Source organism: Methylobacterium adhaesivum (assembly GCF_022179065.1).
GTDB classification, from domain to species: Bacteria; Pseudomonadota; Alphaproteobacteria; order Rhizobiales; family Beijerinckiaceae; genus Methylobacterium; species Methylobacterium adhaesivum.
Window position 1 is genome coordinate 1 of record NZ_BPQD01000043.1, and the last position, 49348, is coordinate 49348.

Consider the following 49348-nt stretch of genomic DNA (forward strand, 5'->3'; position numbering starts at 1 on the left):
GGAATCGCCCCCTCACCCTCGGCTGCCGCCTCGCATTGCCGACGGCAAGGTCGGCAAAGCCCTCTCCCCGCAGGCGGGGAGAGGTGGAGAACACCCATGACCGTCTTCCCCGACCTCACCCCCGCCATCCGGGACCGTGCCCCGGGCCTGCGCGGGCGCCTCATCGCCAACCAGCCGCTGTCGGACCTGACATGGTTCCGCGTCGGCGGCCCGGCGCAGGTGCTGTTCACTCCGGCCGACACGGAGGATCTGGCGGCTCTCCTCGCGGCCCTCGATCCAGAGACGCCCGTCACGGTGGTCGGCCTCGGCTCGAACCTCATCGTGCGCGACGGCGGTGTGCCGGGCGTGGTGGTGCGGCTGGGCGGCAAGGCGTTCGGCTCAGTGGAGATCGACGGCGAGCACCTGCGGGCCGGCACGGCCGTGCCCGACATGCGCCTCGCCAAGGCGGCGGCCGAGGCCGGGCTCGACGGGCTCGCGTTCTTTCGCGGCATCCCCGGCTCCGTCGGCGGGGCCCTGCGCATGAACGCCGGGGCGCATGGCGGCGAGACCACGGACGTGCTCGTCTCCGCCGAGGGCGTCGACCGGGCGGGCAACCTGCGCACCTTCACCCACGCCGAGATGGGCTTCACCTACCGCCACAGCGCCGCCCCCGACGACGTGATCTTCATGAGCGCCCTGTTCCGGGGCCGGCCCGGGGACCGCGCCGCCATCGAGGCCGAGATGGACCGGGTGACGGCGGCCCGCGAGGCGGCCCAGCCCATCCGCGAGCGCACGGGCGGCTCGACCTTCAAGAATCCGCCCGGGGCCAAGGCGTGGCAGCTCGTGGACGCCGCCGGCTGCCGGGGCCTCACCGTCGGCGGCGCCCAGGTCTCCGAGATGCACTGCAACTTCCTCATCAACCGCGACGGCGCCACGGCGGCCGACATCGAGGGGCTGGGCGAGGAGGTGCGGCGGCGCGTGCGCGAGACGAGTGGCGTCGCGCTGCACTGGGAGATCAAGCGCATCGGGCTCGCCACCTCGGAGGCCGGGGCGTGAATGCGGATCGCGACCGGCCCGGATCGGAAGCTCTCGAAGCCGAACCTCCGCCGCCTGTCCGTGCGGTGGCAATCCCTTTGGGCGATGATCCGTCGGGTCCGGCAATGGGTGAGGACCCTTTCACGGCGTGCACCAAATGGGGTGGTTCGGCCGACGAGGTCGATGACGCCAACCTGTAAGGCCGGCGGGACGGTGAGAAACCGTTCCGCTGCCAATATCCTTGGCCGAGCACCGTTGGTGCCTGATACGGGCCTCGGCCGAGCACATCGCAAGGGCTAGACGCGACGGGCTCCCTCTCCTTCCAGGAGAGGGGACCTGCGCTTGCCGAAACCGAACGGATCGACCGGAAACGGTAAGACTGGGCCGTCACGCGGAGGAAACATCATGTCCAAGCACGTCGCCGTCCTCATGGGCGGGTGGTCCTCCGAGCGGCCGGTGTCGCTGAATTCCGGCAACGCCTGCGCCGAGGCCCTGGAGGGCCAGGGGTTCCGCGTCACCCGCGTCGATGTCGGACCCGACATCGCCACGGTCCTCACCGATCTCCGGCCCGACGTCGCCTTCAACGCCCTGCACGGGCCGGCGGGCGAGGACGGCACGATTCAGGGCCTCCTGGAACTCCTGCGCATCCCCTACACCCACTCGGGGGTGCTGGCCTCGGCGCTGGCCATGCACAAGGAGCGTGCCAAAGTGGTCATGCGGGCGGCCGGCGTCAGCGTCCCCGAGGGCCGCGTCGTTAACCGTCACGAGGCGGCAAAGTCACACGTCCTGACGCCGCCCTACGTGCTCAAGCCCGTGGCCGAGGGCTCCTCCATGGGGGTCATCATCGTGCGCGACGGTCGCGCGCATCCGCCCCAGGAAGTCGGCCGGGCGGATTGGGGCTACGGCGATGAAATCCTTGCCGAATCTTACGTCGCCGGCCGCGAGCTGACCTGCGCCGTGATGGGGGACAAGGCCCTGGGCGTCATCGAGATCAAGACCGCGTCCGGGGACTGGTACGACTACGACGCAAAGTACGCCGAAGGGGGGTCGATCCACGTCCTCCCGGCAGAACTTAAACCAAATCTTTACCAGCGTGTCCAAGAGTTGTCGTTAACGGCGCATCAAGCACTCGGGTGCCGGGGCATCAGCCGTGCGGACCTCCGCTTCGACGACACACCGGGTGGAACCGGTGCCCTCGTCGTCTTGGAGGTCAACACGCAACCCGGCATGACGAAGACGAGCCTTGTGCCGGAAATCGCAGCCCACGCTGGTTTTAGGTTCGGTGAGCTCGTTCAATGGATGGTGGAGGACGCAACGTTGGGCCGCTGAGCGCTCCGGGTCATCCCGGCGGCGCAGGCTTCGCCCGCGCCCTGCGCGATGCCGTGGCGGCGACCCTGCCGCGCTGGGCCGGACCCCTCGCGTCCGGCCGCCGCTCGCGCCTCGCCATGCCCATCGAGCGGCGGATTCCCCGCCACCTCGGCACCCTGGCCATGTCGATGTCGTTCGCCGCCCTGGCGCTCGGCGGCTTCGTCGCCAGCGGCCGTTACGACCGCTTTGTCCTCGAGAACGGTCGCCCCTTCGACATCGCCGCGCGGCTCGCCGGATTCGGCGTCGAGCGCGTCACCATTTCGGGCATCGCCCGCCTCTACGAGCGGGAAGTGCTCCAGGCCGCCGGCATCGACGGCCATTCCTCGGTGGTGTTCCTCGACGTCAACGAGGTCCGCGACCGGCTGATGCGGGTGCCCCTCATCGCCAGCGTCTCCGTGCGCAAGGTCTACCCGAACGAGATCGTCATCAACCAGGTCGAGCGCGAGCCCGCCGCCCTGTGGCAGCGCAACGGCGTGATCTCGGTCATCGCCGCCGACGGCACGGTGATCGACGAGATGCGCGACGACCGCTACGCCGCACTCCCCCTCGTGGTGGGGGAAGGCGCCAACGAGCGCCTGAAGGATTACCTCGCCCTCATCGAGGCCGCCGGCACCCTCGCCGAGCGCGTCAAGGCCGGCACCTACGTGTCGGGCCGGCGCTGGACGCTCAAGCTCGACGGCGTCGACATCCGCCTGCCCGAGACCGGCGCGGCCGAGGCCCTCGCCCGCCTCGTGCGCCTCGAGCGCGAGAGCCGCATCCTCGAGAAGGACATCATCGCGGTGGATCTGCGCATGCCCGACCGGGTGGTGGTCCGCCTCACCGAGGAGGCGGCGGCCGCCCGCGCCGAATCCCAGAAGAAGCCGAAGGCCAGGGGGACGGCGACATGAGCCGTCACATGAGCCGTACGATCCGACCGGCGCGCCCCGCCGCCCGTTCCGTTCCCGCAGCCCCGGCCCGGTAACCCGATGCACGCCCAACACGGCCTCACGCCACGGTTAAAACCCCTCTCCGCCCGGCGCAGCACCACCCTCTCGGTGCTCGACATCGGAACGAGCAAGGTGGTCTGCCTCATCGCCGAGCTTCAGCCGGCCGAGGCCCTCTCGACCCTGCGCGGGCGGACCCACTTCGCCCGCATCATCGGCATCGGCCACCAGCGTTCGCAGGGGCTGAAGGGCGGTGCCATCGTCGACCTCGAGGCCGCCGAGGGCGCCATCCGCCAGGCGGTGCACGCCGCCGAGCGCATGGCCAAGGTCGAGGTGCAGTCGGTCATCGTCAACATGTCGGGCGGCCGCATCGGCTCCCAGCATTTCGAGGCCCGGATCAACACCCGCACCGGCACCGTCACGGGCACGGACGTGGAGCGCGTGCTGGAGACGGCCTCCGCTCACGGCGTCAGCCCCGGCCGGGCCGTGCTGCATGCGCTGCCCACGGGCTACGCCATCGACGGGCAGGGCGCGGTCATCGATCCCTCCGGCATGATGGGCGACGCGCTCGGCGTCGACCTCCACGTCGTTACGGGCGAGGCGGCCGCCGCCCGCAACCTCATGCTGGCGGTGGAGCATTGCCACCTCGGCGTCGAGGCGGTCATCGCCACGCCCTACGCCGCCGGCCTGTCGGCCCTCGTCGACGACGAGGCCGAGATGGGCGTCTGCGTCGTCGACATGGGCGGCGGCACCACCAGCGTCGGCGTGTTCTCCGGCGGACACCTCGTGCATGTCGACGCCATCGCGGTGGGCGGCCACCACGTCACCATGGACATCGCCCGCGGCCTCTCCACCCGCGTCGCCGCCGCCGAGCGTCTGAAGACTCTTTACGGCTCGGCCATCGCCACGGCCTCCGACGACCGCGACATGATCGCCGTCCACGGCGTCGGCGAGGACGAGGGCGACGCCCCCACCCACGTGCCGCGTTCGCAGCTCGTGCGGATCATTCGCCCGCGCGTCGAAGAGGTCATCGAACTCGTGCGCGACCGCCTGCGTAACGCCGGCTTCTCGGCCCAGGCCGGGCGGCGGGTGGTGCTCACGGGCGGAGCGAGCCAGCTCGTGGGCCTGCCGGAAGTCGCCCGCCGGGTGATGGAGGGCCAGGTCCGCATCGGCCGGCCGCTCGGCATCCGCGGCCTGCCGGAGGCCGCCAAGGGCCCCGCCTTCTCGGCGGCGGTGGGGCTCCTCGTCTACCCGCAGGTGGCGCATGCGGAGCACTTCGAGCCGCGGGGGCACGGCGCCTTCGCGAGCACCGGAACGGACGGTTACTTTTCGCGGGTCGGACGCTGGCTCCGCGAGAGCTTCTGAGGCGCAGAACTTCTGAGGTGAAAGCCTCACTGGGAACGACCGCCGCCGCGCCCGAAACCCCGAACCGGGGTGGGCGCGAACGGCCAGACGGAATCGGCGCCTCACCCCATCGGGGCGTCAAATGAAACGTGAGAGGCAAGAGGCTCGACACCCATGGCCATCAGTCTGCAGGCACCTGACATCCGGGAACTGAAGCCCCGCATCACCGTCTTCGGCGTCGGCGGAGCCGGCGGCAACGCCGTCAACAACATGATCGAATCCGGCCTCCTCGGCTGCGAGTTCGTCGTCGCCAACACCGATGCCCAGGCCCTGACCTCCTCCAAGGCCGAGCGCGTGATCCAGATGGGTCTCGGTGTGACGCAGGGGCTCGGCGCCGGATCGCACCCGGAGGTCGGCTCGGCCGCCGCCGACGAGGTCATCGACGAGATCCGCGACCAGCTCTCCGGCGCCCACATGTGCTTCATCACCGCCGGCATGGGCGGCGGCACCGGTACCGGGGCCGCCCCCGTCATCGCCCGCGCGGCCCGCGACATGGGCATCCTCACCGTCGGCGTCGTGACCAAGCCCTTCCAGTTCGAGGGCGTGCGCCGCATGCGCACGGCCGAGGCCGGCATCCAGGAGCTCCAGGCCGCCGTCGACACCCTCATCGTGATCCCGAACCAGAACCTGTTCCGGGTCGCCAACGAGAAGACCACCTTCGCCGACGCCTTCGCCATGGCCGATCAGGTGCTCTACTCGGGGGTGGCCTGCATCACCGACCTCATGGTCAAGGAAGGCCTGATCAACCTCGACTTCGCCGACGTCCGCGCCATCATGCGCGGCATGGGCAAGGCGATGATGGGCACCGGCGAGGCGTCCGGCGAGAACCGCGCCAACCGCGCTGCGGAAGCCGCCATCGCCAACCCGCTCCTCGACGACGTGTCGATGAAGGGCGCGCGCGGCCTGCTCATCTCCATCACGGGCGGCAACGACCTCACCCTGTACGAGCTCGACGAGGCCGCCACCCGCATCCGCGAGGAGGTGGATTCGGACGCCAACATCATCCTCGGCGCCACCTTCGACGAGAGCCTCGACGGCATCATCCGCGTCTCCGTGGTCGCCACCGGCATCGAGCCGGCCCTGATCACGGCGCATTCGCAGAACAACCCCGAGATCGTGCAGACCGAGCAGCGCATCGCGGAAGTGGCCGAGCGGCTCCGGGCGGAAGCGAGGGCCCGGGCGGCACAGCCCGCCCCCACCTTTCGCAGCCCCGGACAAGACCAGGCCCTGACCGGCACCCAGGGCCAGTCCCCGGTCGCCGCCGCGCCCGTGGCCCCCGTCGCCCAGGCGCCGGTCCAGGCTCCCCGCGCGACGCTGCCGGAGGCCGCCCCCGTCGAGTCCCTGCGGATGGAGCCCGTGCCCGCCCCCGTCATCCGTGACGAGGTCGTGCTGACCCAAACCCAGCCCCGCGCCGCCATGGCGTACGAGCCGGCCCCGCTGCCGCAGCCCGAGCCCGCCCCGGTCTCCGCCGCCGGCCCGTTCGTGCCGCCGCGTCCGGCCGTGGCCGTCGCCCGCGCGCCGCGCATGCCGCAGATCCAGGACCTGCCGATGCCCGGCCAGGCCCAGATCCGCGCCAGCCGCGGCGAGGAGCCGGCGGAGCCCGCCGCCGACACGAAGCGCATGACCCTCCTGCGCCGCCTCGCCACCGTCGGCTTCGGCGGACGCCGCGAGGAGGCCGAGGCCGCCCCGGCGCCCGTGCGCGCTCCGGTGAGCGCTCCCCCGGCCAGCCCCATGCCGCAGGCGCCGATGCCCGCCGACTACGCCAAGCGGGCCGCCGCGCCCGTTGCCCAGGGCTACCGTCCGGCCCAGGGCCATCTCGATCCGCAGGGCCGCGTGGCGGCTCCGCAGTCGCGCATGATGGATGACGATCAGCTGGAAATCCCGGCCTTCCTGCGCCGTCAGGCCAACTGAGAGCACCGGGCGGGGTCCTTCCCCGCCCGGCTTGATGCTTTTTTGTAACGCACCCGGGGTCTCGCGGCTCCGGGCGCTATGACTTGTTAACTCATTGACGGCGCTTGCGTTTCTCGACCGCCACCGCGGTGTTGCGTTGTAACAGAGCGTAAGAATCCGTGATTTGGTCCCGGTTTGGGGCGGGGCTATACGCAATTTGGAACGAAAAGCGCGGCGGTTTCGCCGTCGGCGCTCGCGGGGCTTCAAGCAGCGGACGGATCACCGGAACGACTTTCCTCCCTCGAAGGAGGTCTGCGTTCGATCACGGCCGAGGGCTATGGAATGCGAACGAACCAACAGACGACCCTCAAGGCGCCGGCCACCCTCAGGGGGATCGGCGTCCATTCCGGGAACCCGGCGGAGATCACCCTCCACCCCGCGCCGGCGAACCACGGAATCGCGTTCCTCCGCACCGGCATGCCCACCGGCAACGACCGCCTCATCAAAGCCCACCACGCCTGCGTTTCCGCCACCGAGCTCTGCACCGTCATCGGCGATGTCGCCACGGGGGCCGTCGCCACCATCGAGCATCTGATGTCGGCGCTCTACGGCCTCGGGATCGATAACGTCCTCGTCGAGATCGACGGCCCCGAGATGCCGATCCTCGACGGCAGCGCCCGTCCCTTCGTGCAAGCCATCGACGCCGTCGGCCTCGCCACCTGCGGCGCCCCCCGGCGCTGGATCAAGGTTCTGCGCCCCGTACGCATCGAGGCGGACCACGCCTTCGCCGAGCTCCGCCCCATCGATCGGGGCTTCCGCCTCGACGTGGAAATCGATTTCGAGAATCCGGTGATCGGTCGTAGCCGCAAGGCCATGGACCTCACCCCCTCCGCCTATCGCCGCGAGATCGCGGGCGCGCGCACCTTCGGGATGATGCGCGACGTCGAGCGCTACTGGAAGGCGGGCTTCGCTCTGGGCGCCTCCCTCGAGAACACCGTGGCGGTGGGCGAGACGGCCGTCGTGAACCCGGAAGGCCTGCGCTACGCCGACGAGTTCGTCCGCCACAAGTTCCTCGATGCCGTCGGCGACCTCGCCCTGGCCGGTCTGCCGATCCAGGGCGCCTACCGCTCCTATTGTGGCGGCCACCGCATGAATGTCGGGGTGCTCACCGCCCTGTTCGCCGACCGGGCCAACTACGCCATCGTCGAGGCCGCGAGCCCCCGCCGGGAGACGGCCCTGGCCGAATTCGGTTCGAGCCTCGGGCTCGCCGCCTTCGCGGGCGACCTTTAAAACATCCCGGACTGGTGCGGGCCTGCAACAGGCGCGCCGTTCCGAAGTCTTGCGCGGCGCGGGCCCGAGGGGCCGCCGCTTTCACGCCCAAATCGCACGCCACGGTGAATCGTCCGTGAAACGGAGCAAGGTCCGCTGGGCAATGCAGCCGGACCGTGGCATCACGCCGTCAGCCACGCGACCACACCTGTGATGGCTTGACGACGTGTGTCCGAGACGGGCCCGTCTGTTGGGGGAAGTACCGGAATGCGCCTCATTCATCCGAACCGCGGTGCGATGGCGGCCGTGCTTCTCACGCTCTGCGGCGTGGGCCTCGGCGGTTGCGACGCCCTCGATTCGATCAACCCCTTCGCCGAGAAGTACAAGCCGGAAGTCGTGCCGGATGTTCCCGCCGACAAGCTCTACAGCGACGGCCTCGCGCGGATGGAGGACAAGGACTACGAGGGCGCCGCGAAGAAGTTCGGCGAGCTCGACAAGGCCTACAGCTATTCCGACTGGTCGCGCCGCGCGCTCCTCATGACGGCCTACTCGAACTACGAGGGCCAGAAGTACGACGAGGCGATCACGGCCTCGAAGCGCTACCTCCAGCGCCACCCGGCGAGCAAGGATGCGGCCTACGCCCAGTATCTGATGGCGATGTCGCACTACAAGCAGATCCCCGACGTCACCCGCGACCAGGACCGGTCCGAGAAGGCGCTCGCCGGCCTGCAGGAGCTCGTCCAGAAGTATCCGACCTCCGAATACGCCGCCGACGCCAAGGCGAAGATCCAGATCACCCGCGACCAGCTCGCCGGCAAGGAGATGGAGGTCGGCCGCTTCTACCTCGAGCGCCGCAACTTCCCCGCCGCCATCAACCGCTTCCGCGACGTGGTGAGCAAGTACCAGACGACCCGCCACGCGGAGGAGGCCCTCGAGCGCCTCGTCGAGGCCTACATGGCGCTGGGCATCACCGCCGAGGCGCAGACCGCCGCCGCCGTGCTCGGCCACAACTTCCCCGATAGCCCCTGGTACAAGGACGCCTTCGCGCTCCTCCAGAACGGCGGCCTGGAGCCCCGCGAGGAGAAGTCCTCCTGGCTGAGCAAGATCTATCGCGGCGTCATCGGCCGCACGGCGGAAGCGCAGTAAACCGGTCACCGCGCGATTCGAGCGGGCGCCGGATCACCGGGGCCGCGTGGCGGTCGAGCGAAGCGTGAACCCGCTGATCTGAGGATCGCGAGCGGGGTAGGTTCAACCGATCGGTCGGACCGATCGGTCGGCCGGAGCGAGCGTCCCGAAACGTCCGATCCCGGCAGGTCCATGCGTCGGTGCGTCGAAAGTCTTCTTCGGAGGATGACGCTCAGGCGTGTGCTCGGGCCGCTGGCCCGGGAGGGGGGGCGTCGGGAGGCCTGCGAAATCGCTTCCTGCAACTCCCGCGGGAGAGCTGGTCGCGACCGCTAGTTGGGGTTGATCGCGGGAGGCGGTCGGTTCAGGTTCCCTTGGGCGGATCGGAATGGATGGGAGCATCCGACGCCTTCGGAGTGATGCGACCGTCTCATGCTCGTACGACAGACCACCCGGCTGCTGCGGAAAGCCGGCCTTCTTCAGCCCGTCCCCAGGCCGCCGCCTCAACCTCCGCTGGTCATTGAAGCGACCGAACCGCCGGCCCCGCGCAAGCCGGTCACCACTCCGGACGGTCGCTACCACATCGATGCCGCGATGAAGACGGTCCTGCACGCGCGCGGCTTCGATGCCACGTGGTCATCCGACGGCGGGGTACTCCCACAAGACAGTGTGTTCGAGCCACCGTGTTCGGTCCAGCGGCTGGAGATCTTTGGCCGGATCGCCATGGGCAGCTTCAGCTACGGCGTGTCGGGCTACTGCAACAACGTCACCATCGGCCGCTACGTCTCCATTGGCGACGACGTTCAGATGGGCAAGGGCGATCATTCCATCGCCTGGCTGAGCACCTCGCCGTTCTTCTACCTGCATGAGACGATCCTCCCCGTCGGTCAGGATTTCGCGGGCGCCGAGGCCTATCACGCGTTTCGGCCGGACACGTCCGGGGCCGCCGGTTTCGTGCAGGGCAGCACCATCGTGATCGAGAACGACGTCTGGATCGGCCATCGCGCCTATCTCCGGCCGGGCGTGACCATCGGGACGGGGGCGATCATTGGGGCCTACGCCGTGGTGACCCGTGACGTGCCCCCTTACGCCGTCGTGGTCGGCAATCCCGGACGGGTCGTGCGTTACCGGTTCGACGAGGCCCTGATCGCGCGCCTTCTCGCGTCAAAATGGTGGACGCTCGCGCCCTGGCAACTGCACGGCATCGACCTCTCGCGCCCCGCCCAATCCATCGACGCCCTCGAACGCCGGGTCGCCGAGGCCGAGCCCTATCGCCCAGGCTTCATCCGCCTGGCCGATCTCATCGAGGGCGGCCCTGCATGAGGCTGCGCGCCCCGGGGGGCGACGCATGGCGCCGTGCCCGAAGCCTTTTCAGGGCGCCACCGCTTCACGACACGTATCATCGGCTGTTGGAGAATCCGTCGGAACGGAGCCTCGACCGCTGTCGCCTGGACCTGCCGCACGACACGCCCACCTTCTCGAAGCCTGTCTACGAGAACAGTCGCGGCAAACGGTTCTTCTCGCGCACGCAGGCCTATCGCGATTGGGTCGCCGTCGGGCGCGGGCACGGGCTTGTCTTCAACGACGGCCTGAACACCTGCCTGAAGGTCATCCTCAAGATCAAGGACGATGCGGACCTGCTGCCACGATGGATGGACTATCACGGTCGCCTCGTCGGATGGCATAACATCATCGTCATGGATTGCGGCTCGACGGACGAGGACTATCTGTCGGCGCTGGCCTCGTACGAAGACCGCGTCCTGATCTTCTCCTATCCGCACTATTACGATACCCTCCACGATGTCGAGCTCAACCGGGATTTCTACAGCTTCGTTGCGAGAAACTGTAAGTATCTCTGCGTGGTCGATGCGGACGAATTCCTCTTCGGATACCAAGACGGCACCATCGGTCGGGACAATGTCCTGAAGATCCTTTCGGAGGGGGACGCTCCGATCTATCCCGGCACGTGGTACCCCAACGCCGCCGTCCCGGTGGACCGGGAGGGGGGCGGCCCGTGGCGGCGGCCCCTCGAATTCTCGATCTCGCCCTCCGCCATCGCATCCGGCACCATCAACGGCAAGGCGGTCGTCCGGGCGGATATCTGCCTCGACGTCAAGCATGTCGGACACAACCTCCATGTCGCCGAGGTGGCCGCGCGCATCCGGCCCGACGCGTGCGGCCGGATCGGCGTTCTGCACGTCTCGAACCTCGGCCCCCGGCAGGCCCGGACCCGCAGCCTTCGGCACCTGAAGGCGAAGGGGGCGGTTCCGGGGGACATGCCCGACGCCGCCGTGGACGCGTTCCTCGACGACGCGATGGCCCGCGGAGCGCTCGCGGAGGCAGCCCTGACCTACGCGCACGCCTTCCGACGGGCCGGCGAGGCGGGAGCCGACAGCGAGGGGCCGACCTTCGAGACCGATCTCATCGCCGGTCCCGGCATCGAGGTGAATCCGGACTTCCAGCGGCCGATCGAGGCGTTCGATTTCTCGACCCTCCTCCCCCGGTGACCGCCGGCCCATCCATGCATTTTGCGCGTGAAACCGAGGCGCCTTAAGGATAAGAGTGCCTCACACGAAGCCACGGCCGCTGCGTGAAAAGTCCCACCGTTCCCGACCGCTCGCACGTTCCCACGGAAAGAAGCCGCGCCGCAGCATGCTGAGCCAGCTCGCGATCCGCGACATCGTCCTCATCGACAAGCTCGACCTGAACTTTCGCGAGGGCCTCAGCGTCCTCACGGGCGAGACCGGGGCGGGCAAGTCGATCCTCCTCGATGCCTTCGCCCTGGCCCTGGGCGGGCGCGGCGACGGGCGGCTCGTGCGCCATGGCGAGGCCCAGGGGGCCGTGACGGCGGTGTTCGACATCGGCCTCGACCATCCCGCCCGGGCGCTCGCGGCGCAGGCCGACCTCGACACCGAGGGCGACCTCATCCTGCGCCGCATCCAGATGGCCGACGGACGCACCCGCGCCTTCGTCAACGACCAGCCCGTGGGCGTGCAGGTGTTGCGTGCCATCGGCCTCGCCCTCGTGGAGATCCACGGCCAGCACGACGACCGGGCGCTGGCCGATCCCGGCACCCACCGGGCCATCCTCGATGCTTTCGGCGGCCTGCACGGGCCCCTGGCCCAGGTCGGCGAGGCCGCCAAGCGCGTGCGCGCGGCCCGCACGAATCTCGCGGAGCACCGCGCCCGCGTCGAGGCCGCGCGCAAGGAGGTCGATTTCCTGCGCCATGCCGTGGATGAGCTCGAAGCCCTCGATCCGAAGGCCGGCGAGGAGACGGCGCTGGCCGAACGCCGCACGGTGATGCAGCAGGGCGAGAAGGTCGCGCGCGAACTCAACGAGGCCATCGAGGCCTCCGGCGGTCCGGGCGTCGCCCATCTCTCCGCGGCCCTGCGCAAGCTCGAGCGCCGGGCCGGGCAGCTGCCCGCCCTGGTCGAGCCCTGCGTCGCCGCCCTCGATGCCGCCCTGACGGCCCTCGACGAGGCCCATTCGGTCCTCGACGCGGCGCTCCGCGAAGCCGAGTTCGATCCGCGCGAATTAGAGCGCGTGGAGGAACGGCTGTTCGCCCTGCGCGCCGCGTCGCGTAAATACGACGTGCCCGTCGACGATCTCGCGGCCCTGCGCGAGCGCTACGCGTCGGACGTCGCCGTCATAGATGCCGGCGAGGAGGCCCTGGGCGGCCTGGAGCAGACCCTGGCGACGGCGGAGACGGCCTACGCCAAGGCCGCCACGAAGCTCACGGATGGGCGCCGCAAGGCGGCCAAAGCCCTCGACGCGGCGGTGAAGGGCGAGCTGCCACCCTTGAAGCTCGAACGTGCCCGCTTCATCACCGAGATCGCCACCGACCCCGAGTCGCGCGATCCCGCCGGTTACGACCGCGTCGAGTTCTGGGCCCAGACCAATCCGGGCACCCGGCCGGGGCCGATGATGAAGGTCGCTTCGGGCGGCGAGCTCTCGCGGTTCATGCTGGCGCTGAAGGTGGTGCTCGCCGACAAGGGCTCCGCGCCGACGCTGATCTTCGACGAGATCGACACCGGTGTGGGCGGCGCCGTAGCCGATGCCATCGGGGCACGCCTCGGGCGCCTTGCCACCCGGGTCCAGGTGGTGGCCGTCACCCACGCGCCGCAGGTCGCCGCCCGGGCCGAGACGCATTTCCTCATCGCCAAGGACCCGGTGAAGGGCAGCGACCGGGTCGCCACCCGCGTCGCTTCCCTGGCGGCGCCGGCGCGGCGCGAGGAGATCGCCCGGATGCTCGCCGGTGCCACGGTGACGGACGAGGCCCGCGCGGCGGCCGCTCGCCTGCTCCTCGCGGCGGATGCCTAAGGATCGTCGCGGGATCGAGCGGCGGCGCGGTTAATGATTTGTTTACCATGATGGTGGATTCTTGGACCCTAACGGGCACGCCCTGATTCGGCGTCGGCGTTGAACATCGCTCGAGACGAGGGACTGAGACGTTGGACCAGAGAGTCACCGACATCGACGGGGGCGGCGCGCATGACGACGGCCATCCGACCCTGACCGACGACACACGCTTCCGCCTCGGCACCGCCCTGCGCTCCATCTACGAGGAGACCTGCGACACCCTGCCGATTCCCGACAGCCAGATCGACCTGCTGCTGCGCCTGCGCCACAAGGAGCGTGACCGCCGCCGGGTGGATTGAGGCGAGGGCAAGCCCGCCGCGACAGGCACGAAGCCGGATTCCGAAGGGATCATCCCGTCGGCGGGCGTCGGGCAGAGCCCGACGTCTCTCTCGGGAGCAGTTCCCCGAGACTCTGAGTCACTTCATGGATAGGCCCCTCGCGACGATGCGTGGGACCATCGTCCCGGTTCCTACCAGCGCCGCGCGCCCGGCTGGCGGCGGTACTCCGCCGCCCGGATCCGGGTGAGCACCCGGTCGAGTTCCAGCAGGGCCTCGCGCTCGTCGTGGCCGGCCTGGGCGACATCGTCCGCATCCGTGCCGAACTGGCGGCGCTGCTGGGCGAGGACGAGCCTGCGCTCCACAGCCTCGCGCTCGCCGTGCAGCTCGACGAGGGCCTCGGCACCCGGCGGTATCGTCCCGCTGCTCGCTTCGTTCTCCACCGTCGCCCCCGCCCGAATCGGGTCGCTCCGCCCCGGCAGGCCGGACCCCGATGCGATCTCAACGCTCAAAGTCGCGAGACCGTGCCATCCCGGCCTCCACGGGGCGGGACGGCGGCGCTTGTCATCTGCGTGTCACGTGATCGTCATAGAGCCGCTACCATCGGACGGCTAACGCGTCGTGGCGGATCGGGCGCTGCGGCTCGCGCGGGCTCGGGTCCCCCTCTCGTCCGACAGACACGGAGAGCTACGTGAAACCCTTCGCCTACGCGCTTGCCCTCGGGCTGGCGACCGCCCAGCTCGCCACCGCCGCCCTGGCCGCCGACATCACCGGCGCCGGCGCGACCTTCCCGTTCCCGGTCTATTCCAAGTGGGCGGAAGCGTACCGCAAGGAGAGCGGCCTGGGCCTGAACTACCAGTCCATCGGCTCCGGCGGCGGCGTGAAGCAGATCCTGGCCAAGACCGTCGATTTCGGCGCCACCGACGCGCCCCTCAAGGGCCCCGCCCTGGAGAAGGACGGCCTCGTCCAGTTCCCCACCGTCATGGGCGGCGTCGTTCCCGTGGTGAACATTGCCGGCGTCGAGCCGGGCAAGCTCAAGCTCACCGGTGAGATCGTCGCCGACATCTACGCCGGCAAGATCGCCAAGTGGTCGGATGCCCGCATCGCCAAGCTGAACGAGGGCGTGAAGCTCCCCGACGCCAACATCACCCCGGTCTACCGCTCGGACGCCTCGGGCACGACCAACATCTTCACCACCTACCTCTCCCAGGTGTCCGAGCCCTGGAAGAAGGAGTTCGGCGCCGCCACGACGGTGAGCTGGCCGGCCGGCCAGGGCGGCAAGGGCAACGAGGGCGTCACCGCCACCGTCAAGCAGGTCCCCAACGCCATCGGCTACGTCGAGTCGGCCTACGCCAAGCAGAACAAGCTCAGCTACGCCCTGCTCCAGAACAAGGCCGGCAAGTTCCCGCAGCCCGACGACAAGGCGTTCCAGGCCGCCGCCGCCAGCGCCGACTGGAAGTCCGCCCCCGGCTTCGGCATCTCGCTGACCAACCAGGCCGGTGATGACGCTTGGCCGATCACCGCCGCGACGTTCATCCTCGTCCACAAGGACGCCGCCGACGCCGCCAAGACGGCCGACGTGCTGAAGTTCTTCGACTGGGCCTACAAGAACGGCGACAAGCTCGCGAGCGACCTCGACTACGTGCCGCTGCCGGACGCCGTCGTGGGCCTGATCCACACGGAGTGGAAAGAGATCAAGGGCAAGGACGGCAAGCCCGTCTTCGACAAGTAGGCGACCCGTTCCCGGCACGCAGGCCGTCTTCGGCCCGCCAACCCCGCTCCGTACGGAACGGGGGCTCCATCGACGGGCTCGGCACAGGCCGAGCCCGTCCCTTGGGAAACGAGGGTCGGCCGGCTCGCGTCGGGACACGTCGCGCTGTAGAGGCCGCAGGGTGAAGAGTAGCTTCGGATGGGCGCCTTGACTGAACAGATCTCCCTGACGCGCGCGGCCGGCCCGGCCCGGCGCAAGCCCGGCGGTATCGGAGACGGGCTGTTCCGCGCCGCCTCCTACGCCTCGGCGCTCCTCGTCCTGCTCGTGCTCTTCGGCATCCTCGCCTCCATCGCGTATGGCGGGTGGCCGGCCTTCGCCGAGTTCGGCCCCGGCTTCATCACCTCCAGCGCCTGGAACATCGGCCAGGAGCAGTACGGCGCCTTCGTCGCCATCGTCGGGACCTTGGCTTCGGCCGTGCTCGCGCTCCTCATCGGCGTGCCGCTGTCGCTCGGCATCGCCGTCTACCTCACGCAGCTCTGCCCCGGCTGGGCCCGCAAACCCGTGGCGATGACCATCGAGCTCCTCGCCTCGGTGCCGAGCATCATCTACGGCATGTGGGGCCTGTTCATCTTCGCGCCGCTCTTCGCCCGCTTCGTCCAGATGCCGGTGTCGAACCTCGTCGAGGGCATGCCCGTCGTCGGCACCCTGTTCTATGCCCGCGTGCCCTCGGGCGTCGGCATCCTCACGGCCGGCATCATCCTCGCCATCATGATCGTGCCCTTCGTGGCCTCGATCACCCGCGACATGCTCGACCAGATCCCCACGGTGCTGCGCGAGAGCGCCTACGGCATCGGCTGCACCACCTGGGAGGTGGTGCGCCACGTCCTCGTGCCGCAGGCCTCCGTCTCGATCATCGGCGCGATCATGCTCGGCCTCGGCCGGGCGCTCGGCGAGACCATGGCGGTGACCTTCGTCATCGGCAACGCCAACCGGCTCTCGGCCTCGGTGTTCGATCCGGGCTCCACCATCGCGTCGCGCATCGCCAACGAGTTCAACGAGGCCGACGGCCTGCAACTGAACGCCCTGATGGCGCTGGGCTGCATCCTGTTCGTCATCACCTTCGTCGTTCTCATCGTCGCCCGCCTGCTCGTCCGGCGCGTGAAGGTCGCCTGAGGGAGCCGCACATCATGGACGCGATCAACACCCTCGCCCCCCCGGCGCCGCCCCTGCGGAAGAGTCGGGTCCGCTCCGGCCGCCGGGTCGCCGACCGCCTGCTCGTCGGCGCCTGCACGCTCGCCACGCTCATCGGCATCGTCGTGCTCGGTTCGATCCTGGCGATGCTCATCATCGAGGGCGTGAAGGGCTTCTCGCCGCTCCTGTTCACCGAGCCGACGCCGGGCCCCGGCTCGGAGGGGGGCGGCATCGCCAACGCGATCCTCGGCAGCCTCGTGATGACGGTTCTCGGCATCCTCGTCGCGACACCCGTCGGCGTCATGGCCGGGACGTTCCTCGCCGAATACGGCCGCCACTCGAAGCTCGCCGACCTCATCCGCTTCCTCAACGACATCCTGCTCTCGGCGCCCTCCATCCTCATCGGCCTGTTCGTCTACACCCTGATGGTGCGGCCCATGGGCAGCTATTCGGGCTGGGCCGGCGCCGTGGCGCTCGCCATCATCGCCACCCCGGTCATCGTGCGCACCACCGAGGACATGCTGCGCCTCGTGCCCGCGACCCTGCGCGAGGCCGGCGCGGCACTGGGCGCCCCGCCCTCGAAGGTGATCACCGCCATCACGTGGCGCGGAGCCAGTGCCGGCATCGTCACCGGCATCATCCTGGCGCTCGCCCGCATCGCCGGCGAGACCGCGCCGCTCCTGTTCACGGCGCTCAACAACAACAGCTGGTTCTCGCCGAACCTCATGGGCGGCGTGCCGAACCTGCCGGTGATGATCTACCAGTTCGCCCTCTCGCCCTACGCGAACTGGCAGCAGCTCGCCTGGGCCGGCGCCCTCCTCATCACCATCACGATCCTCGCCCTGTCGATCGTGGCCCGCTTCGTCATCAAGCCCCAACGGGCGCGCTGAGACCTCCGCGCCGCTCACGGCTCCCCCTGTTCGACCGAAGGACTCGCCACCGATGAACGCCGCCACCGGGATCACCTCCGCGCCGCTCGCCGGCCGCCACAAGGCGGACGAGAACTCCCCCGTCCGCATCGCCGTGAAGGACCTGAACTTCTATTACGGCAGCTTCCACGGCCTGAAGAACGTGAATCTCGACTTCCACGACCGGCAGGTGACGGCCCTCATCGGTCCGTCGGGCTGCGGGAAGTCGACCCTGCTGCGCACCTTCAACCGGATCTACAGCCTGTATCCGGACCAGCGCGCGGAGGGCCAGATCCTGCTCGACGGTCAGAACGTGCTGGACGCCAACGTCGATCTCAACGAGCTGCGCTCGCGCATCGGCATGGTGTTCCAGAAGCCGACGCCGTTCCCCATGTCGATCTACGACAACGTCGCCTTCGGCCTGCGCCTCTACGAGAAGCTCCCCAAGGCCGACCTCGACGTGCGGGTGGAAGAGTCGCTCCGCAAGGCCGCCCTGTGGGACGAGGTGAAGGACAAGCTCAAGCAGTCCGGCATGGGCCTCTCGGGCGGCCAGCAGCAGCGCCTGTGCATCGCCCGCACCGTGGCTCAGCGCCCCGAAGTCATCCTGTTCGACGAACCGACCTCGGCCCTCGACCCTATCTCGACGGGCCGCATCGAGGAGCTCATCGAGCAGTTGCGCTCGGAGTTCACCATCGTCATCGTGACGCACAACATGCAGCAGGCCGCGCGCATCTCGCAGTTCACGGCATTCATGTATCTCGGCGAACTCGTCGAGTTCGGTCCGACCACGCGGATCTTCATGAACCCCGAGAAGCGCCAGACCCAAGACTACATCACCGGCCGCTTCGGCTGAGCGCCCCTCGCGAAACGTTCCCCGCGCCGTCGCTGTCGCCGACGAACCGGCCGGGATCGGGCGTTTCACGAGCCACTTCGATCCTCGGGCGGGGGACCCCGACATCCCCCGCATCCCGCCCCACCGCCCTGTGACAGGCTTCCCCGAGGAGCCTGACCGAGGAGTGCGACATGCCCGACCACATCGTCAGTTCCTACGACACCGACCTCGAAGATCTGCGCCGCTCCATCTCGGAGATGGGCGGGATCGCCGAGAAGATGATGACCGACGCGAGCAACGCCCTCGTGCGGCGCGACACGCCCCTCGCCCAGGCCGTCATCGCCGCCGACCGGCGCCTCGACATCCTGCAGCGCGAGATCGAGGAGCGGTCGATCCTGCTCATCGCCCGGCGCCAGCCCATGGCCATCGACCTGCGCGAGACGGTCTCGGCCATCCGCGTCTCGAACGACCTCGAGCGCATCGGCGACCTCGCCAAGAACGTCGCCAAGCGCGTCGTCGCCATCGCCGAGCAGATCCAGCCGCAAAAGATCGTCATCGGCGTCCAGCACATGAGCGACCTCGTGCAGGAGCAGCTCAAGGACGTCCTCGACGCCTATGCCAGCCGCGACACCAAAGCGGCGTTGGACGTGTGGGAGCGCGACGACGCCATCGACGCCCTCTACAACTCCCTGTTCCGCGAGCTCCTGACCTACATGATGGAGGACCCGCGCAACATCTCGTTCTGCACGCATCTCCTATTCTGCGCCAAGAACATCGAGCGCATCGGCGACCACACCACCAATATCGCCGAGACGATCCACTACCTCGTCACCGGCGCCAACAGCCTGGCCGAGAGCGAGCGCCCGAAGAACGACGCCTCGAACTACGCCACGGTGGACCTGCCGGGCACGGGCCTCGGCGCCGGCGCCTGAGCGGAGCGCTCAAAACGGCTGCCGGATCGATCCTCCCGGATCGGCCGGGCGCGGGCTCGCTCTCCTGAGAGGAGAGGGGACCCGCGCCCGTCAGGGGGCGAACGGATCGGCCGACGATCGGAGGCATCGCCCGATGCGGAAGCCCCCTGGCGATGCCAAGAACCACCGCGACGAGGCCCGGCCGCGTCGCCGCAGGAGCGGACGGTTGTGATGAGTACGCGGATCCTCATCGTCGAGGACGAGGAGGCCCTGACCCTCCTGTTGCGCTACAATCTCGAGGCAGAGGGCTTCGTGGTCGATTCCGCCGCGCGCGGCGACGAGGCAGACCTGCGGATGCAGGAGCAGACCCCCGACCTCGTCCTCCTCGACTGGATGCTGCCGGGCCTGTCGGGGATCGAGCTGTGCCGCCGCATCCGGGCGCGGCGGGAGACCGAGCGCCTGCCGGTGATCATGCTCACGGCCCGCGGCGAGGAGAGCGACCGCATCCGCGGCCTCGGCACGGGGGCCGACGACTACATCGTCAAGCCGTTCTCCGTGCCCGAACTCCTCGCCCGCGTCCGCGCCCTCCTGCGCCGGGCCAAGCCCGCCCACGTCGCCAACCTGCTGGTGGCCGGCGACATCGAGCTCGACCGCCTCAGTCACCGCATCCGACGCGAGGGCCGCGAGATTCACCTCGGACCCACCGAATTCAAGCTCCTCGAATTCCTGATGCAGAGTCCCGGCCGGGTGTTCTCGCGCGAGCAGCTCCTCGATGGCGTGTGGGGACACGACGTCTACATCGACGAGCGCACGGTGGACGTCCATGTCGGACGCCTGCGCAAGGCCCTCAACCGGGCGCGGCAGAGCGATCCGATCCGCACGGTGCGGGGCTCGGGCTACTCATTCGACGAGATGTTCGCCGCCGCCGAATAGGGCCGCGCCCCGCGCGGCCGGCGCCCCATCCTATGCGGGCGTCAGCGGAAGCCGCCGACCCGGCGGTCGCGCTTGCGCTCGGCCGCAGGCTGGTAGGCGATCTGCGCGTGCTGGGGGCAGTAGGGAAGGCCGGTGATGGCCCGGTCGCCGCAATAGTGGAAGTCGGGCGAGGTCGGGTCGCCCAGAGGCCAGCGGCACATGGATTCGCGAAGATCCATGATCGTCACCCGGCTCGACACCGCCAGGCTGACGGGCTCCATCCGGGCCACGGAAGCCGGCGTGGCGGGAACTTCCGGCGCCGAGGCCTGAGAAGGGGACTGCATCGGGATGACGGTTCCGGTCGTCTCGGTCGCCGGGCTGTCGCTCGCTGCACCGGCGGCGGTCTCGGGACCCGTGGGGGCCTCGACCTCGCGGGCCGGTTTGCGGGGCGTGTCGCCCTCCGCACCCTTCGTGACGCGGCCGGACAGGCCGAGGCGATGGATCTTGCCGATGACGGCGTTGCGGGTCACGCCGCCCAGCTGCGTCGCGATTCGGCTTGCGCTCAGGCCTTCCTGCCACAGGCGACGCAGGAGATCGACGCGCTCATCCGACCAGCTCGGGACCGTTTCCGTCATCGCTGCCTCCGACATCGTCCACAGATCACCGCAGGCATCACGGGCACGAAGGGCCAGCGGCGGAAATCCGCGGCTGGTGGGTTCGGGACCGGACGGGTGACGTTCGCCTCGTGCTCGCTTCGGCGACGGGCGAACCGTACAGGAGCGTTCGAGCCGGAGGCAAGTGCGGCCTCGGACCCGAACGGGCGGGGCACGGGGTTTCCACCGCTCAAACCCGCCGCCGCCGCGCCGCCGGCGGCTCCACGCGGGGCCTCCCATCGGGCCGTCACCGCGCCGGGGCAGGGGGCTTCGCTCGGCCTCACGTTGCCGGTGGCCGGGGCACGGCCTATCTGGAGACGAGCCCGCGCGGTATCCGGTCCGCCGGGTCGCCCCGCCACATTTTTCCCAGGCAGGAGACTTCATGCGTCTGTCCCGCGCCACGGCCTGCTTCATCCTGTGCGCCACCGGGGCGGCGGCCGCCGAGCCCGTGCGCCTCGCCAGCCACCGGGCGGTCTACGATTTGTCCCTGGCCCAGAGCGGCGGCACCCGGGCGGTGGAGAGCGCGCGCGGGCGCATCGTCATCGAGTTCTCGGGCGACGCCTGCAAGGGCTACAACATGCAGACCCGGCAGGTGACGGTGCTGGAGAGCGGCGAGACCGGGAGCCGCACGTCCGACCTGCGCAACACCACCTTCGAGGGCGCCGACGGGCACAGCTACCGCTTCAAGGTCGCGACCCTCCTCAACGGCACGCCCGGCCAGTCCGTGGACGGCACCGCCGAAACGTCGGCCGAGGCCCTGAAGGTGCGCCTGAAGGAGCCCAAGCGCGAGACGTTCGAGGCGAAGGGCGAGGTGCTGTTTCCGACGGCCCACATGCGCCGGCTCATTGAGGCGGCGCGGGAGGGCCGGACCACCCTCTCCGTCAAGGTCTATGACGGCACCGACGATGGCCGGAAGGTCTACGACACCCTGGCGGTGATCGGGCACGCCGCGCCCGCGCGGCAGGAGACGGCCGAGACGGGTGCCGCCAAGGCGGAGGCCGAACGCGACAAGCCCCTGCGCGAGGGCGACATGGCGGGCATGACCCACTGGCCGGTGACCTTGAGCTACTTCACCGCCGGCGCGGGTGAGCGCACGCCGATCTACGTCCTGACCTTCGACCTCTATGAGAACGGGGTCAGCGGCAACCTGCGCCTCGATTACGGGGAATTCGCCGTGGCGGGCAATCTCACCCGCCTCGAGAAACTGCCGGCCGCCACCGACTGCAAGTCGTAGAGCGTCGTCCCGAGAGGGAGGCCGGCGTTCGCAAAAGACGGTGGGAAAACAACGACTTCAGAACGTCGTGCCGAATGTGGTATTTGGCACGACGCTGTGGGGCCGCGAGCCGGGACGTCCGGTCCCTCCGGGAAACCGGCCTCGACCCGGGGATGCTGCGAAACGTCCCGGCGCAGCGTTCAAAAATCCTCGCCGCGCGACGCGGAATCTGAAAAGCCGTCGTCGAACTCCGTGGGCGAGAGGTGGCGCCATGCCGCCGCGATCCGCTCGGGCGGCACCGCGAGGGCTTCGGCCGCGGCCATGAGGGTCGCCTCGTCGCCCATGACGTGGTCGAGGAGGCCGGCGAGAAATCCGGGGTCCCCGGCGCTGGCCCGCAAGGTGTCGGGGGTCACGCCGGTGGCATTGAGGAAGGGATAGAGACGCTCGTCGTCGGTCGCCATCCAGGCCAGGATCGCGAGCGCAAGTCGTTCGGCCGAATCGCGGCCGCCATCGGATTTGCGTTTCGTCAACATGTATCCGTTACTCCTCTTGGCGCCGGCCATGCCTTCTCAAAACGAATGCGCCGCTCGAACGCCGGGAACAATGGGCCATGACAAAGACGGTGCTCATCGTCGAGGACAACGAGCTGAACATGAAGCTCTTCAACGACCTGTTGGAGGGGCACGGCTACGCGACGCTCAAGACCGCCAACGGGATCGAGGCCATCGAACTCGCCCGCGCCCACCGGCCCGACCTCATCCTGATGGACATCCAGCTTCCCGAGGTGTCCGGCCTCGAAGTGACGAAGTGGCTGAAGGAGGACGACGACCTGAAGTCGATTCCGGTCATCGCCATCACGGCTTTCGCCATGAAGGGCGACGAGGAACGCATCCGCGAGGGAGGCTGCGAGGCCTACCTGTCGAAGCCGATCTCCGTGGCCCGCTTCCTCGCCACCGTGCGCCAGTACCTCGGCGACGGCCGAACCCCGTGATCGCGTCCCTCTCCTTCGACACCACTGCGTGAGGACCGATGTCGGCCCGTATCCTGATCGTCGATGATCTCTTCCCCAATGTGAAGCTCCTCGAGACCAAGCTCTCGCTGGAGTATTTCGACGTTCTGGCGGCCATGAACGGGCCGGATGCCCTCGCGATCTGCGCCAAGGGCCTGTGCGACCTCGTGCTCCTCGACGTGATGATGCCCGGCATGGACGGGTTCGAGGTATGCCGCCGCCTCAAGAACGATCCCGACACCGCCCACCTGCCCGTGGTGATGGTGACGGCCCTCGACCAGCCCTCCGACCGCCTGCGCGGCCTCGATGCCGGCGCCGACGATTTCCTGACGAAGCCCATCGACGACGTCGCCCTGTTCGCCCGGGTGCGCAGCCTCGTGCGGCTGAAGGCGATCACGGACGAACTGCGCAGCCGCGCCCTCGCGTCGCGGGAATTCGGCATGGGCGACCCCCTGGCGCTCGCCACCGCCGAGACCGGGCAGAACGCCGCGATCCTCCTCGTGGAGGACCGCGCGAGCGCGGCCGACCGCCTGTCGGCGGCCCTCGGACAGCATCACACCGTCACCGTCGAGACCGATCCGCATCGGGCCCTGGTGCGCGCCACCGAAGAGAATTTCGACCTCGCCCTCGTCAGCCTGGACCTCGCGGATTTCGACGGCCTGCGCCTGTGCAGCCAGCTGCGGTCCCTCGACCGGACCCGGGCGATGCCCGTGGTGATGATCGCCGAACCGCACGACAAGGCACGGGTGGTGCGCGGCCTGGATTTCGGGGTGCACGACTATCTCATGCGCCCCGTCGACCGGAACGAGCTCGTCGCCCGCGTACGCACGCAGGTGCGCCGCCGCCGGTTCTCCGACACCCTGCGGGGCGCCGTGCAGGCCTCCATGGAACTCGCGATCATCGACGGGCTCACGGGCCTGCACAACCGGCGCTACCTCGATAGCCACCTCGGCGCCCTGTTCGTGGAGGCCGCCCTGCGCGGCCGCCCCGTGGCGGCCCTGATGCTCGACATCGATCTGTTCAAGAGCATCAACGACACCTGGGGGCACGAGGCCGGCGACGAGGTGCTGCGGGCCTTCGCCGACCGCATCCGCACGCATACGCGCGGCATCGACATCGTTTCCCGCTACGGCGGCGAGGAGGTGGTGGTCATCCTGCCCGACGTCGAGGCGGCGGAAGCCCATGCCATCGCCGAGCGCATGCGCGAGCGGGTCGAGGCGGTACCGTTCTCGATCCAGCGCGACACCCGCGCGATCTCGGTCACGGTCTCCATCGGCGTCTCGTGGCGCCAGCCCGAGGATGCGGGTCCCGCCGACATGCTCAAGCGCGCCGATCGCGCCCTCTACCAAGCCAAGAATGCCGGCCGCAACCGCGTCGAGGCGGCCGCCGCCTGATGGCCGTCACGCGGCCCTGCGGGCCTCGGCGGGGGCGTCGATCGCGGGCGTGACGCGGGCGGGAGCGGCCCAGCCGTCGCGCAGCCAGGTCACGGCGCCGCCGAGGCCGGCCACCCACCAGCCTTGCCACGCCCCATGCTCGACGAAAGCGACGGCCGTCGCCGCGCCGAGGACGCCCAGCGCCGTCACCGCCTGGAGCCGGGGCAGGGCCGCGATGGCGCGCAGGGCTAGGAACAGCAGCGCCGCCATCAGGCCGGCCCCGACGAGGCCGAGCTCGGCCCAGACTTGCAGGAAGCTGTTGTGGGGGTGGCCCACCGCCAGCATCCCGCGCCATTCCGGGTCCATGGCCTCGGTCACGGGGGTCTCGGCGAAACGTCCGGCGGTGCCGTATCCGGCCCCGCGCCATGGATCGGCGGACACGGCGGCGCCGAAGCCGCGGGCGATGGCGACGCGGGCCCGCGAACTGCTCTGGACCAAGCGCTCGTGGGCCGCTTCCGGCATCAGCCGGTGCAGGAGATCGCCCTCCACGGGCGCGAGGATCACCGCGAGGGTGAGGACCGCACCCGCGAGGCCGAGGCCGGCGCGCCGCGGCAGGAACCAAGCCGCGAGGGCGAGGCCGGTGCCGGCGAGGAGCCCGAGGGTCGCCGCCCCGCTCACGGAACACAGGATCGTGGCGGCGACGACGAAGCCGACGAGGCCGGCGGCGAGGCTGTGCCCACGCCGCACGAGCACGGCTGCCAAGGGGCCGACGAGGAGCAGCATCGTCAGGACCGGGCGGTTGAAGATGAAATAGGCGACCCGCCCGCCCAAAGCCTTCTGCACGGCGAGGTCGGCGGCGAGGTCGGCTAGGATGTAGACCCCGGCGAGGCCCATCATCCAGGCGGCGGCCAGGGCCGTTCCGGGTGGCATCCGCCCCGGCGCCAGCCGGGCCACGAGATAGGCCGCGAGAAGCGTCGGGCCGAACTCGCCGGCCGTGCGCCAGGAGAGTGCCGGGAACGGACTCCAGGCAAGCGACAGGCAGCACCAGCCGAGGAAGGCGAGGGCGGTGAGGCCGGCGGCCGTGCGCAGGGGGGCGGTGACGGCGACCCAGGCCGCGCGCCGGTCCTCGGCCAGGGCGGCGGCGAGGAACAGGACGGCGCTCAAGGCCATCACGGCCGGGCTCGACCTGTTGGCCGCCGCCATCGCCAGGGGGAGGGCGGCCAGCACCAGGGCGCCGGCGCCGCGCAGTCGCTCGGAGGCGCGCATGGCGGGTCGGAGCGTGGCCCGCACTACTGCATCTGATGGCCGCGCTTGGCCATCTCGGCCCGGACGCGGACCATGACGTATTCGGAAACTTCCTGGGTCCAGCCCTGCATAGCCTGGACGATGCCGTCGAGCACCTGCGGCTGGGTCTCGACGTAGCGCTTGCCGGCGGGCGAGCGGAAGAAGGTGGCGATGTCGGCGAGTTCCGCTTCCGTGAGGCGTGTCGCGTAGATGCGCGCGGCCGTGTTGATCATGGCCTGCTTCTGCAGTTCCATCTCGGGCTGAAGGCTGGCCAGGACCTCGTCGAGATCCTTGGTCAGTTCCGGCCGGGTCACGGCGTTCTGCCGGATCTGATCGCTGAAGGCCGGGATGATGGAATCGAACGAGCGGGCGATGCCCGAGCCCAGCAGCACCTCACGGGCGAGGGCGAGGTGGGACGGGGTGAGGGCCGAGCCTTGCGTGTTCGCGGCCGGTGTCGCCGGCGCAGGCGTGGCCGGGGCACCCTTCTGAGGAGCGGCCGGCTTCTGCGGCGCCTGGGCGAAGGCGGGCGGTGCGATCAGGAACACCGCCCCGGCCAAGGCGGCGCGCAGGGCATGGGGACGGACGGGGGGGCGGGACATGACAGCGCTCCGAGACTCTTCTGCGATGCGGTTCGGATGAGGGCGATGCCGATCAGACGGCGCCGAGGCAGATCACGTGCGCGGCCCCGTCCCGCGCCTCGGCGAGGATCGCCCCGGTGGCGAGGCCGAGGAACAGGCCGTGCTCGACCACGCCCGGCACCGCCCACAGGGCGGCCGACAGGGCCTCGGGATCGGGAATGCGCCCGAGATGCGCGTCGAGGATGTGGTGTCCGCCGTCCGTGAGGAGGGGGGCGCCCCCCGCGCCCGCGCGCAGCACGATCCGGCCGGTGCAGCCGGCGGCGGCGACGGCGGCCTCGACCGCGCGGCGCGTGGCGCCGAGGCCGAACGGGTTCACCTCGATGGGCAGGGGGAAGGCGCCGAGGGTCTCGACGCGCTTGGCCGCATCGGCGATCACCACCATGCGGCGGCTGGCGAAGGCGACGATCTTCTCCCGCAGGAGGGCCGCGCCGCCGCCCTTGATGAGGCGCATGGCCCCGTCGATCTCGTCGGCGCCGTCGATGGTGAGATCGAGTTCCGGCAGGTCGTCGAGGGTCGCGAGCCGGATGCCGGCGGCCTCGGCCGCCACCCGCGTCGCCTCCGAGGTCGGCACCCCGACGACGTCGAGGCCGGCGCGGACCCGCGCGCCGAGCAGTTCGACGAAGACGTTGGCGGTGCTGCCGGTGCCGATCCCGAGGCGCATCCCGTCCCTGACGAGGGCGACGGCCCGTTCGGCGGCGGCCCGCCGCAGATCGGGCCCGCTCACGCCGCGCACCGGGAGGCGGGAAGACGGATCGAGACGACAGGGGACATGGCGGGGCTCGGATGGCGAAGGTCGGCAGGCCCTAGCACGGCTGGCACCGCCGTCAAACGCGGGCGAGGCCGGCCGGGGGACGCGCCGTGCTTCAGGGGCGGGGTGCCCCTTGGGGCGGTGTCACGCTCGGGCTCGCCCGGCCGGGGACGGGGCTCGCCGCCTCCTCGGGGCCGACGGGGTTGGCCTGCGCCGTGCAGACCACCGCCTCCTTCTGGAGCTGGACGTAACAGATGCTCATCTCGCCCGTGCGGTAATTGACCCGGAACACCCCCGCCTCGCGGGTGTGGCGGGAGGCGACGAGGCCGTATTCCGAAGGCGCCTGGGCGCTCGCGCCCTCGCCGGCGCCGTAGCACACGGTGACGCCGACGCTGCCCACCGCGCCCTCGCGCAGGCCGTACTGGCACGAGGTGACCTCGCCCGTGACCTTGTCGACCCGATAGACCCGGTTGAGGTCGATCTGGGGCGCCGGCACGAATTCGTAGGAACTCGCCAGCGCCGTGGTGGTGAGGAGGGCCAGCGCCACTCCCGCGCCGAAGCCGTGTGAGGCCTGGTGTGTCAGACGCATGATTGCCCCGATGTCCCGTTCCCGGATGTCGCGTGGGGGGTAGCGCCGCCTTGCGGCACAACCGTGGCCCGCCCGGCAGTCTCTTGCCGGGATCGCGGCCCCTCGCTAGCGCTTGCCCACCGCCCGTCCCGCCGCGCCCGTTCGCGATCAACCCCGGAAAGCCCGCCCATGTCCGCCCTCGACCGCTCGCCGTCCAGCCTGCCGCCCATCGCGGTGTTCGACCTCGACGGCACCCTGGCCGAGACGGCCGGCGACCTCGTCGGCACCCTCAACGCCATCCTGGCGCAGGAAGGCCTCGCGCCCCTCGCCCTCGCCCAGGCCCGCGACATGATCGGGGCCGGCGCCAAGGCGCTGATCCGGCGCGGGTTCGAGGCGGCGGGAGAGACCCTGGACGACGCGCGCCTCGAGATCCTGTTCGTCGCCTTCCTCGACCATTACGGCCGGCACCTGTGCGACCATTCCCACCTGTTTCCGGGCGTGACCCAGGCCCTCGACGATCTCGCCGCCCGCGGCTTCGCCCTCGCCGTCTGCACCAACAAGGTCGAGGCCCATGCCCTGGCACTCCTCGAACTCCTTGAGGTTTCGGGACGCTTTTCCGCCATCTGCGGCCGCGACACCTTCGCGCATTTCAAGCCGGACCCGCGCCACATCACGCTGACCATCGAACGCGCCGGCGGCGACCCCGCCCGCGCGGTGATGGTGGGCGATTCGCGGGCCGACATCGACGCCGCCAAGGCCGCCGGCATTCCGGTGATCGCAGTGCCGTTCGGCTACACCGACCTGCCCGTCGAAGCCTTCGGCCCCGACCGGGTGATCGCGCATTTCGACGAGCTGCTGGAGGCCGTGGACGCCCTGGTGCCGCTGGTGCGGGCGTAAGCCGACATGCGGACCGGATGGGACGACCCCATCCGGTCCGCCGCATCCGCGAGCAAAGTGCGCAGAGCCCAGAGGCAATCGAACTGGAAGAAGAGGAAAATGCCAAGGCGACTGGTGGACGGTGCAGGGATCGAACCTGCGACCTTTCCCGTGTGAAGGGAACGCACTACCGCTGTGCTAACCGTCCGCACCAAGCCTGATCGGTTCGGGGCATTCCTGCCTCGGGGGCGCCATCCGCATCGCAGAAGGCTGACCGCCGGGCGTCGCCGCCGGACCGAGGGCCTTCTAGGGCGAGGCCCCCCGGTGCGTCAAGGCAGGAATTTGGTCGGCTGCGGGATTTCACGGGCGGGCCGTCGCGGCCTCCCGCCTTGTGCCGAGACGCATGAGGACGAGGACGGGCACGAGGCCGACGAGGACGATGAGGAGGGCCGCCACGGTGCCATCCTCGTAGGTGCCCCGCGCCGCCTCACCGTAGAGGTGGGTCGCCAGGGTCTCGACGTTGAGGGGGCGCAGGAGCAGGGTCGCGGGCAGTTCCTTCACGCAATCGACGAAGACGAGGAGCGCCCCGCTGAGCACCGCCGGCCGGGCGAGGGGCCATTGCACCCGGGCGAGGGTCGCGGCGGGACCGCGCCCGAGCATCCGCCCGGCATCGGGCAGGCTTTCGGGAATCCGGGCCAGACCCGCCTCGCAGGTGCCGGTGGCGACGGCGAGGAAGCGGATGAGGTAGGCGATCACGAGGGCGCCGCCGGTGCCGAGGCCGATGAGGGCGGGGGCGGACCCGAACAGGCGCGTCAGCGCCTCCGACAGGGCCATGTCGGCCCAGGCCAGGGGGGCGAGCAATCCGATGGCCAGGATGGCGCCCGGCAGGGCGTAGCCGAGGCCGGTCAGCCGCAGCAATCCCGGCCCGAGGCGGCCGGGCAGGAGCCGGGGCCCGGCGGCGACGAGGAAGCCGAGGCCGGCGGCGAGCGCCGTCGCGAGGCCGGCATACAGCACCGTCTGGCCGATCTCGGGCAGGATCGACGCGGGCCAGCCGACGCGGGTGATCCGCGCGATGGCCGCGCGGAGGAGGTAGGACGCCGGGATCAGGAAGCCGATGGCGACGGGCACCAAACCGAGAGCGAGGGCGGAAGCGGCGCGCCAGCCGCGGAGGCGGCGGCGGGCGAGGTCGCGCGGGCGCTGGGCGGTGCCGGAAAAGCCCCGTCCGCGCCGGGCCCGGCGCTCCACGGCCACGAGGGCGAGGACGGCGACCAGCATCACCAGGGCGATCTGGGCGGCGCCCGCGAGGTCGGAGCGGTTCACCCAGGTGGCGTAGACCTGCACGGTCAGGGTCCGGACGCCGAGGAATTCGGCGGCACCGATGTCGTTGAGGGCCTCCATGAGGGCGAGGCTGGCCCCCAGCGCGATGGCGGGTCGCGCCAGCGGCAGGGCGACGCGCAGGAACACGGACGAGGGGGTGCGCCCGAGCATCCGCCCCGCCTCGATGAGGTTGGCCGCCTGCATGAGGAACAGCGCCCGCGTCGGCAGGTAGACGTAAGGGTAGAGAACGAAGCCCAGCAGCAGGATGCAGCCCGGCAGGGAGCGCAGTTCGGGCAGCACGAAGTCGCGGGGGCGGGCGTAGCCGAGGGCTTCCCGCAGGGCCGTCTGCACCGGGCCGATGGGGTGCAGGAGGTCGAGATAGGCGTAAGCCACGATGTAGGTCGGCACCGCCATGGGCAGCAGCAGGGCGGCCTCCAGCCAGCGCCGGCCGGGAAACGCATAGGCCGAGACGAGCCACGCCGCGCCGGTGCCAAGCACCACCACCAGGACGCCGACGCCGGCCAGGAGCAGGCCGGTCTCCGCCACGGCCTGGGGCAGGACATGGGCGAGGAGGTGCGGCCACAGGGTGCCGTCCCCCTGCGCCGCGGCGAGGACCAGGGAGGCGATGGGGCTGAGCACGAGGACCGCGAGGGCCAGGGCCCCCAGGGTCCAGGCGAGCGTCCGCAGCGGCACGCGCGCCGTCCGCCCGGCGGCGCGGGGCAGGGTGCCGTCCTCGGCGTCGAGGGCCGTCGCGGCCCCGGTCATGCGTGGACGATCAATTGTCGAAGCCGACCTTGTCGAGGAGCAGGCTCGCCGCCTTGCGGTTGCGGGCGATCTCGACCAGCGGCGTGGTGTCGATGGTGAGCGGACCCAGATCCGCCAGCAGGGGATCGACGGGGGCGCCGGCCTTCACCGGGTACTCGTAGTTGCCCTGGGCATACAGGCCCTGGGCCTCGTTGGAAACGAGGTATTCGAGGAGCTTGACCGCCTCGTCGCGGTTGGGCGCGGTCTTCGCCACCACGGCGCCCGACACGTTGACGTGGGTGCCGCCGCCGAGGAACGTCGGCAGCAGCACGCCGATGCCGTCGCCCCAGGTCTTCTGCTCGGGGCCGCCTTTGCCCGAGCGCATCAGGCCGACATAGTAGGAATTGGCGAGCCCGATCTTGCAGGTGTCGGCGAGGATGTCGCGGGCGACGTCGCGGTCGCCGCCGGCCGGCTTGCGGGCGAGGTTGGCCTTCAGGCCCTTCAGCCAGGTCTCCGTCGCCTCGGCGCCGTGGCGCACGAGGTAATGCGCCACGAGGGCGGTGTTGTACGGGTGCTGGCCCGAGCGCAGGCACAGGCCGCCCTTCCAGCTCGGATCGGCCAGGGACTCGTAGGTCAGGCCCTTCTGGTCCTTCAGGTCCTTCGCCGCGTAGGCGACGCGGGCGCGCATGGAGAGGGCGAACCAGCGCCCGTCGGCGTCGCGCAAGGTCGCGGGGATCGCCGCCTCCAGGGTGGGCGAGCGCACGGCCTGCGCGAGATCGCGGTCCACGAGCTCGATGAGGTTGCCGATATCGACGGTCATGAGCACGTCGGCCTTGCCGCGTGCGCCCTCCGCCGCCACGCGCTCGGCCAGCCCCTTCTCCACGAACACCGTGTTGACGGTGGTGCCCGTGCGGGCGGTGTAGGCATCCAGCAGCGGCTTGATCAGGCCGGGCTCGCGGGTGGTGTAGAGGTTGACCTCCGCCGCCAGCGCGGTTCCGATCGTCGCCCAGGCGGCGAGACCCAGCCACGCGATCCCTTTGATCCCAGCCCTCATGATGCCGTCCCCCGTGATGTCACGGCACGTTCAGACGCAGGCGGCCAGGAAAAGCAAGTGTGGAGTTTTAGACTTGTAGCAATTCAAAACTACAGGCTCGAAAGTCTTGCGCGCGGAATTCAAGATTAGATTTTAATCCCCGTCGGCGGCAAAAACAAAAGCGTCGCCCGGTTCGCACGCCAGGCGCACGGCCGTGCCCGGCTCCCGCCCATCCGTGCCCGGCACCGGCAGGGACAGCGGCGCATCGAACCCCTCGACCGCGACGGACAGGAGCGCTGTCGCGCCGAGGAAGCGGCGGCCGACGACGCGGCCCGGAATGCCGTCTTGCGCGGACACGAGGCGGATCGCCTCGGGGCGCCAGCAGGCAAGGAGTGCGGCCCCCTCGGGAAAGCCCGGCGCGGGGCAGGGGCCGAAAGGCGTCGCCACCGCGCCCCCGCGGCAGGGGCCGGCGATCTCCACGAGATCCCCGAAGAAACGGGCGGCGAAGCGCGAGGCCGGGCGACGATAGAGATCCGCCCCCGTTCCGACCTGCGCGACCCGTCCGGCCCGCAGGAGGGCGATGCGGTCGGCGAAGCCGAGGGCTTCCTCGGGGTCGTGGGTCACGAGGATCGTGGTCGTGCCGGTCTCGCGCAGGAGATCGAGGGTGTCGGCACGGACCCGGTCGCGGGTGCGCCGGTCGAGGTTCGAGAACGGCTCGTCGAGGAGGAGGATGCGCGGCCCCGGTGCCAGGGCCCGGGCGAGCGCCACCCGCTGGCTCTCGCCGCCCGACAGGGTGTTGGGATAGCTCGCCGCGCGGTGAGCGAGGCCGACCTGCTCCAGGCGCGCCGTCGCGCGGGTGTGGGCCGGGCCGCGCGGGAGGGCGTGGAGGCCGAAGCGCACGTTCTCGGCGACGGTGAGGTGCGGAAACAGAGCGTAGTCCTGGAACATCAGCCCGACGCCGCGCGCCTCGGGCGGCACCGCGCCGACCTCGGCCCCGTCCAGGCGGACGCTTCCCCGGTCCGGCCGCTCCAGGCCGGCGACGACGCGCAGGAGCGTGCTCTTGCCGCAACCGGAATCGCCGAGCAGGGCGACGATCTCGCCCGGCTGCACGGCGAGATCGATTCCGTCGAGCGCCCGCACGGCGCCGAAGCGCAGGCTCAGATCCTGCAGTTCGAGGCGCGGCGGCGCGAAGCGGTCGCGAAACGGGGGCGTGGAAGGCATCGGCATCGGGCATGGCGGAGGAGGGACCCCGTTAGAAAGCCAATCCTGCCGGGGGGCAATGCGGGGCCGGTCGCGCGCGGCGCCGATCATGCCTATATTCCGGTTATGTTCCAGCTTAGCCCGTGCCGATGCCCAGCGTCGCCGAAATCCTGATCCCGCTCGCGCTCGACAGCGCCTACAGCTACGCCGTGCCGGCCGGGCTCACCCTGGCGGTGGGCGACGTGGTGCAGATCCCGCTGGGCCCCCGCGAGACCGTCGGCGTGGTCTGGGGCGTGCGCCAGAGCCCGGGGGGGTCGAACCTGCGCCCGGTCACGGGCCGCCTCGACGTGCCGCCCCTCGCGGGTCCCTTGCGCGAACTCGTGGACTGGCTCGCCCGCTACACCCTGGCGCCGAAGGGCTCGGCGCTCGCCATGGCCCTGCGCCTGCCCGACGAGGCGGCGCAGGGCGAGACCGTGCGCATCGGCGTGCGCGCCTCGGGGCGTCCGCCCGCCCGCCCGACGGCGGCGCGCCTGAAGGTGCTCGGAGTCGCCGCCGATGGCGCCCTGCGAGGTAAAAGCGCGCTCGCCAAGGAGGCCGGCGTGTCGCTCAGCGTGGTCGACGGCCTCATCGACGACGGCGCCCTGGAGGCGACGGCGCTCGCCCCCGAGCCCGTGGCGCTGCCGCCCGACCCCGATCACGCCCGCGTGCCCCTGTCGGAGGCACAGGCGGACGCCGTGCGCGACCTCATCGCGATGATGAACCCGGCTCCCCCACCCGACGATCGGCCCGAGCCGTGTCTGTTGAACGGGGCGGGGCAGGGGGAGGCGCCCGGCTTGTCCGCAGAGGGCGCACACCTCGCCGAGACCCATCCCATCCAGGAGAGGCAGGCCGTCGCGGCTGCCGAAACCCATCACAAACTCACGACGGGCGTCGGCGACGAAACCTTCCGCGCGCCCACCATCCTCCTCGAAGGCGTCACCGGTTCGGGCAAGACGGAGGTGTATTTCGAGGCGGTGGCCGATTGCGTCCGGCGCGGGCGCCAGGCCCTTATCCTCATGCCCGAGATCGCGCTGACGGCGCAGTTCCTCGACCGGTTCGCCGAACGCTTCGGCGTGCGCCCCGCCACCTGGCATTCGGGCATCGGCGGCAAGCGCCGCGAGCGCATCCGCGCCGGGGTGGCACTGGGCGAGATCGCCGTGGTGGTCGGCGCCCGCTCGGCCCTGTTCCTGCCCTTCGCCCATCTCGGCATCGTCGTCGTCGACGAGGAACACGAGGCGGCCTACAAGCAGGAAGACGGGGTGCATTACCACGCCCGCGACATGGCGGTGGTGCGCGGGCGCATCGAGAACTGCCCCGTGGTCCTGGCCTCGGCCACGCCCTCCATCGAGACGCGCGTGAACGCCGAGCGCGGGCGCTACCGCCACATCGTCCTGCCCGAACGCTTCGGCGGCCGCCGCCTGCCCGACATCACCGCCCTCGACATGCGCTCGGACAAGCCGGAGCGCGGCAGCTTCATCGCCCCCGCCCTCGTGGCCGCCGTGCGCGAGACGGTGGCGGCGGGCGATCAGGCGCTGCTGTTCCTCAACCGCCGGGGCTACGCGCCCCTCACCCTGTGCCGGGCCTGCGGCCACCGCTACCAGTGCCGCAACTGCTCGACCTGGCTCGTGGAGCACCGCTTCCGCAAGGCCCTCGTGTGCCACCAGTGCGGCTATGCCGAGCGCCGTCCCGAGGCGTGTACGGAATGCGGCACCTTCGACAATCTCACCCCCTGCGGCCCCGGCGTCGAGCGCATCGCCGAGGAGGTGACGGCGCTGTTTCCGGACAAACGCGTCATCGTCCTGTCGAGCGATTTTCCCGGCGGGGCCGAGCGCCTGCGGGCCGAACTCCAGACCGTGGCCGAGGGCGGGTGCGACATCGTCATCGGCACGCAGCTCGTGGCCAAGGGCCACAACTTTCCGCACCTCACGCTTGTCGGCGTCCTCGACGCCGATATCGGCCTGACCTCGGGCGATCCGCGCGCGGCCGAGCGCACCTTCCAGCTCCTGCAACAGGTCACGGGCCGGGCCGGGCGTGGCGAGAAGCCGGGCCGCGCCCTGCTCCAGACCTTCCAGCCCGACCATCCGGTCATCGCCGCCCTCCTGTCGGGGGATGCGGAGCGCTTCTACGAGGAGGAGATCGCCGCCCGCGAGGCCGCCGGCCTGCCGCCGTTCGGGCGTCTGGCCGCCCTCATCGTCTCGGCCGCCGACCGTGCCGTCGCCGAGGCCCATGGACAGGCCCTCGCACGTGCCGCCGAGCCGCCGGAGGGCGTAATGGTGCTGGGGCCGGCGGAGGCGCCCCTCGCCCTCGTGCGCGGCCGCTACCGCTTCCGCCTGCTCGTGAAGACCGAACGGTCCGTCGACCTGCAGAGTTACCTGCGCGACTGGATCGCCCGCGGACCGAAGGTTCGCGGCAACGTGAAGGTCGCCATCGACGTCGACCCGCAGAGTTTTTTGTAGGATCGCCTCGCAATGCGCGACGCGCCACAATGCTTCTCAGGTTCTGTGAAAGACGCCCCCTCGGGTCCGCCGTTCGCAGGGTGCGTTCGACCCTTCCAAGGAGTGCTGCACATGCTGACCTACACGAAGAAGCCGGACGCGAACGTCGCCGAGATCGTGGTCGACGGCCAGATCACCGATGCCGACATGAACACCGTCATCACCGCTATGCAGGCCGACCTCGACAAGGGCGGCAAGCTGAAACTTCTGGAAGATGTCCGGGACTTCAAGGGCATGGAGCCGGCGGCGTTCTTCAAGGACCCGCGCTTCGGCCTCGCCATGATGAAGGGCGTGAGCCACGTGGCCCTCGTCACCGATGCGTCGTGGCTGCGGATGATCGCCGATACCTTCGGCAAGGTCTCGCCGGCCACGATCAAGACCTTCGACCGCGCGCATATCGAAGAGGCGCGGACCTGGCTCGCGAGCGCCTGAGTTACTCCGCCTGGGCGGTGCGCGTCGGCTGACGCCGCGCCGTCCAGCGGCCCGAGCACAGGGACGAGACCTTCCAGGTGCCGCCGCCGGAACTCGCCTGCAGCCGGCCCGAGACCGCGCCCGTGGCGGAGCCGTTGGTGACGCTGAGGCCGACGGTGCCGTCCGGCCCGACGCGACCCGACAGGCTGGCGTTCTGCCCAGAGACGAGACGCACCTGCCCGTCCCGGACGGACACCGAGTAGCTGTAGCGGCTGTCGCACACCATGCCGCTCTCCGTGACGAGGTCCACCGACCACGCGCCGTTGAAGGACACGGCCTCGCGGGCCGTCGCCGGAACCATGGCGGGCGCGGAGAGGCCGGCTCCAAGTGCCAGAATCGCGGCAAGTTTCAGCATGCGTCATCCTTCGGCAAACGGGCTCAACCCAGCTCAAGCCGTGTCCGGCCGAGCTGCATTCCAAGCAAACGATCTCTTATGAGTGTCGCCAGCATACGGATCGAAGCGGCAGGAATGTGACGCGCGTCATCGATCCGTCGCGAACACTATGCGTTCGCCCGGATGAACCCGCGATGACTGTTCGAAGCTTGGCTTTTCGTCGCGCTGATGGGGGTGGCGGCGCAGGAAGACCGTTCCCGCGCGATCTCGCGTCGCTTACCGGTCGTAATAGGCCTGAAGCGCCGCCCGGTCCTTGGTCTGGGCCACCGCCAGGAGGGCGAGCACCCGGGCCTTGTCGGGGGTCAGGTCGTCGGCGAACACCGCCCCGGCCTTGAGCAGGGTGTTGCCACCGCCCTTGAACCCGTACACCGGCAGGGCGCGGCCGTTATAGACCTTGGTCGCCACGACGACGGGCACGCCTTTGGCGATGGCGTACTGGATCGCGTCGTGCATCGCCGCGTTCACGTTGCCGAAGCCGTAGGCTTCCACCACGATGGCCTCGGCGCCCCCATCGGCGGACTGGCGCACCTGGGCGCCGTCCGTTCCCGCATACATGGCGACGAGATCGATGCGCGGCATGCGCTCGGGAATCGGCAGGGTCTGCCGGCGCAGGGATTTGCGCGAGAACACCACCCGGTCCTCGTCGACGTAGCCGAGTGTCCCGGCGTCGCCCGAGTTGAAGGTCTCGACGTTGCTCGTGTGGGTCTTGCGCACCTCGCGGGCGGCGTTGATGTGGTGGTTGAGGGTCACCGTCACGCCCATGTCGGTGGCGTCGGGCGACAGGATCTGGCGCACGGCGTTGAGGAGGTTGCGGCTCCCGTCCGCGTCGGCATCGGACGCGTTGCGCTGGGCCCCCACCATCACCACCGGCTTCGCGCTGCGCAGGGTCAGGTCGAGGAAATAGGCCGTCTGGTCGAGGGTGTCGGTGCCGTGCAGAACGACGGCCCCGGCAATATCCGGCCGGGCGAGCAGTTCGTCGACCTTGCGCGACAGGCCCGGCCAGAGGTCCGGCCCCATGTAGTCGCTCGGCACGTTGCTGAATTCGGTCACCTCGATACGGGCGACGTCGGCGAGCTTGGGCACGGCCCCGACGAGGTCGGCGCCCGACAGGGCCGGCACCGGCGCGCCCGTCACGGGATCGTTCTTCATCGCGATGGTGCCGCCGGTGGCGACGATGGCGATGAGCGGACGCTCGGTGGCGGAGCTGGTCATGGTGGTCAGGGCCCAGGCGAACAGGGCCGGGGCGGCGTGACGAAGGATGGCCTGTGTCAACATGATGCGCGCCCTGGCTGCGTGGAGGGGAGGGGACGGTCAGTCGGTCAGGGGCCGTGCCTCTTCGGGCAGCATGATCGGAATGCCGTCGCGGATCGGGTAGGCGAGCTTGGCCGAACGGCTGATCAGCTCCTGGCGGGCGACGTCGTAGTCGAGGGTGTCCTTGGTCAGGGGGCAGACCAGGAGTTCGAGGAGCTTCGGGTCGACGCGGGTCGCCTCGACCGGGCTCTGGGTATCATCGGCCATGGCCGTTCCTTCTCGCACGCGCGATCATTGCAGGGTGGGCTCGGAGCCCGAACCCCGCACCAACTCCATTTCGGTCACCGCGATCAAGACCTCTGCCCGCGTCTTGAGGTCGGGCGCCTCCAGCATCGCCTGCTTTTCGCGGGCGCCGAACGGGCTCATCATGCACAGGGCGTTGACCAGGGCCTCGTTGGGGGCCTCATCGATCCCGGCCCAATCGACCTTGAGATCGTTCACCTCGACGAAGTCCTTCAGGGCCTTGAGCACCCCGTCGCGATCCACGGCGTCCTCGCCCGCGCGGGGCTCGAAATCGATGGCGAAGTCCTCGTACGACACCTGGCACCGGCGGTAGCGCGAGGCCACCGCCATCTCGCTCTCGACCCGGAACCGAGAAATCCCCGTGAGCGAGATGAGGTAGCGCCCGTCCCCGGTCTCGGCGAACTGGGTGATGCGCCCGGCGCAGCCGACCCGGAACAGCTTCGGGGTCATGGGAGACGCGCCGCCCTCCACGTCGGGCTGGATCATGCCGATGATCCGGTCCGTGCGCAGGGCATCGTCCACCATGGCGAGGTAGCGCGGCTCGAAGATGTTCAGCGGCATCTGTCCGCGGGGCAGGAGCAGGGCGCCGGGCAGGGGGAAGACCGGGATGACACCGGGGCAATCGGCCGGTCCCTTGTAGCCCGCATGCGTGCTCATCACGTCGCCCCGTCGGTTCGATGGATCACGCCAAAATTCACTGTCACGCAAAGACCAGCGTCGACAACCGGCGCCGGCCCCGGATCGAGGCCTTGTCCATGAGGCCCCAGGCCTCAAAGAAGGTGAGGAGCTGCTTGCGCGCCGCGCCCTCGTTCCAGGCCCGGTCCCGCCGCTCGATCTCGATGAGCTGGTCCACGGCCTCGTCACGCTTGTTCAGGCCGTTGAGGCCAAGCGCCAGGTCGAAGCGGGCCTGGTGATCGGCGGGATCAGCCTCGATCCGCCGTTGGAACTCACCGAGATCGCCGAGTTCGGCGGCCTTCTCGGCGAGATCCAAGGCGGCACGCACACCGACGAGCGCCGGGTCGTTCGCCTTCTCGGCCGGTGCCAGGGCCAGGACCTCCCGGGCCTTGTCGATGGCGCCGAGGTCGAGCTGAAGCTTGGCCAGCGCCGCGATGGCGGTGATGTTCTCGGGCTCCTCGGTGAGAACCGCGGCATAGAGCTGGGCGGCTCCTGCGGTGTCGCCCACACCCAGCATCGCGTCGGCCTCGGAGAGGGCTTCCTCAATGGGGGAGGGGCCGGCGGGGCCGGCGAGACGCCCGATGAAGTCCTTGATCTGGGCCTCCGGCACGGCGCCCATGAACCCGTCCACGGGCTGCCCCTTGTCGAAGGCGATGACGGCGGGGATCGACTGGATGCCGAGCTGGCCGGCGATGGAGGGATGCTCGTCGATGTTCATCTTCACGAGCTTGACGGCGCCGGCGGCGGCCTGGACCACCTTCTCCAGCACGGGCGCCAGCTGCTTGCACGGGCCGCACCACGGCGCCCAGAAATCCACCAGCACGGGCTGCTGCATGGATTCGGCGATCACGTCCTGGCGGAAGCTCGCCGTGGTGACGTCCTTGATCGGATCGCCCGCCTGGGGCGCGTCGTTCAGCATCGGGTCCTCGAAACGTCGTCAGAAGTGTTGGGGCTCGGGCGGGTCTGTCCGCCCGCGTGCCCGTCCGTCAAGGGATGGTTGCGCTCTGGCGAGGCAATTCCCCTCCCGTTAGGTCCCCGCCGTCACGCCCCTCCCATCAGGGCGCCGGCGCGCCGGCGGGCGCCTTCGTGTCGGTGACGAAGGTGCCCGCGTAGGCGCCCTTGGCGGCGTTGGCCTCGCAGGTGATGGCGGTCTTGCCCGGCGCCGGTGTGCTGAACGTGCAGGCCCCCACCGCCACGAGGGGGCCTTGGACCACGCCGTCCTTCGTGGTCTCGCTCGGGATCACGAGGTTGATGGGCTGGAGTGGGTCGGTCTCCTCCGTGCGCTCCTGTTGGGCGCCGTTGCCGCTGAAGCTGAGGGACCGTCCGTCGGCCGCGAAGTCGAAACTGGTGCGGCTGCGCGAGACGGTGTTCATAAGCGTGCCCTTGCAGGTCGCGGTCACGTCCTGGCCGGCGATCACGAGTTTCTCGCAGCGCCCCTCGAGCTTGACCGCCGTCTGCGCCAGGGCGGGACCGGCGAGCAGCAGGGGGGCGAAGGCGAGGGCGAGGCGCAGGGCGTAAGTCATGAGGCAGATGTATGGTGGCGTCCCGATCTGTCGAGGGGGCCGGACCACCTCTCTTGTTCGGCCGCGCTTGGATGTTTCTCAAGAAACTCCCGTCCTGCCGTCGTGTTCTGACCGCGGATCGACGGGGGCCGCGAGTTTCGAGGGGCGTTCCGAGCCGCCTTGTCCCTCAGGCGGCTTGCGGCGTCGCGCCGTCCCCCGGCACGTCCTTCTGAAAGGCGCGGATGTCGAAGCGGTCGTCCGGCACGCGGGTGAGGAAGCGCTCGGCCATCTCGAACAGCAGTAGGTCGGGCCGCACCGCTTCGATGTAGGTCCAGTCGAGGCTCGACGACCACACGAAATGCACCTCGCGGAACGTCTCGGCCAGCAGCCCCGTGAGCATGATCGGCGCGAAATGCGCGTAGGAATCACCGAACAGCACCACCGTGCGCGGATCGGCACCGGGGGTGTCGTTGCGGTAGACCACATGGGCGCCGACATGGAGGTCGGGCGCGCGTCCGGCTGCCTCGTAGGCCTCCACGAGGGGGCTGGCGTAGTGGCGGTGCGCGTCGCGGTCGATGATGCCGTGGCTCGCCGTCTCGGTGGGGGCCGCCGGCAGCTTGTCGCCGAGATCGCGCACCCGCGTCGTCTCGAAGCGCGGACGCGCGAAGAGGTCGGCGGGCGGCACCGCGCCGCAGGCCCGCAGCAGGGTGCGGTAGGCGAACAGGCAGCCGTCGTAGTTCCAGTGGGTGTCCGTGCGGTAGTAGAGCGGCACGGGGCCATCGCGGGCGGCCCGCATCGGCCCGAGGAGATCGACATAGGCCGGGTTGTCGATGAGGCGGCGGGCCAGCCACCGGGCCGGCGAGCGCCGCGCATCGAAGCCGAGCCCGTCCGTGCGGTCGTCGTAGACGGAGAGCTTTTCCGGCACGAGGGTGTGGACGTAGCGGATGCCGAGGCCGCGCGCCCGGGCTGCCCGGGCCTCGATGAGCTTCGTCCAGGCCCGCAGGCGCCACCACCGCGCGGGGGTCGCGCGATATTGCGCGAGCACGCCGTTGCTGCCTCCGATCAGGAAGAGCCAACCCTCCCGCCCCACATGGACGATCTCCCGGTGTTTTCGACGCATGGCGGGCTGTCTAGACGGCCCGTGTCGTCCTGAACAGGCCGGGACTGGACCCCGGCCCCCCGCCGCGCCATCTGCTCAACCATCATGACGAACATCGACGCGACGCCCGATCCCCTCATCCTCACGCTGGAGTTCGACGCGCCGACCTTCGCGTTCTTCGACGACCTGCGGCGGCAACACTTTCCCGCCGCCCTCAACAAGATTCCCGCCCACGTCACCCTGTTCCACCACCTGCCGGGACCCGACGCGCCGGGCATCGCCGAAACCGTGGCGGCGCTGGCCCGCGTGGAGGCGCCCCCAATGGTCGCCGTGACGGGGCTGCGCTTCCTCGGGCGCGGTGTCGCCTACACCCTGGAATCCGCCGGCCTCTCGGCTTTCCGCGGTCGCCTCGCCCGTGAGTTCGCCGCCGGTCTGACCGCCCAGGATGCCCAGGGCTGGCGCCCGCACGTCACGATCCAGAACAAGGTGGCGCCGGGCGAGGCCCGCGCCTTGCTCGCCGCGCGGGAGGCCGCGTTCGCGCCCTTCAGCTTCACGGCGCCCGGCCTCGTGTTGTGGCGCTATCTCGGCGGTCCCTGGGAACGCCGGGCGACCTTCGCGTTTGGAGAGAACCGATGATCCCCTCCACCCGCATTCAGAGCTTCCAGGCAGCGCGATGAAATCCTTGACGGCGTTCGGCCGCATCGACCCCTTGATCGGCCGGGTCAACGCCCTGCGCCTCGCGTTGCGCCTCAACGAGGTCGGCGCCGTCGTGGCTTTGCTCGCCGTCAGCCTCCTCGGCTACGGCTTCTTCGCCTTGGCGAGCGAGGTCGGCGAGGGCTCCACGGCGGCCCTCGACCGCAAGATCCTGCTCGCCTTGCGCAACCCGGCCGACCTGTCCGACCCCATCGGGCCGCGCTGGCTCGAGGAGACCATGCGGGACATCACCGGCCTCGGGAGCGTCTTCACCATCGTGTTCGTGACGGCGGTGGCGGTGGCCTACCTCGCCATGACCGGGCGCCGCCGGATCGCCGCCTTCGTGGTCGCCGCCATCGGCGGGGGCGAACTCGCCTCCACGGTGCTGAAGATGTTCTACCACCGGCCCCGGCCGGACCTCGTGCCCCACGGCATGGAGGTGTTCACGGCGAGCTTTCCCAGCGGCCACGCCATGATGTCTGCCATCGCCTACCTGACTCTCGCCGCCCTCGTCGCCCGGGTCGATCGCCAGCGCGGCGTGAAGGTCCTGGTGATTTTGGTGGGCGTGTCTATGACCCTGCTCGTCGGCTTCAGCCGGGTCTATCTCGGCGTCCATTGGCCGAGCGACGTGCTCGCCGGCTGGTGCGTCGGCGCGGCCTGGGCCGCCCTGTGCTGGTTCGTGGCCCTCCAGCTCCAGCGCCGGGGCGAGGTGGAGACGCCCGCGCAGGGGCCGGAGCCGGTTACCGGATCACGTTAACGCTTTGGTCAGAAAGGTGTCCGGCCCCTGCATCCATTGAGGTTTGGTTGTGATTGTCTGTCTTTGCAACCGATGGAGAATTCTTTGACCAAGATCCGCGAGCGCCGCCGCAATCCGCGTCAGCGCAGCCTCCTCGGCGCAAGCCTCCAGGCCGGGCCGGGGGGCTCGGCCACCGCCTGCCTCGTGCGCAATGTCGGTCCCGAGGGCGCGAAGCTCGTGGTCAGCGAGGCCGTGCCGCTCCCTGCCTCGTTCCCGATCACCATCGATGCGCGATCCGAGACGCGCACGGCCCACATCGTCTGGCGCGCAGGCGACTGCGTCGGCGTTCGCTTCGCCCCCACGGTGGCCGCCGGCGTCACGGTTCCCCTCCACCTCGTGCGCGAGTTGCGCGCTGTCCGGACGGAGAACGCAGCCCTGCGCGAACGTCTCGCCGCCACGGGCGGGGACGACTGACCGCAGGAACACCCCGGTTCGGGTAACGTTCCTCCGGGGTATCCGCCGCGCGGACTTCGCGGCGGCGGTTTTCGGAAGTGTTCTTGATGAGCGACGACCTCCCCCTCTCCCGGCGCAATCTCCTGCGCGCGGGCGGACTGACCGTCACCGGCGCGGCCCTCGGCCTTGGCAGCGCGCAGGCACAGGGGCAGGGGCTCCCGGGCCCGTCCGTGCCCGCCGATACGGGGGCGGTGCAGGGCGGCAAGGTGCTGTTTCCGAACTGGCGCGGCGCCGGCGACCGGGTGCCGCCGCCGCCGCCCGCCCCGATGCCGCCGGCCCAGCGCGTGGGCTTCGCCGTGGTCGGCCTCGGGCGCCTCAGCCTCGAGGAAATTCTGCCCGCCTTCGGCGAGACGAAGCGTGCCCGCCTCGCGGCGGTGATGTCCGGAACACCCGCCAAGGCCAAGCTCGTCGCCGAGCAGTACGGCGTGCCTGCCGATTCCGTCTACGGCTACGACGAATGGGAGCGGCTGGCCCAGAACCCGGCCGTGAAGGCCGTCTACATCGTCACCCCCAACGGCCTGCACCGCGACCATGTCGTGGCCGCCGCGAAAGCCGGCAAGCACGTGCTCTGCGAAAAGCCCATGGCCAATTCCTCGGCCGAGGCCCGCGAGATGATCGAGGCCTGCGCCAAGGCGAACCTCAAACTCATGATCGCCTATCGCTGCCAGTACGAGCCGTTCAACCGCGAGGTGACGCGCCTCGCGCGTTCCGGTGAATTCGGCAAGCCGCGCCTGATCCAGGCCTTCAACGGCCAGACCACGGGACTGCCCCAGCAATGGCGCCTGCACAAAACCCTGTCGGGGGGCGGAGCGCTGCCGGATATCGGCCTCTACTGCCTCAACGGGGTGCGGGCGCTCACGGGCGAGGAGCCGGTCTCCATCGAGGCGAGCCTGCATTCTCCGCCGGGCGACGGGAAGTTCGCCGAGGTCGAGGAGACGGTGTCGTTCACCCTGCGGTTCCCCTCCGGCATCATCGCCCAGTGCATGACGAGCTACGGCGTGCACGAATCGCGCCGCCTCCAGCTTCATACGGAGCGGGCCGACATCGATCTGCGCAACGCCTTCGCGTATCGCGGCCAGCACCTCGTGGTCTCGCGCCCGGACGGCGCCGTGGAATCGCAGGATTCGCGGATGCTGACCCCGAAGAACCAGTTCGCCCTCGAGATCGACCACATGGCCCGCTGCATCCTCGAGGACCGGCGCCCGCGCACCCCGGGCGAGGAGGGGCTGCAGGATCAGGTGCTGATGGAGGCGATCTACGAGGCGGCTCGCTCGGGGCGGCCCGTCACCGTCGGCCCACCCACGGGACGGGACGGCGGCCTCGACGTCACGCGCGGCCCGGAACTGGACGACGCCGACTAAGCCGGCGGCTGCCTCGTCGATCCGCGCGATCCCGATGGGCGCCTGCGCAGGGCCATCGACCTCGGCCCGCGCGCGACCATCCGGCGCCGGGCCGCGGGTTCAGTTGAGGACCCGCTCCGCGTCGATCTTCTTGGCGAGGGCGCGGCCGACTTCATACAGAGCCGCACGCAGGCCGGGCAGGGCGGACTTCGCGCCGTCGCCCTCGATCAGGGCATTGGCGATGAGGAGGTGGTCGGCGATGGTTTCGAGGTGATCGCTCGTCACCGTCGCCGGATGCGGGGGCGGGGGAACGAAACGGCCCATCCGGCCGACGGCCGTCAGCACGTTGGGCGCATCCGGCGTCAATTCGGTCATGGAGCCGAGGTAGCCGAGGAAGGTCCGACCCGGCGGACCGAACGACGGAACGCCGCCCGCTCCGATCCACCGTATGCCGCCATCGGCCGAAGACAGGCGGAACTGGACGCTGAACTCCGACCGCTCGTCGATCGCCTGGATCAGGACCATTCGCACGACCTCACGGTCATGCTCGTGAACACAGGACAGCCAGCCCTCGTTCAGCGCGACGCTGACGGGTTGGCCCGTCAGGCGCGTCCATTCCTGGCTGACATGGCTCAGCGCTCCAGCCTGATCGACCGCGAAAATCACGGAGGAGCTCCCGCCTCAATGCAGCATCCTCGAGGATCTACTGTGAGGCCGATCACCGAATGCGAATCAGTCAATCGTGCTTTCCCGTATGAGCGCAACCCATTGCGGTTTCTCCATGGTGCGACTTATGGTCTGAAAATGACGATGGACGAACCAGAGGGTCTCATTCGTGCGCGCCTGATACGGATCGCCCAAACCCTCGACCTGCCGCCGGACTACTTCTTCACTGCGGCCGCGACGCAGGGCGACATCGCCGCCGCGGTGGGCGACATGGCCGAGGCGAACGAATGCCTGCGGCTGTGGTGGAGGATCCGGACTCCGCAGGGGCGCCGCCGCGCCCTCGAAGCCCTGCGGGCCCTGGCAGCGTCCGAGGACGTGTGAGGCAAACGGACGGACGGCGCGCTACTCGGCCGCCGGTGTGTGAAGGGGCAGCAGGCGGGCCGTGCGGGTCCGGGTCGGGCTGCGCATGGTCCCCGGCCCCGGCGCCTCCAGGGCGTGACGCGCATCGTTGACGGCGGCGTGGACCGCGTCGATGGCGAGGATGAGGGCGCTGATCGTGCGGGTGTCGATGTTGCGCTCGCGGGCATGTCGAACGACGTCGGCCACGAGACCGTCGGTCTCGCACACGAGGCCGTCGAGGGTTTCCTGGGTGCGTGCCTCGCGGATTTCGCGCAGGAGATCGAGGAGCCGGTCGAGCACCACGTCGATCCGCTCCCGCCGCTCACGGGCGAGGCGCTGGCCGAGCCAGGCGATGCCCGAACCGATGGTGCCGCCGAAGAAGGCGAGGAAGTAGATGTAGTCTTCGTAGCGCTCGAACAGCGTCTGCTGCTCGCGCTCGAAATAATCCACCGCGCCGGGGTGGTTGGGCAGCCGCGCGCTCGTCGCCGCGACGGTGGAATCGAAGTCCGGCGCCTTCATCAGATTGGCCAGGGGCGCCTGGGGGGCGAGCTTGGAGCGCCACTCGAACAGGTGCTGGGTCACGGACGCGACGGTGAAGCGGCTGACGCTGCCGCGCGCCATCAGCCGGTACGAGGCGCCGACCGTCTTCACATCCTCCTCCGGCCGCTTCGGCCGGCCGCCGAAAGTGCCGGCCGGAATCGTCACCGCCTGCAGCTCGGGCATTCGCTGGATGATGGCCTCGCCGTCGGGCACGTCGACGAAGGTGACCTGCTTCTCCGGAGAGGCTGCCTCCACGGCGCGGACCGTGGAGATGGCGGCTTTCGAGGCCGGGGCGGCGATGACCGCCACGGCGTCGACGCGTCCCTCCGTCACGGCGGCCGTCACCTCGTTGGGCTTCAGGGGCACGAGGGTGACGCGGGCGGGACCCGCCTTGTCCTGCGTGGCCTCGCCCGGCGGCCCGGCGGTGAAGTCGTAGAAGCCGAGGAGATTGGTCACGAAGGGCACGTCCGCGCCGTGCCGCTCGACGATGCCGAGGCGCTTGCGCGACAGGTCGGGAAAGCTTTCGAGGGCGGCCGAGGCGGGGGCCACGATGAGCAGGGCCTCGTCGTGCAGGATCGCCAGGGTCAGGCCGTTCTCCGGCAGAAGGACGTCGGGGCGCACCACCGCGAGATCGGCCGTGTTGCGCTGCAGAGCCTCGGCACTGTCGCGGACATCGTCGTAGGGGACGATTCTGAGGCGCACATCCTCTCGCCCGCGGGCCAGGGCGCGGGCATAGGTTTGAAGCAAAGTCGCCTCGGCGCCGTCGCGCGGTCCGACCGCCACCGTCAGCACCGTCGGGCGCGACAGGTACACCACCGCGCCGGCCAGGGCCGCGAGGCCGAGGGCGAGGGCGACGAGGAGCCATTCGCGTCTCAGGAGGATTGCCGGCATGACATGCTCGAGCCCTCATCCATCGTTGTGATCCGGCATCCGACGAATCCGGTCGACCCTGACCCGGAAACCTGTCTGAAGCGTGAAGAACCCATGAACGCCGCCAACGTTGCAAAGCCCGCAAATGCCGGGCCATCCGCCAAGGCCACGCCGCCCGTCACCGCCGCCTATCTGGAGCGTGCCGCCCTGCATTATCTCGAACGCTACAGCGCCTCCGTGGCGATGCTGCGGCGGACGCTTCAGCGCCGTGTGGAGAAGCGCTGCCGCCTGCGCGACGAGGACCCCTCGGTCCATGCAGAGGCCATCGAGGCCGTGGTCGCCCGCGCGGTGAGCGCCGGCCTCGTCGACGACGCGCGCTTCACCGCCGGCCGGATGGCGGCCCTGCGCCGACGCGGCACCTCCGCCCGTGCCCTCTCGGCCAAGCTCGCCGCCAAGGGCGTGGCGCGCGACCTCGTCACCGAGGCCATGGCGGCCGAGCGCGATGCGGCCGACGCCGAGGGGACGGACACCGAAGAGGCGGCGGCGATGGCCTATGCGAAGCGCCGACGCCTCGGGCCGTGGCGCCGGCCGGAGACCCGCGAAGCGCACCGCGACCGCGACCTCGCCGCCATGGCCCGGGCCGGGTTCGCCTACGGCCTCGCCCGTCGCATCGTCGAGGCGGAGCCGGAGGAGGGGCCGGAGTCCTGAGCCTGCGACGATCCGGCAGGGCACGAAACCCGAATTCGGCGCGATAAAATTTGAACGAAGGGCGAACGGGGACCATTTTCCTCAAATGGACGAAGCCCTCGCGAAGAAGCTGCGCATCCTCGCGGATGCCGCCAAGTACGACGCCTCGTGTTCCTCGTCCGGCGCTCCCAAGCGCACGGCGGGCAAGGGCGAACTCGGCTCGACCACGGGGGCGGGCATCTGCCACGCCTACACTCCGGACGGGCGCTGCATCTCGCTTCTGAAGATCCTACTGACGAATTACTGCCTGTTCGACTGCGCCTATTGCGTCAATCGCCGCTCGTCCAACGTTCAGCGGGCGAAGTTCACCGTCGAGGAGGTCGTGACCCTCACGGTGGAATTCTACAAGCGCAACTACATCGAAGGGCTGTTCCTCTCGTCCGGCATCATCAAGTCACCGGACCACACCATGGAGCTCTTGACGCGGGTGGCCAAATCGCTCCGGCGCGACCACGGCTTTCGCGGCTACATCCACCTGAAGTCGATCCCCGAGGCGAGCCCCTGGCTCATCGAGGAGGCGGGCCTCTATGCCGACCGCCTCTCCATCAACGTCGAGCTTCCCACGGAGGTAAGCCTCGCGCGCCTCGCCCCCGAGAAGGACGGCGCGGTGATCCAGCATGCCATCCAGCAGATCGGCGAGCGGATCGTCGAGGCCAAGGCGGAGAAGCGCCGGTTCTCGCCCGCCGGACAATCGACGCAGGTGATCGTGGGCGCCGACACCACCACCGACGAGGCGCTGATGCGCAAGAGCGCGCTCCTGTACGGTTCGTTCAATCTCAAGCGGGTGTATTACTCGGCGTTCAGTCCGATCCCCGACGGCTCCACCATCCTGCCCCTGAAGTCGCCCCCGCTCCAGCGCGAGCACCGGCTGTACCAGGGCGACTGGCTGCTGCGGTATTACGGCTTCACCCCCGACGACGTCGCCGACGCGACGGAGGACGGCATGTTCGCCCTCGACGTCGATCCGAAGCTCGCCTGGGCCCTGAAGCATCGCGCGCATTTCCCCCTCGACGTGAACCGGGCCGACCGGGAATGGCTCCTGCGGGTGCCGGGCCTCGGCGCCAGGGCCGTCGACAAGATCATCCGGGCGCGCCGTCACACCCGCCTGCGCCTGGAGGATATCGCCCGCCTCACCTCGGGGCTGAAGCGGGCGCGCCCGTTCCTCATCGCGGAGGATTATCGGCCGAGCGGCGGGCTGACCGATCGCCTCGACTTGCGGGCGCGCCTCGCCGACCCGCCGAAGCAACTGAGCCTGTTCTGATCGTGGCGGCGGGGGCCGATCTGTTCGGGGGCGGACCGCAGGCAGTGCGCCTTTCGCCCGGCGCCGATGCCGCGGGATTTCGCGACGCCGTTCGGCGCCTCGCCGCCGCCGCCGTTCCCCCGGAGCGGGTGATCTGGTCCGTCGGCGAGGCGCCCGGCCTGTTCGGGACCCCTGAGGCGGTCACCGACGCCCCGGCTCTGGCCTTACCGCGCGGGGTCGGCGACCTCGTCACAAAAGTGGTGCCGCATCGCGACCCCGAACGCTACGCTCTCCTCTACACCCTGGTCTGGCGCGTTCTCCACGGCGAGCGTCGCCTGCTGGAGGTGTCGAGCGATCCCCTGGTCCACCGCCTGGAGCGGATGGCCAAGGCCATCGCCCGCGACCTGCACAAGATGCACGCCTTCCTGCGGTTCCGCCGGGTCGAGGGCGAGGGGCCCGAGCGCTTCGTCGCGTGGTTCGAGCCCGACCACCACATCCTGGCGGCGGCGGCGCCGTTCTTCGTCGGCCGCTTCCGCAGCCTGCACTGGACGATCCTCACCCCCGAGGCCTCGGCCCGGTGGGACACGGTCGACCTCAGCTTCGGCCCGCCGGGGCGTCCTCGCGCCGTCC

At 70.2% G+C, this 49348-nt stretch carries 49 protein-coding genes, 1 tRNA gene and 1 pseudogene; 31 read left to right on the top strand and 20 right to left on the bottom strand.

Annotated elements, in window-relative coordinates:
* Positions 1–96: 96 nt before the first annotated feature.
* From murB to MFF01_RS20895, 11 genes and pseudogenes are all read left to right on the top strand, one after another.
* Positions 97–1035, top strand: a complete 939-nt coding sequence (gene murB / locus MFF01_RS20845; RefSeq protein ID WP_238228280.1) for a UDP-N-acetylmuramate dehydrogenase — start codon at positions 97–99, stop codon at positions 1033–1035.
* 384 nt (positions 1036–1419) lie between these two features.
* The gene (locus MFF01_RS20850; RefSeq protein ID WP_238228282.1) at positions 1420–2343 is read left to right on the top strand and encodes a D-alanine--D-alanine ligase; all 924 of its coding nucleotides are present in this window, start codon (positions 1420–1422) and stop codon (positions 2341–2343) included.
* Positions 2310–3269, top strand: coding sequence for a cell division protein FtsQ/DivIB (locus tag MFF01_RS20855; RefSeq protein WP_238228285.1), 960 nt, complete (start codon positions 2310–2312; stop codon positions 3267–3269). The genes MFF01_RS20850 and MFF01_RS20855 overlap by 34 nt, the downstream gene beginning before the upstream one ends.
* A gap of 78 nt (positions 3270–3347) precedes the next feature.
* Entirely contained in the window at positions 3348–4670 is a 1323-nt protein-coding gene (gene ftsA / locus MFF01_RS20860) for a cell division protein FtsA (RefSeq protein WP_238228287.1), read from the top strand.
* 153 nt (positions 4671–4823) lie between these two features.
* Positions 4824–6620, top strand: coding sequence for a cell division protein FtsZ (ftsZ, locus tag MFF01_RS20865; protein ID WP_238228289.1), 1797 nt, complete (start codon positions 4824–4826; stop codon positions 6618–6620).
* 321 nt (positions 6621–6941) lie between these two features.
* A complete protein-coding gene (gene lpxC, locus MFF01_RS20870) occupies positions 6942–7889 on the top strand; it encodes a UDP-3-O-acyl-N-acetylglucosamine deacetylase (RefSeq protein WP_238228291.1) in 948 nt (315 codons plus the stop codon).
* Between the two features lie 246 nt (positions 7890–8135).
* The gene (locus tag MFF01_RS20875; protein WP_238228293.1) at positions 8136–9014 is read left to right on the top strand and encodes an outer membrane protein assembly factor BamD; all 879 of its coding nucleotides are present in this window, start codon (positions 8136–8138) and stop codon (positions 9012–9014) included.
* A 570-nt stretch (positions 9015–9584) separates the two neighbouring features.
* Positions 9585–10112: pseudogene (locus MFF01_RS22115) on the top strand (CatB-related O-acetyltransferase); the annotation flags it as partial.
* Between the two features lie 287 nt (positions 10113–10399).
* Positions 10400–11497, top strand: a complete 1098-nt coding sequence (locus MFF01_RS20885) for a glycosyltransferase family protein (RefSeq protein WP_238228295.1) — start codon at positions 10400–10402, stop codon at positions 11495–11497.
* A gap of 145 nt (positions 11498–11642) precedes the next feature.
* Entirely contained in the window at positions 11643–13310 is a 1668-nt protein-coding gene (gene recN / locus MFF01_RS20890; protein WP_238228296.1) for a DNA repair protein RecN, read from the top strand.
* Positions 13311–13441: 131 nt separating this feature from the next.
* Positions 13442–13648, top strand: coding sequence for a hypothetical protein (locus tag MFF01_RS20895; RefSeq protein ID WP_238228298.1), 207 nt, complete (start codon positions 13442–13444; stop codon positions 13646–13648).
* Positions 13649–13818: 170 nt separating this feature from the next.
* Here the strand turns inward: MFF01_RS20895 and MFF01_RS20900 are convergent, their stop codons facing one another.
* Positions 13819–14136: a hypothetical protein gene (locus MFF01_RS20900; RefSeq protein WP_306421626.1), complete on the bottom strand. Its 318-nt coding sequence runs from the start codon at positions 14134–14136 to the stop codon at positions 13819–13821.
* A gap of 179 nt (positions 14137–14315) precedes the next feature.
* On the opposite strand from MFF01_RS20900, the gene pstS reads away from it, so the two are divergent.
* The 6 genes from pstS to phoB all read left to right on the top strand — a co-directional run bounded on the left by pstS (position 14316) and on the right by phoB (position 20110).
* Positions 14316–15356: a phosphate ABC transporter substrate-binding protein PstS gene (gene pstS / locus MFF01_RS20905; RefSeq protein ID WP_238228300.1), complete on the top strand. Its 1041-nt coding sequence runs from the start codon at positions 14316–14318 to the stop codon at positions 15354–15356.
* A 177-nt stretch (positions 15357–15533) separates the two neighbouring features.
* Positions 15534–16508, top strand: coding sequence for a phosphate ABC transporter permease subunit PstC (gene pstC / locus MFF01_RS20910; protein WP_238228302.1), 975 nt, complete (start codon positions 15534–15536; stop codon positions 16506–16508).
* A gap of 14 nt (positions 16509–16522) precedes the next feature.
* Entirely contained in the window at positions 16523–17416 is an 894-nt protein-coding gene (gene pstA / locus MFF01_RS20915; RefSeq protein WP_238228303.1) for a phosphate ABC transporter permease PstA, read from the top strand.
* Positions 17417–17468: 52 nt separating this feature from the next.
* Positions 17469–18287 carry a phosphate ABC transporter ATP-binding protein PstB gene (pstB, locus tag MFF01_RS20920; RefSeq protein WP_238228304.1) on the top strand — a complete coding sequence of 273 codons (819 nt, stop codon included), beginning with the start codon at positions 17469–17471 and terminating at the stop codon, positions 18285–18287.
* 170 nt (positions 18288–18457) lie between these two features.
* On the top strand, positions 18458–19198 hold the full coding sequence (gene phoU, locus MFF01_RS20925) for a phosphate signaling complex protein PhoU (RefSeq protein ID WP_238228305.1): 741 nt from the start codon (positions 18458–18460) through the stop codon (positions 19196–19198).
* 210 nt (positions 19199–19408) lie between these two features.
* Positions 19409–20110, top strand: coding sequence for a phosphate regulon transcriptional regulator PhoB (phoB, locus tag MFF01_RS20930; RefSeq protein ID WP_238228306.1), 702 nt, complete (start codon positions 19409–19411; stop codon positions 20108–20110).
* 41 nt (positions 20111–20151) lie between these two features.
* Here the strand turns inward: phoB and MFF01_RS20935 are convergent, their stop codons facing one another.
* The gene (locus MFF01_RS20935) at positions 20152–20724 is read right to left on the bottom strand and encodes a GcrA family cell cycle regulator (protein ID WP_238228307.1); all 573 of its coding nucleotides are present in this window, start codon (positions 20722–20724) and stop codon (positions 20152–20154) included.
* A 400-nt stretch (positions 20725–21124) separates the two neighbouring features.
* Here MFF01_RS20935 and MFF01_RS20940 point away from each other — a divergent pair, with 400 nt between their 5' ends.
* Positions 21125–21976, top strand: coding sequence for a cell envelope integrity EipB family protein (locus MFF01_RS20940; RefSeq protein WP_238228308.1), 852 nt, complete (start codon positions 21125–21127; stop codon positions 21974–21976).
* A 179-nt stretch (positions 21977–22155) separates the two neighbouring features.
* Here the strand turns inward: MFF01_RS20940 and MFF01_RS20945 are convergent, their stop codons facing one another.
* The gene (locus tag MFF01_RS20945) at positions 22156–22488 is read right to left on the bottom strand and encodes a DUF3572 domain-containing protein (RefSeq protein WP_238228309.1); all 333 of its coding nucleotides are present in this window, start codon (positions 22486–22488) and stop codon (positions 22156–22158) included.
* Between the two features lie 77 nt (positions 22489–22565).
* Between MFF01_RS20945 and MFF01_RS20950 the strand changes: the two genes are divergently transcribed.
* Both MFF01_RS20950 and MFF01_RS20955 read left to right on the top strand, forming a co-directional pair.
* Positions 22566–22946, top strand: a complete 381-nt coding sequence (locus MFF01_RS20950) for a response regulator (protein ID WP_238228311.1) — start codon at positions 22566–22568, stop codon at positions 22944–22946.
* Between the two features lie 38 nt (positions 22947–22984).
* Positions 22985–24358: a PleD family two-component system response regulator gene (locus MFF01_RS20955; protein WP_238228313.1), complete on the top strand. Its 1374-nt coding sequence runs from the start codon at positions 22985–22987 to the stop codon at positions 24356–24358.
* 6 nt (positions 24359–24364) lie between these two features.
* Here the strand turns inward: MFF01_RS20955 and MFF01_RS20960 are convergent, their stop codons facing one another.
* From MFF01_RS20960 to MFF01_RS20975, 4 genes are all read right to left on the bottom strand, one after another.
* Positions 24365–25603, bottom strand: coding sequence for an O-antigen ligase family protein (locus MFF01_RS20960; RefSeq protein WP_238228315.1), 1239 nt, complete (start codon positions 25601–25603; stop codon positions 24365–24367).
* Between the two features lie 23 nt (positions 25604–25626).
* Positions 25627–26220, bottom strand: coding sequence for a DUF2059 domain-containing protein (locus MFF01_RS20965; RefSeq protein ID WP_238228317.1), 594 nt, complete (start codon positions 26218–26220; stop codon positions 25627–25629).
* 52 nt (positions 26221–26272) lie between these two features.
* Positions 26273–26983, bottom strand: a complete 711-nt coding sequence (gene rpiA, locus MFF01_RS20970; RefSeq protein ID WP_238228318.1) for a ribose-5-phosphate isomerase RpiA — start codon at positions 26981–26983, stop codon at positions 26273–26275.
* 139 nt (positions 26984–27122) lie between these two features.
* Positions 27123–27596: a hypothetical protein gene (locus MFF01_RS20975; RefSeq protein ID WP_238228319.1), complete on the bottom strand. Its 474-nt coding sequence runs from the start codon at positions 27594–27596 to the stop codon at positions 27123–27125.
* Between the two features lie 168 nt (positions 27597–27764).
* Here MFF01_RS20975 and gph point away from each other — a divergent pair, with 168 nt between their 5' ends.
* The gene (gene gph / locus MFF01_RS20980) at positions 27765–28472 is read left to right on the top strand and encodes a phosphoglycolate phosphatase (protein WP_238228320.1); all 708 of its coding nucleotides are present in this window, start codon (positions 27765–27767) and stop codon (positions 28470–28472) included.
* A gap of 112 nt (positions 28473–28584) precedes the next feature.
* Here gph and MFF01_RS20985 read toward each other — a convergent pair.
* The 4 genes from MFF01_RS20985 to MFF01_RS21000 form a co-directional block, all read right to left on the bottom strand.
* Positions 28585–28659, bottom strand: a tRNA-Val gene (locus tag MFF01_RS20985).
* A 152-nt stretch (positions 28660–28811) separates the two neighbouring features.
* Positions 28812–30533, bottom strand: coding sequence for an ABC transporter permease (locus MFF01_RS20990; RefSeq protein ID WP_238228321.1), 1722 nt, complete (start codon positions 30531–30533; stop codon positions 28812–28814).
* A 10-nt stretch (positions 30534–30543) separates the two neighbouring features.
* Positions 30544–31566 (bottom strand): extracellular solute-binding protein, encoded by a 1023-nt coding sequence (locus tag MFF01_RS20995; RefSeq protein WP_238228322.1) that lies wholly within the window; start codon positions 31564–31566, stop codon positions 30544–30546.
* A 132-nt stretch (positions 31567–31698) separates the two neighbouring features.
* On the bottom strand, positions 31699–32766 hold the full coding sequence (locus MFF01_RS21000; protein WP_238228323.1) for an ABC transporter ATP-binding protein: 1068 nt from the start codon (positions 32764–32766) through the stop codon (positions 31699–31701).
* Between the two features lie 128 nt (positions 32767–32894).
* Here MFF01_RS21000 and MFF01_RS21005 point away from each other — a divergent pair, with 128 nt between their 5' ends.
* Both MFF01_RS21005 and MFF01_RS21010 read left to right on the top strand, forming a co-directional pair.
* Positions 32895–35240, top strand: a complete 2346-nt coding sequence (locus MFF01_RS21005) for a primosomal protein N' (protein WP_238228350.1) — start codon at positions 32895–32897, stop codon at positions 35238–35240.
* A gap of 111 nt (positions 35241–35351) precedes the next feature.
* Positions 35352–35711 carry a SpoIIAA family protein gene (locus MFF01_RS21010; RefSeq protein WP_238228325.1) on the top strand — a complete coding sequence of 120 codons (360 nt, stop codon included), beginning with the start codon at positions 35352–35354 and terminating at the stop codon, positions 35709–35711.
* A gap of 1 nt (position 35712) precedes the next feature.
* Here MFF01_RS21010 and MFF01_RS21015 read toward each other — a convergent pair whose 3' ends face one another.
* The 7 genes from MFF01_RS21015 to MFF01_RS21045 form a co-directional block, all read right to left on the bottom strand.
* A complete protein-coding gene (locus MFF01_RS21015; protein ID WP_238228327.1) occupies positions 35713–36105 on the bottom strand; it encodes a hypothetical protein in 393 nt (130 codons plus the stop codon).
* A gap of 255 nt (positions 36106–36360) precedes the next feature.
* Positions 36361–37356 carry an asparaginase gene (locus tag MFF01_RS21020; protein WP_238228351.1) on the bottom strand — a complete coding sequence of 332 codons (996 nt, stop codon included), beginning with the start codon at positions 37354–37356 and terminating at the stop codon, positions 36361–36363.
* 99 nt (positions 37357–37455) lie between these two features.
* A complete protein-coding gene (locus MFF01_RS21025; RefSeq protein ID WP_238228329.1) occupies positions 37456–37662 on the bottom strand; it encodes a Trm112 family protein in 207 nt (68 codons plus the stop codon).
* A 24-nt stretch (positions 37663–37686) separates the two neighbouring features.
* Positions 37687–38355 (bottom strand): LON peptidase substrate-binding domain-containing protein, encoded by a 669-nt coding sequence (locus MFF01_RS21030; RefSeq protein WP_238228331.1) that lies wholly within the window; start codon positions 38353–38355, stop codon positions 37687–37689.
* A gap of 43 nt (positions 38356–38398) precedes the next feature.
* Positions 38399–39292: a thioredoxin gene (trxA, locus tag MFF01_RS21035; RefSeq protein ID WP_238228332.1), complete on the bottom strand. Its 894-nt coding sequence runs from the start codon at positions 39290–39292 to the stop codon at positions 38399–38401.
* Positions 39293–39428: 136 nt separating this feature from the next.
* On the bottom strand, positions 39429–39896 hold the full coding sequence (locus tag MFF01_RS21040) for a hypothetical protein (RefSeq protein ID WP_238228333.1): 468 nt from the start codon (positions 39894–39896) through the stop codon (positions 39429–39431).
* 166 nt (positions 39897–40062) lie between these two features.
* On the bottom strand, positions 40063–40995 hold the full coding sequence (locus MFF01_RS21045) for an alginate O-acetyltransferase AlgX-related protein (RefSeq protein WP_238228334.1): 933 nt from the start codon (positions 40993–40995) through the stop codon (positions 40063–40065).
* Between the two features lie 84 nt (positions 40996–41079).
* Between MFF01_RS21045 and MFF01_RS21050 the strand changes: the two genes are divergently transcribed.
* The 4 genes from MFF01_RS21050 to MFF01_RS21065 all read left to right on the top strand — a co-directional run bounded on the left by MFF01_RS21050 (position 41080) and on the right by MFF01_RS21065 (position 44277).
* Positions 41080–41610, top strand: coding sequence for a 2'-5' RNA ligase family protein (locus tag MFF01_RS21050; protein WP_238228335.1), 531 nt, complete (start codon positions 41080–41082; stop codon positions 41608–41610).
* Positions 41611–41647: 37 nt separating this feature from the next.
* Entirely contained in the window at positions 41648–42424 is a 777-nt protein-coding gene (locus MFF01_RS21055) for a phosphatase PAP2 family protein (protein WP_238228336.1), read from the top strand.
* A gap of 84 nt (positions 42425–42508) precedes the next feature.
* On the top strand, positions 42509–42877 hold the full coding sequence (locus MFF01_RS21060) for a hypothetical protein (RefSeq protein ID WP_238228337.1): 369 nt from the start codon (positions 42509–42511) through the stop codon (positions 42875–42877).
* 86 nt (positions 42878–42963) lie between these two features.
* Positions 42964–44277 (top strand): Gfo/Idh/MocA family protein, encoded by a 1314-nt coding sequence (locus MFF01_RS21065; protein ID WP_238228338.1) that lies wholly within the window; start codon positions 42964–42966, stop codon positions 44275–44277.
* A 99-nt stretch (positions 44278–44376) separates the two neighbouring features.
* Here MFF01_RS21065 and MFF01_RS21070 read toward each other — a convergent pair whose 3' ends face one another.
* Entirely contained in the window at positions 44377–44922 is a 546-nt protein-coding gene (locus MFF01_RS21070) for a PAS domain-containing protein (protein WP_238228340.1), read from the bottom strand.
* Between the two features lie 144 nt (positions 44923–45066).
* Between MFF01_RS21070 and MFF01_RS21075 the strand changes: the two genes are divergently transcribed.
* Complete coding sequence (locus MFF01_RS21075; RefSeq protein ID WP_238228342.1) at positions 45067–45303, top strand: hypothetical protein; 237 nt, start codon at positions 45067–45069, stop codon at positions 45301–45303.
* A gap of 21 nt (positions 45304–45324) precedes the next feature.
* Here MFF01_RS21075 and MFF01_RS21080 read toward each other — a convergent pair whose 3' ends face one another.
* The gene (locus MFF01_RS21080; RefSeq protein WP_238228344.1) at positions 45325–46752 is read right to left on the bottom strand and encodes a TAXI family TRAP transporter solute-binding subunit; all 1428 of its coding nucleotides are present in this window, start codon (positions 46750–46752) and stop codon (positions 45325–45327) included.
* A 93-nt stretch (positions 46753–46845) separates the two neighbouring features.
* Here MFF01_RS21080 and MFF01_RS21085 point away from each other — a divergent pair, with 93 nt between their 5' ends.
* The 3 genes from MFF01_RS21085 to MFF01_RS21095 form a co-directional block, all read left to right on the top strand.
* The gene (locus tag MFF01_RS21085; protein WP_238228346.1) at positions 46846–47439 is read left to right on the top strand and encodes a regulatory protein RecX; all 594 of its coding nucleotides are present in this window, start codon (positions 46846–46848) and stop codon (positions 47437–47439) included.
* Positions 47440–47524: 85 nt separating this feature from the next.
* Positions 47525–48739, top strand: a complete 1215-nt coding sequence (locus tag MFF01_RS21090; protein ID WP_238228348.1) for a putative DNA modification/repair radical SAM protein — start codon at positions 47525–47527, stop codon at positions 48737–48739.
* 44 nt (positions 48740–48783) lie between these two features.
* A partial coding sequence (locus MFF01_RS21095; protein ID WP_373319831.1) for a TIGR03915 family putative DNA repair protein occupies positions 48784–49348 on the top strand: 565 nt, incomplete at its 3' end.

What these genes read in the sequence shown, in the direction of transcription:
- MFF01_RS20995 (WP_238228322.1), bottom strand. Translation starts at nt 31,566, where the DNA reads ATGAGGGCTGGGATCAAAGGGATCGCGTGGCTGGGTCTCGCCGCCTGG.
- MFF01_RS21005 (WP_238228350.1), top strand. Translation starts at nt 32,895, where the DNA reads ATGCCCAGCGTCGCCGAAATCCTGATCCCGCTCGCGCTCGACAGCGCC.
- MFF01_RS21010 (WP_238228325.1), top strand. Translation starts at nt 35,352, where the DNA reads ATGCTGACCTACACGAAGAAGCCGGACGCGAACGTCGCCGAGATCGTG.
- MFF01_RS20975 (WP_238228319.1), bottom strand. Translation starts at nt 27,596, where the DNA reads ATGCGTCTGACACACCAGGCCTCACACGGCTTCGGCGCGGGAGTGGCG.
- MFF01_RS20855 (WP_238228285.1), top strand. Translation starts at nt 2,310, where the DNA reads ATGGATGGTGGAGGACGCAACGTTGGGCCGCTGAGCGCTCCGGGTCAT.
- MFF01_RS20950 (WP_238228311.1), top strand. Translation starts at nt 22,566, where the DNA reads ATGACAAAGACGGTGCTCATCGTCGAGGACAACGAGCTGAACATGAAG.
- trxA (WP_238228332.1), bottom strand. Translation starts at nt 39,292, where the DNA reads ATGCTGAACGACGCGCCCCAGGCGGGCGATCCGATCAAGGACGTCACC.
- MFF01_RS20945 (WP_238228309.1), bottom strand. Translation starts at nt 22,488, where the DNA reads ATGTTGACGAAACGCAAATCCGATGGCGGCCGCGATTCGGCCGAACGA.
- MFF01_RS21080 (WP_238228344.1), bottom strand. Translation starts at nt 46,752, where the DNA reads ATGCCGGCAATCCTCCTGAGACGCGAATGGCTCCTCGTCGCCCTCGCC.
- MFF01_RS21090 (WP_238228348.1), top strand. Translation starts at nt 47,525, where the DNA reads ATGGACGAAGCCCTCGCGAAGAAGCTGCGCATCCTCGCGGATGCCGCC.
- MFF01_RS21050 (WP_238228335.1), top strand. Translation starts at nt 41,080, where the DNA reads ATGACGAACATCGACGCGACGCCCGATCCCCTCATCCTCACGCTGGAG.
- pstC (WP_238228302.1), top strand. Translation starts at nt 15,534, where the DNA reads ATGGGCGCCTTGACTGAACAGATCTCCCTGACGCGCGCGGCCGGCCCG.
- pstB (WP_238228304.1), top strand. Translation starts at nt 17,469, where the DNA reads ATGAACGCCGCCACCGGGATCACCTCCGCGCCGCTCGCCGGCCGCCAC.
- MFF01_RS21015 (WP_238228327.1), bottom strand. Translation starts at nt 36,105, where the DNA reads ATGCTGAAACTTGCCGCGATTCTGGCACTTGGAGCCGGCCTCTCCGCG.
- MFF01_RS20935 (WP_238228307.1), bottom strand. Translation starts at nt 20,724, where the DNA reads ATGACGGAAACGGTCCCGAGCTGGTCGGATGAGCGCGTCGATCTCCTG.
- MFF01_RS21040 (WP_238228333.1), bottom strand. Translation starts at nt 39,896, where the DNA reads ATGACTTACGCCCTGCGCCTCGCCCTCGCCTTCGCCCCCCTGCTGCTC.
- lpxC (WP_238228291.1), top strand. Translation starts at nt 6,942, where the DNA reads ATGCGAACGAACCAACAGACGACCCTCAAGGCGCCGGCCACCCTCAGG.
- MFF01_RS21065 (WP_238228338.1), top strand. Translation starts at nt 42,964, where the DNA reads ATGAGCGACGACCTCCCCCTCTCCCGGCGCAATCTCCTGCGCGCGGGC.
- MFF01_RS20850 (WP_238228282.1), top strand. Translation starts at nt 1,420, where the DNA reads ATGTCCAAGCACGTCGCCGTCCTCATGGGCGGGTGGTCCTCCGAGCGG.
- MFF01_RS21055 (WP_238228336.1), top strand. Translation starts at nt 41,648, where the DNA reads ATGAAATCCTTGACGGCGTTCGGCCGCATCGACCCCTTGATCGGCCGG.
- MFF01_RS20960 (WP_238228315.1), bottom strand. Translation starts at nt 25,603, where the DNA reads ATGCGCGCCTCCGAGCGACTGCGCGGCGCCGGCGCCCTGGTGCTGGCC.
- recN (WP_238228296.1), top strand. Translation starts at nt 11,643, where the DNA reads ATGCTGAGCCAGCTCGCGATCCGCGACATCGTCCTCATCGACAAGCTC.
- MFF01_RS21075 (WP_238228342.1), top strand. Translation starts at nt 45,067, where the DNA reads ATGGACGAACCAGAGGGTCTCATTCGTGCGCGCCTGATACGGATCGCC.
- phoU (WP_238228305.1), top strand. Translation starts at nt 18,458, where the DNA reads ATGCCCGACCACATCGTCAGTTCCTACGACACCGACCTCGAAGATCTG.
- pstA (WP_238228303.1), top strand. Translation starts at nt 16,523, where the DNA reads ATGGACGCGATCAACACCCTCGCCCCCCCGGCGCCGCCCCTGCGGAAG.
- phoB (WP_238228306.1), top strand. Translation starts at nt 19,409, where the DNA reads ATGAGTACGCGGATCCTCATCGTCGAGGACGAGGAGGCCCTGACCCTC.
- MFF01_RS20955 (WP_238228313.1), top strand. Translation starts at nt 22,985, where the DNA reads ATGTCGGCCCGTATCCTGATCGTCGATGATCTCTTCCCCAATGTGAAG.
- MFF01_RS21045 (WP_238228334.1), bottom strand. Translation starts at nt 40,995, where the DNA reads ATGCGTCGAAAACACCGGGAGATCGTCCATGTGGGGCGGGAGGGTTGG.
- MFF01_RS20940 (WP_238228308.1), top strand. Translation starts at nt 21,125, where the DNA reads ATGCGTCTGTCCCGCGCCACGGCCTGCTTCATCCTGTGCGCCACCGGG.
- MFF01_RS21085 (WP_238228346.1), top strand. Translation starts at nt 46,846, where the DNA reads ATGAACGCCGCCAACGTTGCAAAGCCCGCAAATGCCGGGCCATCCGCC.
- MFF01_RS21030 (WP_238228331.1), bottom strand. Translation starts at nt 38,355, where the DNA reads ATGAGCACGCATGCGGGCTACAAGGGACCGGCCGATTGCCCCGGTGTC.
- MFF01_RS21020 (WP_238228351.1), bottom strand. Translation starts at nt 37,356, where the DNA reads ATGACCAGCTCCGCCACCGAGCGTCCGCTCATCGCCATCGTCGCCACC.
- MFF01_RS21000 (WP_238228323.1), bottom strand. Translation starts at nt 32,766, where the DNA reads ATGCCTTCCACGCCCCCGTTTCGCGACCGCTTCGCGCCGCCGCGCCTC.
- MFF01_RS20990 (WP_238228321.1), bottom strand. Translation starts at nt 30,533, where the DNA reads ATGACCGGGGCCGCGACGGCCCTCGACGCCGAGGACGGCACCCTGCCC.
- murB (WP_238228280.1), top strand. Translation starts at nt 97, where the DNA reads ATGACCGTCTTCCCCGACCTCACCCCCGCCATCCGGGACCGTGCCCCG.
- MFF01_RS20965 (WP_238228317.1), bottom strand. Translation starts at nt 26,220, where the DNA reads ATGTCCCGCCCCCCCGTCCGTCCCCATGCCCTGCGCGCCGCCTTGGCC.
- MFF01_RS21025 (WP_238228329.1), bottom strand. Translation starts at nt 37,662, where the DNA reads ATGGCCGATGATACCCAGAGCCCGGTCGAGGCGACCCGCGTCGACCCG.
- ftsA (WP_238228287.1), top strand. Translation starts at nt 3,348, where the DNA reads ATGCACGCCCAACACGGCCTCACGCCACGGTTAAAACCCCTCTCCGCC.
- ftsZ (WP_238228289.1), top strand. Translation starts at nt 4,824, where the DNA reads ATGGCCATCAGTCTGCAGGCACCTGACATCCGGGAACTGAAGCCCCGC.
- MFF01_RS20875 (WP_238228293.1), top strand. Translation starts at nt 8,136, where the DNA reads ATGCGCCTCATTCATCCGAACCGCGGTGCGATGGCGGCCGTGCTTCTC.
- gph (WP_238228320.1), top strand. Translation starts at nt 27,765, where the DNA reads ATGTCCGCCCTCGACCGCTCGCCGTCCAGCCTGCCGCCCATCGCGGTG.